The organism is Sphingomonas flavalba (assembly GCF_004796535.1).
Lineage (GTDB): Bacteria > Pseudomonadota > Alphaproteobacteria > Sphingomonadales > Sphingomonadaceae > Sphingomonas_L > Sphingomonas_L flavalba.
Genome location: NZ_SPHY01000010.1, coordinates 55,564 through 110,643 on the forward strand (window position 1 = coordinate 55,564; position 55,080 = coordinate 110,643).

Genomic DNA, 55,080 nt, shown 5'->3' on the forward strand with positions numbered 1-55,080 from the left:
GGCGTCGCCATCCTCGGCCTGACCGTGATCGTGCGCGGCCTGATGTTCCCGATCGCGCAGAAGCAGTTCGCGTCGATGGCGGCGATGCGCGCCGTCCAGCCGAAGATGAAGGCGCTGCAGGAACGCTACAAGGACGACAAGCCGAAGCTGCAGCAGGAAATGATGGCGCTCTACAAGGCGGAAAAGGTCAACCCGCTCGCCGGCTGCCTGCCGACCTTCCTGCAGATCCCGGTGTTCTACGCGCTCTACAAGGTGCTGATGCTGACGATCGAGATGCGCCACCAGCCGTTCGCGCTGTGGATCAAGGATCTGTCGGCGCCCGATCCGCTGACCCCGGTCAACCTGTTCGGCCTGCTGCCGTTCACCCCGCCGCCGTCGCTCGGCATCGGGGTGCTGGCGATCCTGCTCGGCGTCACCATGTGGCTGCAATTCCGCCTGAACCCGACGCCGATGGACGATGTTCAGAAGAAGGTGTTCGGCTTCATGCCGTGGATTCTGATGTTCGTGATGGCGCCGTTCGCCGCCGGGCTCCAGCTCTACTGGGTGATGTCCAATACGCTGACCATCCTCCAGCAGAAATGGCTGTACAGCAGGCATCCCGCCCTGCTCGCCGCCGAAGGCAAGAAATGACCAATGACGGGGTGGAGGCCAGGGGGGTGGAGGCCGGCCGGCGCCTGTTCGCCGGCCCGGTCACTTTCCTGAAATCGGCGCCCAGCCTCGAATTCCTGCCCGATCCGATGGTGCCGGAGGTGGCGTTCGCCGGCCGGTCCAACGTCGGCAAGTCGTCACTGCTCAACGCGCTGACCGGCCGCAAGGCGATCGCCCGCACATCGAACACGCCGGGGCGGACGCAGGAACTGAACTTCTTCGATGTCGGCGAACCGCTGGCCCTGCGGCTGGTCGACATGCCGGGCTATGGTTTCGCCAAGGCGCCGAAGGACGTCGTGCGCCGCTGGCGCGGGCTGATCGGCGATTTCCTGCGCGGCCGGGCGGTGCTGAAGCGCACGCTGGTGCTGGTCGACAGCCGCCACGGGCTGAAGGATGTCGACCGCGAACTGATGGCGATGCTCGACGCCGCCGCCGTCGGCTACCGGCTGGTGCTGACCAAGGCGGACAAGGTCAAGCCGACGGAGCTTGCCGCCACCGCCGCCGCCGTCGCGGCGGAGGCCCGCACCCACCCCGCCGCCTACCCGGAGATCCTCGCCACCTCCAGCGAGACCGGCCAGGGCATAGCCGAGCTGCGCGCCGCCGTCGCCGAGGCGATCGGCTAGACAGTCCCGGCGCCAGCCCTTACCCAACGCCGTCCACGAACGGAGGCGGCGGTGCTCAAGCTCATCATCGGCAACAAGGCATATAGCAGCTGGTCGCTGCGCGGCTGGCTCGCGGTCAAGCAGTCCGGCCTGCCGTTCGAGGAAATCACCGTGCCGCTGTTCGACGCCGAATGGGACCGGCGGCGCGAGGGCGACGAATTCGCGCCCAGCCAGGGCAAGGTGCCGATCCTGTGGGACGGCGACACCGTGGTCTGGGATTCGTTGGCGATCGTCGACTGGCTGGCCGACAGCGTCGGTCGCGACCGCTTCTGGCCGAAGGACGACGCAGCCCGCGCGATGGCGCGGTCGATGGCGGCGGAAATGCACTCCAGCTTCGCCGCGCTGCGCCGCGAACACGGCATGAATGTCCGCCGCCACTACCCGCCCACCCAGCTCACCGAGGAGGCGACGGCGGACATCACCCGCGTCGTCGGCCTGTGGGCGGAAGCACGCTCGCGCTACGGCAGCGGCGGGCCGTTCCTGTTCGGCACGTTCAACGCCGTCGACATCATGTTCGCGCCGGTCGTCACCCGCTTCGTCACCTATTCGATCCCGGTACCGCGCTTCGCCCAGGCCTATATGGAGGCGGTGCTCAACCACCCGTGGATGCAGGAATGGATCCTCGCCGCGCAGGACGAACCCTGGGTGATCGAGAAATACGAGCACCCGGTCACCTGACCCTCCCTCCCCGACCGAATCGATTCGGCGTTTTCCGTGCACGCCGCGCGGCGGGCTTGGGCGGCCAGGCGAAAACGGACGTCGCGGAATCGGACGTTTCGGCCGCCTCGCTTGTCTCCGCCGGGGCCGGCGGTCCAATAATGCCCCTCGGCGCGCGCCGCGCCGGTTGCGGCTGAAGGGAAAGACATGCCGACCGTCTCCATCGACGATTACCGGGCCCTGGTCGGGAAGCCGCTCGGCAGTTCCGGCTGGCTGACGGTCAGCCAGGAGATGATCGACCGTTTCGCCGACGCGACCGGCGACCACCAGTTCATCCATGTCGATCCCGAACGCGCCGCGGCGACGCCGTTCGGCGGCACTATCGCCCACGGCTTCCTGTCGCTGTCGCTGATGTCGGGCCTCTACGAGACCGCCGACCTGCCGCGCCCGGCCGGCATGCGGATGGGGGTCAACTACGGCGGCGACAAGACCCGTTTCCTGACCCCGGTGCGCGCCGGCAAGCGCGTCCGCGCCCATTTCCAACTGCTCGCCTTCGAGGAAAAGCAGCCCGGCCGCCACCAGCAGACGATCGAATATGTGTTGGAAATAGAGGGGGAGGAAAAGCCCGCCCTGGTTTCCGAATGGATCATGCTGATCTTCACCTGATAACCTAGGAGCAAAGTTCATGCGCGACGCCGTCATCGTTTCCACCGCCCGCACCCCGATCGGCCGCGCCTATCGCGGGGCGTTCAACAATACCCCGGCCCCCACCCTCGGCGCCCACGCGATCCGCGCCGCCGTCGATCGCGCTGGCATCGATGGCGCCGAGGTCGACGACGTCTGCTTCGGCGCCGCCCTCCAGCAGGGGTCGCAGGCGACTAACATCGCCCGCACAGCCCTGCTCCGCGCGGGCCTCCCGGTAACGGTGTCCGGCATGTCGCTCGACCGGCAATGCTCGTCCGGCCTGATGGCGATCGCCACCGCCGCCAAGCAGATCATCGTCGACAACATGGATATCTGCGTCGGCGGCGGTCTGGAATCGATCTCGCTGGTCCAGACCAAGGAGATGCGCGTCGCCCCCGACCCCGAACTGGTCGCGATGCACAAGGACATCTACATGCCGATGCTCGGCACCGCCGAGACCGTTGCCAAGCGCTACAATATCAGCCGTGAGGCGCAGGACGCCTATGCCCTCCAGTCTCAGCAGCGCACCGCCGCCGCCCAGGCCGCCGGCCGCTTTGACGACGAGATCGTGGCGACGACCGCGACGATGGCAGTGACCGACAAGGAAACCGGCGCCGTCACCTACAAGGAGGTCACGCTGGCGAAGGACGAGGGCAACCGCCCGGAAACGACGCTGGAGGGCCTCGCCTCGCTGAAACCGGTGCTCGGGCCGGACATGAACATCACCGCCGGCAATGCCAGCCAGTTGTCCGACGGCTCGTCGGCGGCCGTGCTGATGGAGGCGAAGCTGGCGGAGAAGCGCGGCCTTGCCCCGCTTGGCCGCTATGTCGGCATGGCGGTTGCCGGGACCGAGCCGGACGAAATGGGCATCGGCCCCGTCTTCGCCATCCCGAAGCTGCTCAAGCGCTTCAACCTGAAGATGGACGATATCGGCCTTTGGGAGCTGAACGAGGCGTTCGCCGTGCAGGTCCTCTACTGCCGCGATACGCTCGGCATCCCCGACGAATTGCTGAACGTCGATGGCGGCGCGATCTCGATCGGCCATCCCTATGGCATGTCGGGCGCGCGCATGACCGGCCACGCGCTGATCGAGGGCAAGCGCCGCGGCGCAAAATATGTCGTGGTGACGATGTGCATCGGCGGCGGCATGGGCGCCGCCGGCCTGTTCGAGGTTCTGTAATGATACGGCCACCGGGCCGGGGCGGAAAAGCTGCCCCGGGCCCGGTGGCCGTTCAGCGCTAAACGACCGATGGCGCGTCCGGCGCGTCAGTCTGCTGGGGTACCAGCCCTTCGAACCGCGTGCCCTTGGCGCGCAGGATCGGCTCTATCTCCCGGAAGAACCGGCCGTAATGATAAAAAGGCACGCTGGGCCATAGATGGTGGACCAGATGGACGTCGTGCCCCATGTAGAGCAGCGGCCCGACTAGCGGCACCTTCATGATCCGCGCCTGAAGATAACGATTGCCCTCGACGAACGGCGTATGCGGCAGCCATTGCTGGAACGTGCCGAGCATCAATCGACCAAGCGCGGCGGGGATGACGAACAGGGCGAACACCACCTCGCCATAGCCAATCGCCACCATCGCCCAGACGAACAGGCACAGACCGGTATGAGCGGCGATATGTACCCGCCATTCCCGTTCCGTCATGATATCGCGCGTGTCGAGATAGCCGGTATCGAAACCGATCCTGTCGAATACCCATTTGACGACCGGAATCGGGATCAGGTTGGCGATGATCGACACCACCCAGATCAGCAGCAGCCGCGCGTAGCTGCCCTTCAGGAAGATGTCAGGGTCGCGCGCGGTGTTGGTATGGGCATGATGCGCAAGATGGGTCCGCTGGAGCAGCGGCCAGGTCGTGCCGATCGCCACCGAGCCAACCCAGCCGAGCGCGTTGTTGATCGGATCGAACACTCGCGCCCGCCGCATCAGGTTGCGGTGCAGCGCCTCGTGTACGATCGTATAATGCATATAGGCGGTGAAGCCTAGGATCGGGGTTGCCGTCCATAAGCCAATCCACCCGCTCAGCGCCGCAGCGACGATCGCCAGATGCACCACCGGCAGGACGAAGGCATAGATGATCGTCGGCCACGCCACGTCCGGCGACAGCGCCCGCGCCGCCGCCCGCTCGGCTGCGATGCTATTCTCCGTCATTCACCACCCCGATCGTGGATTCAGCCGAATCGATAGCAGTTCAGCGCCCGAATCGAAAGCGGAGCGTCAGGCGTGCGCGGCGATCCATTCTTCCAGCACCGGCGCGATCTGCTGGCGCCACCGGCTGCCGTTGAAGATGCCGTAATGCCCGACGCCCCGTGCCAGATGATATTTCTTGGCCACCGCCGGCAGGCGGGTTGCCAGCTTCAAGGCCGCCTTCGTCTGGCCGACACCGGAAATGTCGTCGCGCTCACCCTCAACCGCTAGCAGCGCGATGTCGGTGATCGCCGCCGGATCGACCTCCGTACCGCGATGAGTCATCGTGCCGAGCGGCAAAGCGTGGCGCTGGAACACCATGTCGACGGTTTGCAGGTAGAATTCCGCCGTCATGTCGCAGACCGAACGATATTCGTCGTAGAAATCCTTGGCGGCGTCCGCCTCCTCCCCGTCTCCGGCGACAAGGTGCTTGAACATCTCCCAGTGGCTCATCATGTGGCTGCCAAGGTTCATCGACATGAAGCCGGCGAGCTGGAGGAAACCGGGATAGACCCGCCGCCCGGCGCCGGGGTGGTTGAATGGCACGGTGACGATGACATTCTGCTCGAACCAAGCGCGCGGGCGCTCCGTCGCTAGCGTGTTGACCGCCGTCGGTGCCTCGCGCGTGTCGATCGGCCCGCCCATCATCGTCAGCGTCCGCGGCCGGCATGGATGGTTGGCGGCCGACATCAGCGCAGCGGCGGCGTAGCAGGGGACGGACGGCTGGCATACTGCCAGCATGTGCGCCCCCGGGCCGACGCGCTCGAGGAACGCGATGATATAGTCGATATAATCATCGAGGTCGAAACGCCCGTCGGCAAGCGGCACCTGCCGCGCATCCCGCCAATCGGTGATGTACACGTCATGGCCAGGCAGCATCCGTTCAACGGTGCCGCGCAACAGTGTCGCATAGTGGCCGGACATCGGTGCGGCGATCAGCAGCCGCGGCTGCCCTTCCACCCCTTCGCGCCGGAAATGCTTGAGCTGGCCGAACGGCAGGCGCAGCGCGATTTCCTCCTGTACCGCGACGCGCTTGCCGTCGACCGTCGTCTCGACCAGCCCGAATTCCGGCTTGCCGCGCGGTGCAGCAGCGTGCGCGAACACTTCCAGCGCCGATGCGATGATCGGTCCTCCGCCGAAATAGGCCATCGGGTTTGCTGGATTGGCGAGCAGTTCGGCACCGGCATTGGCCATCGCGCTTGCCCCAGCCAGAAGCGAGCGCTGCATTTCATAGGCACTATAGAGCATTCACGATCCCCACCCGCGCCCCCGACCCCGGGGCGCAAGCGCGAAACCTACGCGCATTTGTCACCGCGTTGCAACACGTCAGCGCAAGCAGCGCTGTCCCGTTTCGAGTTGCCGTTCCCGACGGCATCTTCGCGACAGGCGGCCGCAGCCGCCCAACCGCGACGCTGCGCATTGAGGGACGCCCGCCCCCCTGCTAGAGGGCGGCATGGCCGACGAACCCAACGGTGGCGGCGAGCGCAAGCTCGGCAATCTCAGGATGATCTGGGCCCACGCGGCCCGCTATCCGGAGCATATAACTGGCGCGGCACTGGCGCTGCTGGTCGCCGCGGCGGCCACCCTCGCAATCCCCAGCGGATTCAAACGGATCATCGACAACGGCTTCGTTGCTCATGGCGGCAATGTCGCGCCCTATTTCCACTATCTGCTGATGATCGTCGTCGTGCTGGCAATCGCGACGGCGCTACGCTTCTATTTCGTTTCCTGGCTGGGCGAGCGGGTCGTCGCCGACATCCGCAAGGCAGTGCAGACCAACTTGCTCCGCCTCGCCCCCCGCTATTTCGAAGAGAATCGCCCGTCGGAGATCGCTTCGCGGATGACCGCCGATACCTCGGTGATCGAGCAGGTGGTCGGCACGACCATTTCCGTTGCGCTGCGCAACGTCGTGATGGGCATCGGCGGCATCGTCTATCTGTTCATGCTGGCGCCGAAGCTGGCGGCGATGCTGCTGCTCGGCATTCCGCTGGTCGTACTGCCGATCGTGCTGATCGGGCGGCAGCTGACCGCGATTTCCCGCCAGAGCCAGGATCGGGTGGCGGAAGTCGGCGCGATCGTCGCCGAAACGCTTGGCGCGATGAAGATCGTCCAGGCATTCGGCCAGGAGAAGCGGGAACGGTCGCGCTTCAGCGAGGCAGTGGACCGGGCGTTCGGTACCGCACGGCGGCGCATCGTGATCCGCGCCGGGATGACGGCGGTGGTTATCGCGTTGATTTTCGGGTCGATCACCATGGTGATGTGGCAGGGCGCGCTGGATGTGGCGCAGGGCAGCATCTCCAGCGGTGACATTGCCGCCTTCGTGCTGACCGGCGGGCTGGTCGCCGGGGCGTTCGGCGCGCTGACCGAGGTTTACGGGGATCTGCTGCGCGGCGCCGGCGCCGCAGGGCGACTGGGCGAATTGCTGGCGGAAACGCCGGAAATCCGCGCCCCCGCTATACCGGTGGCGCTGCCCGAGCCGCCGCGCGGCCATCTGGCTTTCGACCATGTCACTTTCCATTATCCGACCCGGCCCGATGTCGCCGCGCTCGACGATTTCAGCCTGGCGGTGGCGCCGGGCGAGACGGTGGCGGTGGTCGGCCCGTCCGGTGCCGGCAAATCGACATTGTTCCAGCTCGCCCAGCGCTTCTACGATCCACAGCAGGGTAGCGTCCGGCTCGACGGCGTCGCGCTGCCAGATGCCGACCCGGCGGCGATCCGCGCCCGCATCGCGATGGTGCCTCAAGAAACGGTGATCTTCGCCGCCTCCGCCCGCGACAATCTGCGCTACGGCCGGTGGGATGCCGACGACCACGCGTTGTGGGCAGCGGCGGAAGCGGCCAACGCCGCCGGTTTCCTGCGCGCCCTGCCCGACGGGCTGGACACGTTCATGGGCGAAGGCGGCGCACGCCTGTCTGGTGGCCAGCGCCAGCGGCTGGCGATCGCCCGCGCGATCCTGCGTGATTCGCCGATTCTGTTGCTCGACGAGGCGACATCGGCACTGGACGCGGAAAGCGAACGGCTGGTCCAGACGGCGCTTGAACGGCTGATGGCCAACCGGACGACGGTGGTCGTCGCCCACCGGCTGGCGACGGTGCGCGCCGCCGACCGGATCGTCGTGATGGCCGACGGGCGGATCGCCGAGGAAGGCAATCACGACAGTCTGTCCGCCGCCAACGGGCTGTACGCCCGCCTCGCCCGGCTGCAGTTCGAAGGGCTGGCGGCCTAGGCCCTGTGCCGGCGATCGACCCGAGCCTGCTGCTGCGCGCCTACGCGATGGGCGTGTTCCCAATGGCCGAGGCCCGCGATGCCGACGATGTCTACTGGGTTGAGCCGCGGATGCGCGGCGTGTTGCCGCTCGACCGTTTCCATCTATCGCGCTCGCTGGCCAAGACGGTCCGCTCGGACCATTTCACCGTCACCGCCGACCGTGCCTTCGCCAAGGTCATCGCTGCCTGTGCCGAAGCGACGAATACACGGCCAGGCACCTGGATCAACGCGCGGATCGAGCAAGCGTGCATCGCCCTTCACGCCACCGGCCATGCCCATTCGATCGAATGCTGGCGGGACGATGCGCTGGTCGGTGGCCTGTACGGCATCAGCCTCGGCGGTGCATTCTTCGGCGAAAGCATGTTCAGCCGGGCGCGCGACGCGTCGAAGGTCGCACTCGCCCATCTCGTCGCCCGCTTGCGTGTCGGCGGCTACACACTGCTGGACTGCCAGTTCATCACCGACCACCTCGCCTCGCTGGGCGCGATCGAAATTCCGCACGACGCCTATGTTGCCGGGCTGGCGGACGCCCTGGGCGTCGGCGCGGCGGTCGGCGAGGGGACCGGGGACGACGGCACCGGTGCCGAGGACGGCGTAGCGTCGGGCAAAGGGGTCGGGTTCGGCGTGCTCGACACACTTTTCGCGCCACCAGCCGACCCGGCCGACGGTACCGTCGTCCCCGCCCCCATTGCCGGGTGCGACATCGTACAGCTCTTAGGCCAAACATCGTAGATCGAGTGCTCGACGACGTTGAGCGACGGCGATTCCTTGTAGAGCCAGCCGGAGAACACCCGCCGCCACTTGTCGTCGGCACCCGCCACGTCAAGCTGGACGAAAGCCCCGGTCAGCTTCTGCGTTTCCCACGGCGCCGTCGTCTCGCAGGCGCGGAGCCGGACGATGACATCGCCGACGCGCACCGCCTGCCCCGGCTTCATCGTCAGGTCCCGCCACAGGCCGTTGCGCTTGTTGAGCAGGCCGATGACCGCAACGCGCTGGTTCATCGGCGTTTCGGCGCGCGATACCACCTCACGCGGGCGCGCAGTTTGCGCTGCCGCCGGAGTATCGCCCTCGGCGGCGGTGGGCGGCGTAGCGGTGGGTTCGGGCTCCGGCGTCGCCGCGGTCGACACTGGCTCAGCGGCGTTGTCCGCCTGGAGCGCGCCGGCGCCTTGCCAGGCGGCAATGCCGACCAGCAGCGTCATGCCCGCGCCGGCGAGCACTCGCCTCATGCCTGGTCGGGGCTCCAAGCCTCGTAATCTCCGGTCGCCGCGGCGCGGCGGCCGCCGGCCTCGAGTGCACCGGCCGGGCGATAGGCCTGCGGCGTTCCAGTCCAGTTCGGTTCCGGCGGCCGTTGCCAGGCGCGCACTGGCGGCAATGCCTGCTCCGGCAGAGCGTCGAGCGTGCAATGCAGCCAGCCATGCCATTCCGGCGGCACGCGGCTGGCGTCGTTGGCGCCGTTATAGATCACCCAGCGACGGCGGCGGCCGTCGACCGCCTTCTTAGCCTCGTAATATACGTTGCCGAGCCCATCCTCGCCTACCTTCCGGCCAGCGCGGGCGGTGAACCAGGACGTGCCGATGGTGGCGCCGTCCCACCAGGTGAAGATCGATTTGAGGATACCCATGCTCACGCCGTCTCAACTGTGTCGCGGCGCCATCGCCGCCACCTCTCGTCGCACGAGGCTCTAGCGCCCGGCGATGGCGCTGTCATCCGGTCAGTGCGCGGCGGCGCCCGCCCCCCATTCCACATGGTCGCCCACTGCGATGCCGAGCGCGGCGGCACGGCCGCCGCTGATCTCAAGAACTGCTGCAACTGGCTCGCCGGATTCAATCGGCTCCAGCGAATAAGGCACAGCATCTGCCGCGATCGCGGCGATCGTGCGATCCGGGCGGATAAAGACGATGTCGAGGGAGAGCGGCGTGTCCTTCATCCAGAAGCTTGCCGGGCGCGGAGGAGCCATTGGAAACAGCATGCCATGGTCGGCAGGCAAGACCGTGCGGAACATCAGCCCGCGCGCCTGTTCGTCCGGAGTGCGGGCGATTTCCACAACGAAGTGCCGGACAGCACCGCCGGTAGTCGTCACGGTCAGCGCTTCCACCGCCGGCGTTGCGGAGGTGTCCGTCGGCGCCGGACCGTCGCACCCCGCAAGCGACAGCGGCGAAAGCGCCACGGCGACGGCGAGCGCCGCCGCCCGGATCATCGGATCTGTTCGACGACGACGGCGAGCGGCCCCTTCCGCCCGGCGGCGACCCGCGCGATCAGCGGCTGATCCGGCTCGACCTCCGTAAAGCCTGCGCGGCGCAAGGTCTCCATATGCACGAAGATGTCGGCGGAGCCGTCGTCGCGCATCAGGAAGCCATAGCCTTTCAGGCGGTTGAACCATTTGACGCGCACCGCTTCCGGCGGCCCGGCATGCTCGACCAGCGTCGACGGATCAATCCGGTCGCGCGGCGGCGCCAGGTCCTGGTCAGGCCCGGTGGCGGTGCTGAGGTCGAACGACAGGATTTCACGCGCCTGCAGCCCGCGATCGCGCCGGACGGCCAGGCATTCCGCCCGCGCCCCCTCCGGCAGGCTGCGGCGGCCATGATCGCGCAGCACCGAGAAATGGATCAGTATGTCGCCGGAACCGTCATCGGCGACCATGAAGCCAAAGCCCCGCGTGGCGTCGAACCATTTGACGACGCCCTGGTAATGCTCGAGCGGCTCTTCGGCCTCCGCTCCGACAACATCATCGCGGTTGACCGAAGTCCCCCCGTCGGACTGGTCATTTTCCATAAACAACGACACGGCAGTCTGACTATCACCCACGCTGGTCCCCCCAACGCCTAGCGTTATGACCTTAGCATGGGTGGTTAGTAAATTCGAAATAATGATTTCGGAAACGACTCAACCGTCCTCATCAGGGACAGTCCCGAACGGCCATTCAACAATTCGTATTACAAATTCAAGCGGATGCCCCGCCCGCAGCATCGCGGCGACCGCCCGCTGCCGCGCGGCGCGATCGGGCGATATCGGCGCGAAGGGCCCGAATCGCCGCCGCCGGGCAAGCGCAAGCGCCGCTGCCCAGCCGCCCGCTGCGGCCGAGTCTTCCACCGACGCGCGGTCGGTGTCTGCGATGCCGGCGGCACGCAGCGCTGCGCCGATCCGACGCGCGCCGTAACCACGCCTTTGCAAGACCCTGGCCCGCGCGTTCGCATAGGCAAGGTCGTCAACATAGCCGAGGCTGGCGAAGCGCGCGACGAGCGTCGCGACCGGCGGATCGCCCTCCCCCGCCCATCCGCGCTGCGCCAGCTTGCGCTCCAGATAGGCGGCAAGGCGCGCGCGCGTCGTCGCGTAGCGTCCGACATATCCGAGCGCCAAGCGCGAGAGCGAGTCGTCGTCGAGCGGCGGCGCCGGGGTATGGCCGGGACGTGGACGCATGCGCCACGATTGTGCCACAGTCGCGTCCATATTTAAACGCCACCTTTGCGTTAGCGTATGGTTCGGAAATACATGTCGACGCGTGGTGCTCACTTGCTCAAGCGCCGCCCGGCGATAAGGAGAAGGGACAGGCGGTGCTGAACGCGCTTGAGACCAGAACCATAGTGGGATCGCACCAGAACATCATGACCACCATGCTTCCAACGCCGTCGGACGACGGCCTGCCGCGGCGCTTCGCCGATTTCGCGACGCTGGGCGATGCGCTCGACTATGCGGCGCGCGGCGAGCGCGGCTTCAATTTCCACGACGCCCGCGGCGCTCTGGTCAGACCCTATCCGTTCGCGATGCTGCGTCACGACGCGCGCGCGGCGGCTTTCCGCCTGATCGCCCACGGTATCGCGCCGGGCGACCGGATCGCGCTGATCGCCGAGACCGGGCCGGATTTCGCCGCGCTGTTCTTCGGCGCCGTCTATGCCGGGGCGTGGCCGGTGCCGCTGCCCCTGCCGACATCTTTCGGCGGGGCGGCCGCCTATGTCGACCAGTTGAAGACGCAACTCGGCAGCTGCGACCCGGCGCTGCTGCTCTATCCGGCGGAGCTGGAGCAGATGGCGAGCGACGCGGCCGCGCAGGCGGGCGTGATGGGCATCACATTCGAGGCGTTTGCCGAGCTGGACAGCCCGGAGGCGCCATTGCCGCCGGCACGGCCCGACGACATCGCCTATCTGCAATATTCCAGCGGATCGACCCGCTTTCCCCACGGCGTTGCCGTTACCCATGCCGGCCTGCTCAGCAACCTTGCGGCGCATGCGCACGGCATGGCGGTGACCACAGGGGACCGCTGCATTTCCTGGCTGCCCTGGTATCACGACATGGGCCTGGTCGGCTGCATGCTGTCGCCGGTCGCCAATCAGGTGTCGACCGACTATCTGAAAACCGAGGATTTCGCGCGGCGGCCGCTGGCCTGGCTTGACCTGATCAGCCGCAATCCGGGCACCACGCTCAGCTATTCGCCGACCTTCGGCTACGACATCTGCGCCCGGCGCATGTCGAGCCAGACCAAGGCGGCCGAGCGGTTCGACCTGTCGCGCTGGCGGGTGGCCGGCAACGGCGCCGACATGATCCGCCCCGATGTGATGCAGGCCTTCGTCGACGCCTTTGCAGACGCTGGTTTCGACGCCCGCGCGTTCCTGCCCAGCTATGGCCTGGCGGAAGCGACGCTGGCGGTTTCCATCATGCCGCCGGGCGAGGGCATCGTCGTCGAACTCGTCGAGGAGACGCAGCTGTCCGGCGCCAGCGGCGATGCCGGCCGGCCGCAACGCTACCGCGCGATCGTCAATTGCGGCGTGCCCGCGCGCGACATGTCCATCGAAATCCGCGAGGAGGACGGCACCCCCCTGCCCGACAAGGCGATCGGCAAGGTATGGTGCAAGGGCCCGTCGGTAATGGCCGGGTATTTCCGCGACCCCGAAGCGACCGACGCCTGCCTGGTCGACGGCTGGCTGGACACCGGCGACATGGGGTACATGTCCGGCGGCTATCTCTACATCGTCGGCCGCGCCAAGGACATGATCATCATCAACGGCCGCAACCACTGGCCGCAGGACATCGAGTGGGCGGTCGAGCAATTGCCCGGTTTCAAGGCCGGCGACATCGCCGCTTTCTCGATCACCACGCCGGGCGGAGAGGAAACCCCGGCGGTGCTCGTCCAGTGCCGGACATCCGACCAGGCCGAGCGCGCGCGGCTGCGCGACCAGATCCGCGAGAAGGTCCGCGCGATCACCGGCATGAACTGCGTGGTCGAGCTGGTGCCGCCGCGCACCCTGCCGCGAACCAGTTCGGGCAAGCTGAGCCGGGCGAAGGCGCGCAACCTGTATCTGTCCGGCGAAATCCAGCCTTACGACCTCGCCGCCTGACAGATGCGTCCGAAACGGACCTCGCTTACCGATCGCTAACCTAACGCCGCTATACCGGCGGCGTGAAGATTCGTCCCTCTGCCACCCCTACCGCCGCTGGTATCGGCTGGCGCCTGCTGTTCGGCTTCGCCGACAGCGGCTCGGCCGATTTCAGTTCCGTGCGCGCGGCACAGATCGCCGCCGCCAACCGGTTCACCCTGCTGCGCCTGACCGGCGAGTTGACCTCCGCGCTGCTGCTCGTCCTGCTGCTCGCCCGCAGCGCGCCGATCGTCACGCTCGGCCTGTGGTTCGGTGTCGCCGCGCTGGTATCGGTGGTAACCGTATTCAACCGCCTGAAGATGCGGGACACCGCCATCGAGAACGCAACGCCGGGCGACCTGCACCGCGAAACGCTGCAATCGATCGCGCTCGGCCTGGTCTGGGCGGTGCCGCCGATCCTGTTCAGCGGCATCGGCGGCATGGAACAGCAGATCAGCCTGTGGACGATCTATTTCGCGATGATGGTGGGGACGACGCTGCTGCTGTCGCCGCTGCCGCTCGGCGCGATCAGTTTCCTGCTGCTCGTCGGCGGCTCCAACGCGCTGGCGATGTGGAAGGCGGGCATGCCGATGGCCAGTTCCGTCGGCGCCAGCTTCACGTTGATGCTGGTCGTCGCGTGCCTCGCCAATGGCCGCGCCTTCATCGCCCATCGCACGACGACGCGGGCGCTGGTCGAGAAGGACGAGGTGGTCAGCCTGCTGCTGCGCGAATTCGAGGACGGCGACGCCGACTGGCTGTGGCAGATCGATGCGTCGAAGAGCCTGACCCACGTCTCGCCCCGCCTCGCCTATGCGCTGGGCGAAGAAGCGATGGCGCTGGAAGGGCGCCCGTTCCTGCAGATGCTGGCCGGCGACAGTTGGGAAACCGGCAATTTCTCCGCCCCGCTGCGGATTTTCGCTGAGAAGCTGAAGAAGCGCGAGGCGTTCAGCAACCTGCCGATGCCGGTCACGATCAAGGGCGAGACGCGCTGGTGGGAAATGTCCGCCAGCCCGCGCTACGACGATCGCGGTGCCTTCCTTGGCTTCCGGGGCGTCGGTTCCGACATCACCGCCGAACGTCAGTCAGCGGACAAGATAAACCGCATGGCGCGGTTCGACACGCTGACCGGTCTGCCCAACCGGCTGCAGATCACCGAGGCGCTGGGCAAGGCGATGGCCAATGCCGACCAGTGGCGGACGCGCTGCGCGTTCATGATGATCGACCTCGACCGGTTCAAAGCGGTCAACGACACCCTCGGTCACCCGGTCGGCGACCGCCTGCTCGGCCGCGTGTCGGAACGGCTGCGCGCGCTGATGAGCGACAACGAGATGTGCGGCCGCCTGGGCGGCGACGAATTCGCCGTCGTCGTCCGCGACGCGTCCGACAGCGCCCGGCTCGAACGGCTGGCGCGCCGGATCATCGAGGAGCTGTCGCGCCCCTACGAGGTGGACAGTCATACTCTGTATATCGGCGCCAGCGTCGGCACTGCGATCGGCCCGCGCGACGGGCGATCGGTGGAAATGCTGATCCGCTCCGCCGATCTGGCGCTCTATCGCTCCAAGGACGCCGGCGGCAGCACCTATCACGCCTATGAGCCACAGCTGCACGTCCATGCCGAGGAACGGCGCGTGCTGGAAATCGCGCTGCGCAAGGCGCTGGAGCGCGGCGAGATGTTCCTCAATTACCAGCCGGTCGTCTCAGCCGACACCGGCACGATCGAAAGCTTCGAGGCGCTGCTGCGCTGGACCAACCCGGAACTGGGCAACGTCTCCCCCGCCCGCTTCGTGCCGGTCGCGGAGGAAGCGCGGCTGATCGCGCCGATCGGCGAATGGGTGCTGCGCACCGCGTGCGCCGAGGCGATGAACTGGCCGGCCAGCGTCCGGATCGCAGTCAACGTCTCCGCTGACCAGCTTGGTGACCCCAGCTTCGTGTCGACGGTGGTCTCCGCCCTCGCCCAGAGCGGCCTGCCTGCCCACCGGCTGGAGGTCGAGGTGACGGAAAGCGTGTTCATGCGCGAAGGCACCTGCGCAGTGCAGGTCCTCCAGCAACTGATCGAACTCGGCATCCGCCTGTCGCTCGACGATTTCGGCACCGGCTATTCGTCGCTCGGCTATCTCAGCCGCACCAAATTCTCGACGATCAAGATCGACCGCAGCTTCGTACAGGGCGCATCGCGCAACGTGCAGGAGAATCTGGCGATCATCCGCGCCGTCGTCGCGCTGGCCGATAGCCTGGGCATGGCGACGACCGCCGAAGGCGTCGAAACAGAGGAAGAATATGCGATGATCCGCAAGCTCGGCTGCCGCAAGGTGCAGGGCTATCTGTTCGGCCGGCCGATGTCGACGCAGGACGCGCGCGCGCTGTTCAACGACCCGGCAAAGGTGGTTGCCGCCTGATCCGATGCCAGGGGGCCTTGCATGGCCCCCGCGTCGCGGCTAATCCGCCCCTCCGCACGGAGGAGTGTAGCTCAGTTGGTAGAGCATCGGTCTCCAAAACCGAGGGCCGGGGGTTCGAATCCCTCCACTCCTGCCAGGCAGCCCTGTAAAGCCGCGACCCATGCTTGCGCGGCCCCGTCGAAGACCGTATAGGGCGCGGATTCGGAAATTCGGTTGCTGTCGACCCGCTCCCAAGGGACGGGCAGGGGGGCTTTGACCCGGTTTCCAGGGAATTTGGACCGACCAGGACGGGATTCAGGTGGCGAAAGCGACGGACTTCATCGCGAATATACCGCGCTTCGTGCAGCAGGTGCGCACGGAAATCTCGAAGGTCGTGTGGCCGACCAGCCGTGAAACGATGATGACCACGGTGATGGTGCTGATCATGACCAGCCTGCTCGGCCTGTTCTTCTTCGGCGTCGACCGGCTATTCAGCATGGTCGTCAGTTTCCTGCTGTCCCTCGCCGCCTGATCGCTCGAAAGGTAAACTCCGCTTCCATGTCTCGCTGGTACATCATCCACGCCTATTCGGGCTTCGAGAACAAGGTACGCGATTCGATCCTCGCCGACGCAACCCGCATGGGCCTCGACGCGCTGGTCGAATCGGTTGAGGTGCCGACTGAAACGGTCACCGAGGTCCGGCGCGGCAAGAAGGTGCAGTCTGAACGCAAATTCTTCCCCGGCTACGTCCTCGCCAAGCTGGAGATGAACGACGACGTCTATCACCTGGTGAAGAATACGCCGAAGGTGACCGGCTTCCTCGGCAGTTCCGGCAAGCCGCAGCCGATCAGCGAGGCGGAGGCCGCCCGCATCCTGAACACCAAGGAAGAGGCCGCCGCCGCGCCCAAGACACGGATCAAGGTCGATTACGAGATCGGCGATTCGGTCAAGGTGCTCGACGGCCCGTTCGCCAGCTTCAACGGCGTGGTCGAGGAACTGGACTTCGACCGCAGCCGGGTGAAGGTGTCGGTGTCGATCTTCGGCCGCGCCACGCCGGTCGAACTGGAGTTCGAACAGGTCGAGCGCTCAAAGTAATTCCGGCCACGGCCGGATATCCTCGCGGGAGGCAGCGGTGCTGCCGCATGGACCGCTAAACTTGAAAGAGAGTGAGTAGATGGCGAAAAAGATTACCGGCTATATCAAGCTGCAGGTGCCGGCCGGCGCCGCCAACCCGTCGCCGCCGATCGGCCCGGCGCTTGGCCAGCGCGGCGTCAACATCATGGAATTCTGCAAGGCGTTCAACGCGGCGACCGGCGACCTTGAAAAGGGCGCGCCGACCCCGACCGTCATCACCGTCTACGCCGACCGTAGCTTCTCGTTCGAAACCAAGACGCCGCCGGCGACCTATCTGCTGAAGAAGGCGGCCAACCTGAAGTCCGGGTCCAAGGAGCCGGGCAAGTCCACGGTCGGCAAGATCAAGCGTTCGCAGGTGGCGGAAATCGCTCAGGTCAAGATGAAGGACCTGAACGCCAACGACATCGAGTCGGCGACCCGCATCATCGAAGGCAGCGCCCGCGCGATGGGCCTCGACGTGGTGGAGGGCTGAACCGATGGCATTTCAGAGCAAGAAGGCGAAGCAGCTGGCCACGACCGTTGACCGGGAAAAGCTGCACGGTGTCGACGAAGCGATCGCCATCGTCCGCGCCAACGCGACCGCCAAATTCGACGAGACGATCGAAGTCGCGCTGAACCTGGGCGTCGACCCACGTCACGCCGACCAGATGGTCCGCGGCGTCGTCACCCTGCCCAAGGGCACCGGCAAGACGGTGCGCGTCGGCGTGTTCGCCCGCGGCGCCAAGGCCGAGGAAGCGACGGCGGCGGGTGCCGACATTGTCGGCGCCGAGGACCTGCTGGAGATCGTCCAGGGCGGCAAGATCGACTTCGACCGCTGTATCGCGACGCCGGACATGATGGGTCTGGTCGGCCGCCTCGGCAAGGTGCTCGGCCCGAAGGGCCTGATGCCGAACCCGAAGCTGGGCACGGTGACGATGAACGTCGGCGAAGCGGTGAAGGCGGCCAAGGGCGGCCAGGTGGAATACCGGGTCGAAAAGGCCGGCATCATCCACAGCGGCATCGGCAAAGCGTCGTTCGCGGCGGAAGACCTGCGCGCCAATTTCGATGCGCTGGTCGACGCGGTGATCAAGGCCAAGCCGGCCGGCGCCAAGGGCAAGTATCTGCGCAAGATCGCGCTCAGCTCGTCGATGGGCCCGGGCGTCAAGGTCGACACGGCCGAGGTCGCCGCCGTCTGACGCCGACCACGGCTGACATGCGAAAGGGCCGGGCGCGATCCCGGCCCTTTTCATATTCCGGATGCAGCCGTGGAGCCGCGCGCCTTGACTTTGCGGGCGCCGGCGCTAACAGCGCCCTCTGCCGTGCGGGCTTGCGCGCGCGGCAACCGTCCGAGACAGCGGGTGGAGGGAATATGCCCTCCTTAATCCCCCGCCTAGACGGGGAAAGTTTCCTGAGGCGGCGGCTTATGCCCTTCGTCTCTGCCAGCCAGACAGCCTTCGCATCGCGCGAGGCCGCGTCGGCCGAGCCTTCCCCACGGACAGTGAATGCCCCCGGTGGATGTCCCGCCGGGGAAATGTGGAGAATGGCATGGATCGAGCTCAAAAGTCCGAGCTGGTCGCCGAACTGAATCGCACCTTCTCCGAGGTCGGCGTGGTGGTCGTCACCCGCAACCTCGGCCTCACCGTCGCGCAGTCGACGGTGTTGCGCGGGAAGATGCGCGAAGCCGGTGCCAGCTACAAAGTGGCCAAGAACCGTCTCGCCAAGATCGCGATCGAGGGAACGCCCTATGCCGGGCTCAGCGACCTGCTGACCGGGCCGACCGGCATCGCCTCATCCTCCGACCCGGTGGCCGCCGCCAAGGTGGCCGTCGACTTCGCGAAGGCGAACGACAAGTTCGAAATCGTGGGCGGGGCGATGGGCGACGTGCTCCTCGACGTCGATGGCGTGAAGGCGCTGGCCGCGCTGCCGTCGCTCGACGAACTGCGCGCCAAGATCGTCGGCCTCGTCCAGGCGCCTGCGACCAAGGTGGTCCAGGTCGTCCAGGCACCGGCCGGCCAGCTGGCGCGGGTCTTCGGCGCTTATGCGGCCAAGGACGCGGCCTGATTTTTCTGAAGCACTCAACCGAACATTCCGATTGGAGATATTGAAATGGCTGATCTGAACAAGCTGGTCGACGACCTGTCGGCCCTGACCGTCATCGAAGCTGCCGAGCTGTCGAAGCTGCTCGAGGAGAAGTGGGGCGTGTCCGCCGCTGCCGCCGTCGCCGTCGCCGGCCCGGCTGCCGCCGGTGGCGCCGCTCCGGCCGCCGAAGAGAAGACCGAATTCGACGTGATCCTGACCGGCGACGGCGGCAAGAAGATCAACGTCATCAAGGAAGTCCGCGCGATCACCGGCCTGGGCCTGACCGAAGCCAAGACCCTGGTCGAGAGCGCGCCGAAGGCGGTCAAGGAAGGCGTCAACAAGGACGAGGCCGAGAAGATCAAGAAGCAGCTCGAGGAAGCCGGCGCGACCGTCGAACTCAAGTAACTTCGGGTCTTTCCGAAAAGAGAAGGGGCGGCTCCACCCGGAGCCGCCCCTTTTGCGTTTCGGCCGGTCAGGTGGCGACCCAGTTGCCGTGGAAGCCGGGCGGCACCCGGTGGGGGACGTGGACGGTAGCGCGCGCCGGGCCGGTGAAATCGGCGGCGTCGAGGATCTGCAGGTCGGTCGTCTGATCTTTCATGTCGACGACGAGGCCGATCAGCCAGCCCTGCCCTTCCCCTTCGCCGGCCGGGTCCGGAACGAACACGAATTCGCCGGGGTGGCGGCCGGAGCCGAAATCGTGGACCGTCGTGCCGCCGTCGATCAGGTCGTGCCGGAACAGGCGGGTGTCGTCGACCACCAACTCCCCCGCCGCCGGCGGCAGGGCGACGGTGTAGAGGTAGCGGCAGGGCTTGCCGGTGCGGCGCTCATCGTAGCGGGGAAACTCCTGGCAATGATCGTGGACCACCTGCCGCCGGACCGAGCGGGTGGCCGGATCGACCGTCCAGCGTTCAAGCCGCGAGGCGGGGGAGTCCGGGCCGCGCCGGCTGTCGGCGAACATTGTGTCGTGGACGACGACATCGACGACGACGCTGCCATCCGGCGCGTCATAGGCGTTGCCGGCGTGGAACACATAGCAGGGATCCACCGCGCACCAGACGATGTCGGCCCCCGCCCCGCCCTTCGCGAGCAGGCCGACCCGCGCTGGATGGGCCGGGTTCCAGCGATAGGGGAAACGCTGCCCCCGCAGCAGCGCCTTCATCGAGAAGGTGACCGGCAGGTCGAGGACGACGACGCGGCTGGCGGTGATCGCGCAATCGTGGATGCTGGGGCCGTCGGCCACCGCGATCGGCTCCCGCCGGGTCACCCGCCCGGCGGCGTCGACGACGACATGCCAGACGGTATCCCGCGTCATCGCGTCGTAGGTGATCGCGTGGAGCGCGCCGGTTTCCGGGTCGCGGTGCGGGTGGGCGGAGAAGGGGCCGGCGAGCGTGCCGTCGAACGGGTTGTGGGCCAGCGTCTCCAGTCCGTCGTCTACCTCGACCGGGTGGCCGCCGGCCTCGACGATCGCCCAGGTGCGGCCGGCATGGCCGATGATGTTGGTATTGGCGTTGTCCGACAGCGCGGCGCGCCGGCCCGGCGCCGGCGGCTCGCCGAGCGCGGCGCTGACCGCGTTCGAGCGCAGCCAGCGGTTGCGGTACCAGAGCGCGCGGCCGCCGGCGATGCGGATGCCGTGGGCCATGCCGTCGCCGGTGAACCAGTGATAGTCGGCCGGGTTGGGCGGGGTGACCGGGTTGGGGCCGATCCGCAGGTAGCGGCCGTCGAGCGCCGGGGGGATGGCGCCGGTGACGGCGAGGTCGGCGATCGTCTCCTCCGTCGTCATCGGCTGGTGGATGCCGGTCAGGTAGGGATGGGGACCGGAGGGCGGAGCGAGGCGGGCGCGATTGAAGGCGGCGACGCGGCTGACGCCCTTGCCGACGACGGAACGGATCGTAGTTTCCACCGAGGTTATCACGGCAATATCACCTTTCCTATTTCGACCCCCATGTTTACAGCGACAACATGACTCGCAAAGATAACAGTGTCAACATTGAATCGCGGCGCGGCTACCATCACGGCGACCTGCGCGGCGCGCTGATCGCGATCGGGCTGGAAATGCTGGACGCGATGCCGGCCGAGGCGATCAGCCTGCGGGCGATGGCGCGGCGCGCCGGGGTCAGCGCCACCGCCGTCTACCGCCATTTCCCCAACCGGCAGGCGCTGCTCGCCGCGCTGGCGCGGGAGGGCATGGAGCGGCTGGGCGGGCTGCAGCGCGCGGCGAGCGCGGCGGCCGGCGGCGGCGGCCCGGGGCTTGCGGCGAGCGGCCGCACCTATGTGCGCTTCGCGGTCGACAACCCGGCCTTGTTCCGGCTGGCCTTCGCCTCCGCCCCGGCGACGGCACTGCTCGACCTGCCGCTGGACGAGGCGGGCAGCGCGATGCGCGGGCTGCGCGAAGCGATCGCCGAACTGCTGCCCCCCGCCCTGCCCCCGGCGGCGCGGCGCGACGCGGCACTACACGCCTGGTCGCTGGTCCACGGGCTGGCGATGCTGATCCTCGACGGGCAGGTCGGTTACGACCCTGCCGAAGTCGACCGGGTGATCCGCGCCACCCTGCCCGGCAGCGCCGCCGGCTGAGCGGGCGGCGGTTTGACAGCGCCCCACCCCGTCCCTATATCGCGCCCACACACCACAGCTTGCCGGGAAATGGCGCGCCTTCGCGCAGCGCGCCGAACGAATGGGCAGGCCGGGGTTCCGGACGCTGAAGCTGCGATCCCCGCCTTGGGGATATCGCGGCTTTTTGCGTCTTTCAGCGTGCCCGATACGTAAAGACGAGGCGAACCAGACTCATGGCGACCAAGGCAGTTTCCGCCCCCCAGGCCGGCGGCATCGCGAAGAAGCGCATCCGCAAGATGTTCGGCAACATCCACGAAGTGGTGCAGATGCCGAACCTGATCGAGGTGCAGCGCGAGAGCTACGAGCAGTTCCTGCGGTCCAACGCGGCGATCGGCTATGTGTCGGGCCTGGAAAAGACGCTGCGCTCCGTCTTCCCGATCCGCGACTTCGCCGGCACCGCCGAGCTGGACTTCGTCCATTACGAGCTTGAGCCGCCGAAATACGACACCGACGAGTGCCGCCAGCGCGGCATCACCTATGCCGCGCCGATGCGCGTCACCCTGCGCCTGATCGTGTTCGAGGTGGACGCCGACACCGAGACCCGCTCCGTCCTCGATATCAAGGAGCAGGACGTCTACATGGGCGACATGCCGCTCATGACCGAGAACGGCACCTTCATCATCAACGGCACCGAGCGCGTGATCGTGTCGCAGATGCACCGGTCGCCGGGCGTGCTGTTCGACCATGACCGCGGCAAGACCCACGCCAGCGGCAAGTATCTGTTCGCCGCGCGGGTAATTCCCTATCGCGGATCGTGGCTGGACTTCGAGTTCGACGCCAAGGACATCGTCAACGTCCGCATCGACCGCAAGCGCAAGCTGCCGGTCACCGCGCTGCTTTATGCGCTGGGCCTGACCAGCGAGGGCATCCTCGAGCAATTCTACAACCGCGTCACCTTCGTTCGCGGCGAAGGCGGCTGGCAGGTGCCCTATGTCGCCGAGAACTGGCGCGGGCAGAAGCCCAGCTTCGACGTCATCGACGCCAAGACCGGCGAGATCGTGTTCCCGGCCAGCCAGAAGATTTCGCCCCGCGCCGCCAACAAGGCGGCCAAGGACGGGCTGGAAACGCTGCTGATCCCGACCGAGGAAATCTTCGGCCGCTATTCCGCGCTCGACCTGATCAACGAGGCAACCGGCGAGATCTACATCGAGGCCGGCGACGAAGTGTCGGCGGAGAATCTGGAGAAGCTGGACAAGGCCGGCATCGACCGGATCGAGCTGCTCGACATCGACCATGTCAACACCGGCCCATGGATCCGCAACACGCTGAAGGTCGACAAGGCCGAGGACCGCGACCACGCCCTGTCCGACATCTACCGCGTCATGCGCCCCGGCGAGCCGCCGACGCGCGAGACCGCCGAGGCGCTGTTCGCCGGCCTGTTCTTCGACCCCGAGCGTTACGACCTGTCGGCGGTCGGCCGCGTCAAGCTGAACATGCGGCTTGAGCTGGACGCCGAGGACACCGTCACCACGCTCAGGACCGAGGATATCCTTGCGGTCATCAAGACGCTGGTCGACCTGAAGGACGGCAAGGGCGAGATCGACGATATCGACAACCTCGGCAACCGCCGTGTCCGTTCGGTCGGCGAATTGCTGGAGAACCAGTACCGCGTCGGCCTGCTCCGCATGGAGCGCGCCGTGAAGGAGCGGATGTCGTCGGTCGACGTGTCGACGGTGATGCCGAACGACCTGATCAACGCCAAGCCGGCGGTGGCTGCGGTGCGCGAATTCTTCGGTTCGTCGCAGTTGTCGCAGTTCATGGACCAGACCAACCCGCTGTCGGAAGTGACGCACAAGCGCCGCGTGTCCGCCCTCGGGCCGGGCGGCCTGACCCGCGAGCGCGCCGGCTTCGAGGTCCGCGACGTTCACCCGACCCATTATGGCCGCATCTGCCCGATCGAGACGCCGGAAGGCCCGAACATCGGCCTGATCAACTCGCTGGCCAGTTTCAGCCGGGTCAACAAATACGGCTTCATCGAGACGCCGTACCGCAAGGTCGTGGACGGCAAGGTCACCGACGAGGTCGTCTATTTGTCGGCAATGGAAGAGGCCCGGCACACCATTGCCCAGGCCAATGCCGAGCTGGACGGCCAGAACCGACTGACCGAGGAACTGATTTCCGCCCGCCATGCCGGCGAGTTCCTGATGGCGCTGCGCGAGAACATCACGCTGATGGACGTCAGCCCCAAGCAGCTTGTGTCGGTCGCCGCGTCGCTGATCCCGTTCCTGGAGAATGACGACGCCAACCGCGCGCTGATGGGATCGAACATGCAGCGTCAGGCGGTGCCGCTGGTCCGTGCCGAGGCGCCGTTCGTCGGCACCGGCATGGAAGAGACGGTGGCTCGCGATTCCGGCGCGGCGATCGCCGCCAAGCGCGCCGGCATCGTCGACCAGGTCGACGCCAGCCGCATCGTCATCCGCGCGACCGGCGAAGTCGATGTCGGGCGTTCGGGCGTCGACATCTACACGCTGATGAAGTTCCAGCGGTCCAACCAGAACACCTGCATCAACCAGCGGCCGCTGGTGAAGGTGGGCGACGTGGTGGCCGAGGGCGACATCATCGCCGACGGCCCGTCGACCGAGCTGGGCGAGCTGGCGCTGGGCCGCAACAGCCTGGTCGCGTTCATGCCGTGGAACGGCTACAACTACGAGGACTCCATCCTGATTTCCGAGCGGATCGTGAAGGATGACGTCTTCACCTCGATCCACATCGAGGAATTCGAGGTGATGGCCCGCGACACCAAGCTGGGGCCGGAGGACATCACCCGCGACATCCCCAATGTCGGCGAGGAAGCGCTGCGCAACCTCGACGAGGCGGGCATCGTCTACATCGGCGCCGAGGTCGAGCCGGGCGACATCCTGGTCGGCAAGATCACGCCCAAGGGCGAATCGCCGATGACGCCGGAGGAGAAGCTGCTCCGCGCGATCTTCGGCGAGAAGGCGTCGGACGTGCGCGACACCTCGCTGCGCCTGCCGCCGGGCGTGGCCGGGACCATCGTCGAGGTCCGCGTGTTCAACCGCCACGGCATCGACAAGGACGAGCGCGCGATGGCGATCGAGCGCGAGGAGATCGACCGCCTGGCCAAGGACCGCGAAGACGAGCGCACCATCCTGAACCGCGCCACCTGGGCACGGCTGAAGGAGATGCTGATCGGCCAGGTGGCGACCGCCGCGCCGAAGGGCATCAAGAAGGGCCAGGAGATCACCGAGGAGCTGCTGGCCGAGGCCGAGCGCCACGAGTGGTGGAAATTCGCCGTCGCCGACGACGCCCGCCAGACCGACCTGGAGGCGGTGAAGGTTCAGTATGACGACGCGGTCAAGCTGATCAACGACAAGTTCGAGGACCGGCGCGAGAAGCTGGAGCGCGGCGACGAGCTGCCGCCGGGCGTGCTGAAGATGGTCAAGGTGTTCGTCGCGGTGAAGCGCAAGCTGCAGCCGGGCGACAAGATGGCCGGCCGCCACGGCAACAAGGGCGTGATCAGCCGCATCCTGCCGATCGAGGACATGCCGTTCCTGGAGGACGGCACCCCGGTCGACCTGGTGCTGAACCCGCTGGGCGTGCCGAGCCGGATGAACGTCGGCCAGATCTTCGAGACGCATCTGGGCTGGGCCGCGCGCGGCCTTGGCCGGCAGATCGCCGAGGCGCTGGAGCAGTGGCGCGAGGCCAACCCCGACGCCACGCCGGGCGCGATGCCGGAAGCGGTGAAGGACCGGCTGAAGACGATCTACGGCGACGCCTATCAGGCCGAAATCGACGCGCGCAGCCCCGACCAGCTGGTCGAGCTGGCCGAAAACCTGCGCGGCGGCGTGCCGATGGCGACGCCGGTGTTCGACGGCGCGCGCGGCGACGACGTCGCGGCGATGCTGGAGCTTGCCGGGCTTGACCGGTCCGGCCAGGTCGAGCTGTTCGACGGGCGGACCGGCAACCAGTTCGACCGCAAGGTGACCGTCGGCTACATCTACATGCTGAAGCTGCACCACCTGGTCGACGACAAGATCCACGCGCGCTCGATCGGGCCGTACAGCCTTGTCACCCAGCAGCCGCTGGGCGGCAAGGCGCAGTTCGGCGGCCAGCGTTTCGGCGAGATGGAGGTCTGGGCGCTCCAGGCCTACGGCGCCGCCTACACGCTGCAGGAGATGCTGACGGTCAAGTCCGACGACGTCGTCGGCCGGACCAAGGTCTACGAGGCGATCGTCAAGGGCGACGACACGTTCGAGGCCGGCATCCCCGAAAGCTTCAACGTGCTGATCAAGGAAATGCGGTCGCTTGGCCTGAACGTCGAGTTGAAGAACGACGACGAGGGCGAGGACGAGCCGCCGGCGCTGGCCGCGGAGTGACCCGCCAAGGCACCTCCCCCCGCCGGGGAGGTGCCGGGGACGGCGCAGCCCGCCGCCGCCGAGATGACAGCCCCAGCCCCTCCCCCCGCACCGGAGGGGCCAAGGAGTGAAACGAATGAACGAACTGACCCACTTCGCCAATCCGGTCGCCAAGCCCGAGACGTTCGACCAGATCCAGATCGGCATCGCCAGCCCGGAGCGCATCCGCTCGTGGAGCTTCGGCGAGATCAAGAAGCCGGAGACGATCAACTACCGCACGTTCAAGCCGGAGCGTGACGGCCTGTTCTGCGCGCGCATCTTCGGGCCGATCAAGGACTATGAGTGCCTGTGCGGCAAGTACAAGCGCATGAAGTACAAGGGCATCGTCTGCGAGAAGTGCGGCGTCGAGGTCACCGTATCCAAGGTGCGCCGCGAGCGGATGGGCCATATCGAGCTGGCTGCCCCGGTCGCCCATATCTGGTTCCTGAAATCGCTGCCCAGCCGGATCGGCCTGCTGCTCGACATGCAGTTGAAGCAGCTTGAGCGCGTCCTCTATTTCGAGGCGTATATCGTCGTCGAGCCGGGCCTGACGCCGCTGGAGAAGTTCCAGTTGCTGACCGAGGACGAGCTGCTCGAGGCGCAGGACGAATATGGCGAGGATGCCTTTTCCGCCGGGATCGGCGCCGAGGCGGTCCGCATCATGCTGGAGCAGCTCGACCTTGAGGGCGAGCGTACCCAGCTTCTGGAAGAGCTGGCGACGACCAAGTCGGAACTGAAGCCCAAGAAGATCATCAAGCGGCTGAAGGTCGTCGAGAGCTTCATCGATTCCGGCAACCGGCCGGAATGGATGATCCTGGAAGTCATCCCGGTCATTCCGCCGGAACTGCGCCCGCTGGTGCCGCTGGACGGCGGCCGCTTCGCGACGTCGGACCTGAACGACCTCTATCGCCGGGTCATCAACCGCAACAACCGCCTGAAGCGGCTGATGGAACTGCGCGCGCCGGACATCATCGTCCGCAACGAAAAGCGGATGCTGCAGGAAGCGGTCGACGCGCTGTTCGACAACGGCCGGCGCGGCCGCACGATCACCGGCGCCAACAAACGGCCGCTGAAATCGCTGTCCGACATGCTGAAGGGCAAGCAGGGCCGGTTCCGCCAGAACCTGCTCGGCAAGCGCGTCGACTATTCGGGCCGCTCGGTCATCGTCACCGGGCCGGAGCTGAAGCTGCACCAATGCGGCCTGCCGAAGAAGATGGCGTTGGAGCTGTTCAAGCCGTTCATCTACGCCCGGCTTGACGCCAAGGGCCTGTCGATGACGCTGAAGCAGGCCAAGAAGTGGGTCGAGAAGGAGCGCAAGGAAGTCTGGGACATCCTGGACGAGGTGATCCGCGAGCACCCGGTGATGCTGAACCGCGCGCCGACCCTCCACCGCCTCGGCATCCAGGCGTTCGAGCCGGTGCTGATCGAGGGCAAGGCGATCCAGCTTCACCCGCTGGTCTGTTCCGCGTTCAACGCCGACTTCGACGGCGACCAGATGGCCGTCCACGTGCCGCTGAGCCTTGAGGCGCAGTTGGAAGCGCGCGTGCTGATGATGTCGACCAACAACATCCTGTCGCCGGCCAACGGCAAGCCGATCATCGTGCCGTCGCAGGATATGGTGCTGGGCATCTATTACCTGTCGATGGAGCGCGGCGGCGAGCCGGGCGAAGGCATGCTGCTGTCCGACATGAGCGAGGTCCACCAGGCGCTGAACGCCGGGGCGGTGACGCTGCACAGCAAGATCACGTCGCGCGTGCCGCAGACCGACGAGGCCGGCAACACCTACATGAAGCGGGTGGAGACGACGCCGGGCCGGATGCTGATCGGCGAGACCCTGCCGAAGAGCGCCAAGGTGCCGTTCGAGACGATCAACCGCCTGCTGACCAAGAAGGATGTCGGCGACGTTATCGACGAGGTCTACCGCCACACCGGCCAGAAGGAGACGGTGCTGTTCGCCGACGCGATCATGTCGCTCGGCTTCCGCCACGCCTTCCAGGCCGGCATCTCGTTCGGCATGGACGACATGATCATCCCGGCGTCGAAGGAAGCGACCGTCGACGAGACCCGCTCGCTGGTGAAGGATTACGAGCAGCAGTATCAGGACGGCCTGATCACCCAGCAGGAAAAGTACAACAAGGTGATCGACGCCTGGAGCCGCTGCGGCGACCAGGTGGCCAACGCGATGATGGAGGAATTGAAGGCGCAGCCCCGGCTGGACAACGGCCGGCTGGCGCCGATCAACTCGATCTACATGATGGCCCATTCCGGCGCCCGCGGTTCGCAGGCGCAGATGAAGCAGCTGGCTGGCATGCGCGGCCTGATGGCCAAGCCGTCGGGCGAGATCATCGAGACGCCGATCATCTCCAACTTCAAGGAGGGCCTGACCGTCCTTGAATATTTCAACTCGACCCACGGCGCCCGCAAGGGCCTCGCCGACACCGCGCTCAAGACGGCGAACTCGGGCTACCTGACCCGCCGCCTGGTCGATGTGTCGCAGGATTGCGTCGTGATCGAGGAGGATTGCGGCACCGAGCGCGCGCTGGAGATGAAGGCAATCGTCCAGGGCGGCGCGACGATCGCGTCGCTTGGCGAGCGCATCCTGGGCCGGACCACGGCCGAGGACATCGTCGACAGCAAGAGCGGCGAGGTGGAAATCGCCAGCGGCACGCTGCTCGACGAGGCGATGGTCGCGCGGATCGAGGCGATCGGCATCCAGTCGGTCAAGATCCGTTCGCCGCTGATCTGCGAATCGAAGCAGGGCGTGTGCGCCAAGTGCTACGGCCGTGACCTGGCGCGCGGCACCCCGGTCAACATCGGCGAGGCGGTCGGCGTGATCGCCGCCCAGTCGATCGGCGAGCCGGGCACCCAGCTGACCATGCGGACCTTCCACATCGGCGGCGCCGCGCAGCTGAACGAGCAGTCGAACCTGGACGCGCCGGCCGACGGCACCGCCCAGTTCCGCGACCTGCGCGTGATCGTCGACCAGCGCGGCCGCCGCGTCGTGCTGTCGCGGTCGGGCGAGCTGGTGATCGTCGACGCCGAGGGCCGCGAGCGGGCGGTCCACCGCATCCCCTATGGCGCCTACCTGATGTTCGACGACGGCCATGTCGTCACCAAGGGCGACCGGATGGCGGAATGGGACCCGTTCACCATGCCGGTGATCACCGAGAACCCCGGCGTCGTGAAGTATCAGGACCTGATCGAGGGCAAGACGCTGGTCGAGCAGACCGACGAGGCCACCGGCATCGCCCAGCGCGTCGTCATTGAATATCGCGCGCCGACCAAGAGCAAGGAGGACCTGCGTCCGCGCCTGACCCTGCTCGACGCGGAATCGGGCGAGGCGGGGCGCTACATGCTCGCCGCCGGCGCGACCCTGTCGATCGAGGACGGGCAGGAGGTGAAGGCCGGCGACGTGCTGGCCCGCGTCAGCCGCGAAGCGGCCAAGACCCGCGACATCACCGGCGGTCTGCCGCGCGTCGCCGAATTGTTCGAGGCACGCAAGCCCAAGGAGAACGCGATCATCGCCAAGGTCTCCGGCCGGGTCGAATTCGGCAAGGATTACAAGGCGAAGCGCAAGATCGGCATCCGTCCTGAGGATGGCGGCGACCTGGTCGAGTATCTGGTGCCGAAGTCCAAGGTCATCGACGTGCAGGAAGGCGACTACGTCAAGCGCGGCGATAACCTGATCGGCGGCAGCCCCGATCCGCACGACATCCTGGAGGTGCTGGGCATCGAGCCGCTGGCGGAATATCTCGTCTCGGAAATCCAGGAAGTCTATCGCCTGCAGGGCGTGAAGATCAACGACAAGCACATCGAGACGATCGTTCGCCAGATGCTGCAGAAGGTCGAGATCACCGCCGCCGGCGATACCACCCTGCTGCCCGGCGAGCAGGTCGACCGCGAGGAGATGGACGAGATCAACGCCAAGCTCGCCAAGGGCCAGCAGCCCGCCGAGGGCAAGCCGGTGCTGCTCGGCATCACCAAGGCGTCGCTGCAGACCCGCAGCTTCATCTCGGCCGCGTCGTTCCAGGAAACGACGCGGGTGCTGACCGAGGCGTCGGTGCAGGGCAAGAAGGACCAACTGATCGGCCTGAAGGAGAATGTCATCGTCGGCCGGCTGATCCCGGCGGGAACCGGCGCCGGCATGAACCGGATGCGGATTGCCGCGAACAGCCGCGATGCCGCGTTGCGCGCCGCCCAGCGCAGCTGGCAGGAATCGCTGGTCGCGCCGGAAAGCGCCGCCGAGGAGCATGCGGCGGAGCTGCGCCGCCCGGTCGAGGACGACACCGGCAACGATGCGCTGGCGGCGGTGGTCGCGACGACCGACGGCGAGGACGGCGCCGAAGAATAAGCGCCGCCCGACAGCGGAAGAACAGCCGCAGACCCCGTCGGACCCGGTCCGGCGGGGTTTCGGTTGGAATGGGGTCGTAGGATTGCGATGGATGAGCGGTTCGGCGGGGAGCGCCCTTTTGAACCCCCGCTTTCGTGGAAGCAGGACCATCCGCCGCTCGCCTTGCCCCGGGTCGATTGATTTTCCCGCCCGCTTACCGCAAGGCGGGAACGAAGGAGCTTGATGATGGCGGCGAAGTGGACGCCCGATAGCTGGACCACGCACGAGGCGCGGCAGCTTCCGACCTACCCCGACGCGGCGGCGCTCGGCGCGGCGACGGCCGAGCTTGGCAGCTACCCGCCGCTGGTCTTCGCCGGCGAGGCGCGCGACCTGAAGGCGGAGTTGGCGACGGTGGCGGAGGGCAAGGCTTTTCTGCTCCAGGGCGGCGACTGCGCCGAATCCTTCGCCGAGTTCCACCCGAACAACATCCGCGACACGTTCCGCGTCATCCTGCAGATGGCGGTGGTACTGACCTATGCGTCGAAGCTGCCGACGGTGAAGGTCGGCCGCATGGCCGGGCAGTTCGCCAAGCCGCGCTCCGCCGATACCGAGGAGCAGGGCGGCGTCACCCTGCCCTCCTACCGCGGCGACATCATCAACGACATCGCCTTCGCGCCGGAGGGGCGGGTGCCCGATCCGCAGCGGATGATCCGCGCCTACAGCCAGGCGGCGGCGACGCAGAACCTGCTGCGCGCCTTCGCCCAGGGCGGCTATGCCAACCTGCACCAGGTCCATCGCTGGACCCACGACTTCATGGGCCGCAGCCCATGGGCCAAGAAATATGCGGAGACCGCCGACCGGATCAGCGACGCGCTGGAGTTCATGGCGGCGTGCGGCATCAGCCCGGACACGGTGCCGCAGCTAAAGGCAACGCAGTTCTACACCAGCCACGAGGCGCTGCTGCTCCCCTACGAGCAGGCGCTGACCCGCGAGGACAGCCTGACCGGCGACTGGTACGACACCAGCGCCCATTTCCTGTGGATCGGCGACCGCACCCGGTTCGACGGATCGGCGCATGTCGAATATCTGCGCGGCATCGGCAATCCGATCGGCATGAAATGCGGCCCCAGCCTGGAGCCGGACGCGCTGCTGCGCCTGCTCGACACGCTGAACCCGGCGCGCGAGCCGGGGCGGATGACGCTGATCACCCGTTACGGCTACGACAAGATCGAGAGCGGGCTGCCACGCCTCATCCGCGCCGTCCAGCGTGAGGGGCACCCGGTGGTGTGGTCGTGCGACCCGATGCACGGCAACGTCGTCAAGGCGAACAACGGCTACAAGACCCGGCCGTTCGACCGGATCCTGGCCGAGGTGCGCGGCTTCTTCGCCGTCCACCGCGCCGAGGGCAGTTTCGCCGGCGGCATCCATGCCGAGATGACCGGCCAGAACGTCACCGAATGCACCGGCGGCGCGGTGGCGGTGACCGAGCAGAGCCTGGCCGACCGCTACCACACCCACTGCGACCCGCGCCTGAACGCCAGCCAGTCGCTGGAACTGGCGTTCCTGCTGGCCGAAATGCTGAACCAGGAAGTGAAGGAACGGCGCAAGGCGGCGGCGTAAGGCGGGAGCGGCGCGCGGGCCTGTCCCGCCGCCGCTAGCGCACGACCTCGTCGGGGCCGACGCCCCATAGGTGGGCGGTTTCGACATAGCCTTTGCGGCCTTTGCCGGCGTCGAAGGCGCACCAGCCGCTGGCGCAGTCCCTGATCTGGCCGATGACGCCGGCTTCCGCCCGCCAGACGACCTTCGCGGCCGGCGTGGGGGTGGCGCGCAGCGGGCGGGTGCCGCCGACGACGATCGCGGTGCGGGTGTCGCTGAGCAGCACGCTCAGCATCCAGCCGGTCGTGCCGTCGACATCCTGCACCTTGCGCCAGTTGGTGTGGTTTTCGGTGTAGGTTTCCACCACTTTCAGCGGCATGGCGCGGCGGTGGTAGAGCCACAGCGTCGGGAAGTTGCGACCCGGCCCGCTGCGCATCCGCGCTTCCCCGGCGGCGATCGACACCCAGTAGGGCGGCGCCTTCTGCTGGGCGGCGGCCGGTTCCGGGGCCAGCATCAACCCGACCATCAGCGCCACACCTGCCGCTACGCGCACCGCCCGCCCTTTCCTGTCACCAGCGCCCCTGTTGCCAAAGCCGCCGCCGATCAGCAAGGGGGCGGCCGCAGGGCATTGACGTGGCCGGGCACCCGCACGATAGCCGCGCAATGGCCGATACCGCCCGCCCCAGCCGCCCCGCCGTCATCGTTACCCGCGCGCTGCCCGCCGGGGTGGAGCAGCGGATGGCCGACCTGTTCGCCGTCACCCTGAACCCGACCGACACGCCGATGGACCGCGCCGCGCTGGCCGCCGCGATGGCGGAAGCCGACGTGCTGGTGCCGACCGTCACCGACGAGATCGACGCCGAGTTGATCGCCGGCGCCGGCCCGCGGCTGCGGCTGATCGCCAGCTTCGGCGCCGGTACCGACCATATCGACCTGAAGGCGGCGCGGGCGAAGGGCATCATCGTCACCAACACGCCGGGCGTGTTCACCGACGACACCGCCGACATGGTGATGGCGCTGATCCTGGCGGCGCCGCGCCGGCTGGCCGAGGGCGAGGCGCTCGTCCGCTCGAAGCAGTGGCGCGGGTGGAGCCCGACGTCTATGCTCGGCCGCCGCGTGTCCGGCAAGAAGCTGGGCATATTGGGCATGGGCCGGATCGGCCAGGCGATCGCGATGCGGGCGCGCGGTTTCGGCATGGAGGTGCATTACCACAACCGCCGCCGCCTGCCCGAAATCGTCGAGCGCGCCGTCGCCGCCCACTGGCACCCGGACCTGGACGCGATGCTGACCGAGATCGATTTCCTGTCGATCAACTGCCCGCACAACGCCGAGACCCACCACATGATCGACGCCGAGCGGCTGGCGCTGCTTGGGGCCCATTCCTACCTGGTCAACGTCGCGCGCGGCGAGATCGTCGACGAGGCGGCGCTGGTCGACGCGCTGCGCGACGGGCGGATCGGCGGCGCCGGGCTGGACGTCTATGCCGAGGAACCGCACGTGTCGGACGCGTTGATCGCGCTGACCAACGTCGTGCTGCTGCCACACATGGCGTCTGCGACGGTCGAGGGACGCGACGCGTCGGGCGCCAAGGTAATCGCCAATATCAAGGCCTGGGCCGACGGCCACCGCCCGCCCGATCAGGTGCTGGAAGGCTGGGCGTAGGACCGATCGCCGCGCCGTCGCGCGGCATCGCGATGACGGATGCTTCCGCCTATATGCCGCGCCCCGCGAGCAGCGCAGCGAGGCCGCCTGCGAGGACCGCCGCGCCCAGCCACAGCCGCGCCGCGCTGGTGTAGGCGGCGAGCGGCAGGCCGATGACACGGCCGAGCAGGCGAAGCGGATGGGCCATGACCGATAGATGGCACCGCCCCCTCCCGCTTTCCAACCGGCAATTCCGCTCTCTGCATTCGCTTTTTGCGATCAGCCGCAGCTTCGCCGCTTGCCAGCGGCGGCAGGGGCGGCTAGCCAGCGGCCCGTCATCTGGGGAGTAGCCACCCGCGCAAGCGCGGGCGCCCGCCGTCAACATGCTTGGTCGAGAGACCGTGGCGGCGGGGAACGGACCACCGTTCCGGCAAGACCAATGGCGCCGCGCTTTCGCCTCGCCGGGCGGAAGGCCCGGTGCTTTTGGATCAGCCGCCCGGCCCCGGAGTCGCCCGCCATGGACCCCCTGCTCACCTCCACCGCCGTCGTGGCGCTGGCCGAGATCGGCGACAAGACGCAACTGCTCGCCATCGTCCTCGCCACCCGTTTCAAGCGGCCATGGCCGATCGTCGCCGGCATATTGGTCGCGACGCTGGCCAACCATTTCCTCGCCGCGCTGGCCGGGGCGCAGGCGGCGGCGCTGTTCGACGGGCCGCTGTTCCGCACGCTGGTCGCGCTGTCGTTCATCGCGATGGCGGCGTGGACGCTGGTGCCCGACCGGCTGGACGACGCCGAGGCGGAGCCGGCGCGGTTCGGAGCGTTCGTCACCACCGTCATCGCGTTCTTCCTGGTCGAAATGGGCGACAAGACCCAGATCGCCACGGTCGCGCTCGGCGCGCGCTACCATGCTGCGCTGACGGTCACCGCGGGGACGACGCTGGGCATGATGCTGGCCAACGTGCCGGCGGTGCTCCTGGGCGACGCGCTGGTCCGCCGGGTGCCGCTCACCATTGTGCGGATGATCGCGGCGGCGCTGTTCCTGGCGATCGGCCTGTGGCTGCTCGCCGCGACGGCGGGGTGGGTGTGATGGGAGCGACTGCGTGGGCTCCCGCTTTCGCAGGAACGTATCGAGGGGTTCAGGCGAGGGCGGCGAGCCACTCCGTCATCATCGCCCGGCCGGCAGCAACGGCGCCGGGGCCGAGGCGGTCATGGTCGCCGTGCAGTGTGCCGGGGTCGGTGCCGGCGCGGGCGATGCTGTCGGCGCCGCTCTCCACCCAGGCGCCGAAGCGCGGATCCCGACCCATTTCGGCATGGCATTGCAGCGCGAGGATCGACCGGCCCCGGCGGAACGCCTGATGCGGGTAGGCGGCGGTCGAGGCGAGCAGTTCGACACCGGCTGGCAGGTCGAACGTGTCGCCGTGCCAGTGGAGCACCGGCACGGCGGCGATATGGGCGACCGGCGAGCGGCGGCCGATGTCCGACAGGGTGACCGGCGCGAAGCCGACCTCGCTGGTCGCGCCGGGATAGACGCGGGCGCCCAGCGCGGCGGCAATCATCTGGCTGCCGAGGCAGACGCCGAGCGTCGGCCGATCGGCGTCGAGCCGGTCGCGCAGCTTCTCCAGCTGTCGCGGAATCCACGGATGCGCGTCCGTTTCATAGACGCCCATCGGCCCGCCCATCATCACCAGCAGGTCCGGCGCGCGGAAATCGACATCGGCGAAGATCGGGTCGGACACGTCGACCCTATCGATCGCGTAGCCGGCCGCCTCGATCGGCTGGCGGAAGCCGGCTACGCCCTCATACGGCACATGGCGGACGACCAGCGCCCGTTTCACCCGCTCAATCCCCGGTCAGGATCCGGTCGACCAGCTGCTTCACCGTCGGCACGAAGCCGTTGGAATAGAATGGGTCGGTCTTGAAATTGAACGCGCCGTGGCCGGCGAACATCAGGTTGTCGTCGACCGGGCCGCCATGGGCGATGTCCTGCAGCGTCTTCTGGATGCAGAAGCTGCGCGGATCAGCCAGCCGGCCGGTGGAATTGGTCTCGGTATCCGCCCAGGACGAGAAGCCGCACTGGCTGAGGCAGCCCATGCAGTCCGCCTGATCCTTGCGGATCATGTCGCGTTCCTCCGGCGTGGTGAACACCAGCGTGTTGTCCGGGGTCTTGAGCGCGACGGTGAAGCCCTGCGCGTCCCATTCCCGCGCGCGCAGCAGATCGTTGCGGGTCACCCAGAAATTGCGGCCCTTGATGCCGACGTCGAGCTGGAACTGGTGGTCGCCCGCCGCCTCGCCGGAAAAGGCGATCTGCCGTTCGGAGCGCGCCTCGAGCCCGCGCAGGAAGGTGTTGCGCACCGCCGAGGAATAGAAGCCGGTCGGGGAGAAGCGGTGGAGCAGGATGTCGCCGTCCTCCAGCGTCATCAGCCGGGCCTTCCACCCGTCTGGGATCGGGCTTTCGCGGGTCAGCAGCGGCCGCGTGCCGAACTGGAAAGCGATCTGGCCCAGTTCCGGGTTGTCGATCCAGCTTTCCCAGTCGCGCAGATACCAGACGCCGCCCGCCATGACGATCGGCACGCTGTCGGCGATGCCGCCTTCGCGCATCGTCTCGCGCAGCGCCTTGACGCGCGGATAGGGGTCTTCCGGTTTCAGCGGGTCTTCGGCGTTGGACAGGCCGTTATGGCCGCCGGCCAGCCACGGGTCCTCGTAGACCACCGCCGCCAGCCATTCCGATGCCTTGGAATAGGCGCGCTTCCACAGCGCGCGGAAGGCGCGGGCCGAGCTGATGATCGGCAGGTAGTTGACGTTGTAGGAGGCGGCGATCTCGCTCAGCTTGTACGGCATGCCGGCGCCGCAGGTGACGCCCGCGACCATGCCGCGCGTCCGTTCCAGCACGCCGTGGAGCACGCGCTGGGCGCCGCCCATTTCCCACAGCACGTTGATGTTGATCGCGCCCTTGCCGCCGGCCATCTCAAACGCGCGTTTGACCTGATCGACGGCGCCGTCGATCGCGTACTGGACCAGTTCGTCATGCCGTTCGCGGCGGGTGCGGGATTTGTAGACCTGCGGGATGATCTTGCCGGTTGGATCATAGCTGTCGGCGTTGACCGCCGACACGGTGCCGATGCCGCCGGCGGCCGCCCAGGCGCCGGAACTCATGTGGTTCGACACAGCGACACCCTTGCCCCCCTCGATCAGCGGCCACACCTCGCGGCCGGCATAGAGGATGGGCTTTACCCCCTTGAACATCGATGCTCCCGTTTCATCCATGCGCCCGGCAGATAGGGCGTTCGACCGCCCTATAGCAGCCCGATGCCGGAATGGGACGCAAAAATGCGGCGCGGGCCGGTGCCGTCCCGGAACGCCCGGATCGGCTTCTAGAGTCTGTCCGCTTGAAGCGGAATCGGCACCAGCCCGCTCCCCCACCCGGCCTCCCAACGACAGTATCATGTGGGAGGCCGGGTGGGGGAGCGGGCGAAAGCGCCCAAGGTTCCGGCGATGCGCAGCATCGTTGGAAAGGTGCTGGAGGGTGGTGCCGCCTAAGGCGGACAGATTCTAAAGCAGCGCCTCGATCGCCGCGGCGATCGCCGCCGGCTTCGTCATCGGCGCATAGCGGGCGACGACGGCGCCGTCGCGGCCGACCAGGAATTTGGTGAAGTTCCACTTGATCGCCCGGATGCCGGCGAAGCCGCGGCGCTCCGCCTGCAGCCAGGCCCAGAGCGGATCCGCGCCGGGTCCGTTGACGGCGACCTTGGCGAACAGCGGGAAGGTCACGTCATACGTTGCCGCGCAGAACGCCGCGATTTCCGTGTCACTGCCCGGTTCCTGCTCGCCGAACTGGTTGCAGGGGAAGCCGAGGACGACGAAGCCGCGATCGGCATAGCGACGGTAGAGCGCCTCCAGCCCGGCATATTGCGGCGTGAAGCCGCAGCGGCTGGCGACGTTGACGATCAGCAGCACCTTGCCGGCATAGGCGGCCAGCGCCCCCGTGCCGCCGCCGGGCAACGCCGGGCGGAAGGCGAAGATCGGCGCGGCCGCCGCCGCGCTCACGTCGCCGGCTTCTTCTCGACGACGAAGATCTCGCCGTCATAGTCGACGATGTAGAGGTTGCGGTTCTCGTCCTGCCCGAAGCTGACCACGGCGTCGATCGTGCCCGCGTTCGGCACGAAGGCGCCGGTGCGAACGCGGAAGCTGCTGCCGGCGAGGGTGCTGCCGCGCTGGAGCAGCGCGCTCGGCAGGCTCCACAGGTGGCCGGTGACGAAATCGCCGAAGAAATAGTTGAGCTGCAGGCTGCTGACCGGCCCGCCATAGACGTAGCCGCCGACGATGGTGCTGCCCTGCACGTCGCCGGTGCCGTGGGCATATTCGGCGACCGGCGCGATCAGGCCGGTGGTGTCGCCGCCCTTGAACACATGCGTGCCCTCCAGGATCGGCCAGCCGAAATTGGCGCCCTTGTCGCTGGTGAGCAGGATGTTCAGCTCTTCCCAGCCATCCTGGCCGACATCGCCGAACACGACGTTGCCGGTCGCGAAGTCGATCGATGCGCGATAGGGGTTGCGCAGGCCGTAGGCGATGACTTCCGGCGCGCCGCCGCTGGTCGCGAACGGGTTGGCGGTGGGGATCGCGTAGTCCTTGTTCGGATCGCTCGGATAGGCGTCGCTCGCCGGATCGATCCGCAGGATCTTGCCGAGCAGGCTGTCCTTGTTCTGGGCGTTGTTGTCCGGGTCCCCCGCCCCGCCGCCGTCGCCGGTGGTGACGTAGAGGAAATTGTCCGGCCCGAAACCGATCCAGCCGCCGTTGTGGTTGTTGCGCGGATGCGGGATCTGCAGGATCACGTCGGCGCTGGCGGGATCGGCGACGTCCTTGTTGTCCGCCACCGTCTTGTAGCGCCGCACTTCCAGCGTGCCGGTCGCGTTGGTCAGGAAAACGTAGAAGGTGCCGCTGGTCGCGAAATCCGGCGCGGTGGTGAAGCCGAGCAGCCCGCGCTCGCCATCCGTGCTGATCTCCGCGCTGACGTCGAGGAAGGTGGTGGTCGCCGCCGGGCTGGTTTCCTTCGGGTCGAGGATGCGGATGCGGCCGGTACGTTCGACGACGAACACCCGCCCCTTCCCATCCGCGATCGGGTAGACGTAGACCGGCTGGTTGAAGCCGACGCCGACGCGGCGGACGCGGAAGTCCGAATTGGGCGCGATGACGTTGATCACCAGGTCCATCACCACCGGGTTGGTGCCGTCGGTGACCGTGATCTTGACCGTGTAATTGTTGTCGGCGCCGGTTGCCGGATCGTAGACGGGCGGGGTCTTGAACGACAGCGCGCCGCTGCTGGTGATGGTGAACAGCGCCTCGTCGGCGCCGCCGGTGATCGAGAAGGTCAGCGCTTCCCCGGTCGGGTCGACGGCGGTGGCGGCGTAGAAGGTGCCGGTAGTGCCCGATTCGACCGAGACGACCGACGGCGAGGTGAAGACCGGCGGCCCCGGGGTCGGCGTTGGGGTCGGCGTCGGCGTCGGCGTGCCGTCACCCCCGCCGCAGGCCGACAATGCGAGTGCCACAGCCGACGCGAAAGCGGAGCGGAACGCGAAACTACCGGAACGGGCCATCTCTATCTCCCTTGCCGCCCGCGCGATGCGACCGGACCGTGTGGATGCTGCCACAAAAAGCCGTGGCGTGTCTTAGCTTTCAAGCACGCCGTCGTGCAAACGGACTGTGCGGTCCATCTTCGCGGCCAGCCGTTCGTTATGGGTGGCGACCAGCGCCGCCGACCCTTCCCCGCGCACCAGGTCGAGGAACTGGGCGAGAACGATGTTGGCGGTCGCCTCGTCCAGATTGCCGGTCGGCTCGTCGGCCAGCACCAGCGCCGGGCGGTTGGCCAGCGCGCGCGCCACCGCCACCCGCTGCTGCTCCCCGCCCGACAACTGCGACGGGCGATGGGTCAGCCGGCGGCGCAGGCCGAGCGCGGCGAGCAACGCCGCCGCCCGTTCCGTCGCCGCGTCGGTCGGCACGCCGCGGATCAACTGCGGCAGCACGACATTCTCCTGCGCGTCGAAATCGGGCAGCAGGTGGTGGAACTGGTAGACGAAGCCCAGCGCCTCGCGCCGCACCCGCGTCCGCCCGTCGGCGTCGAGCCGGGCGGCTTCCTCGCCGGCGATGCGGATCGACCCGTCGAAGCCGCCCTCGAGCAAGCCGACCGCCTGGAGCAGCGTCGACTTGCCGGAACCGCTGGGGCCGAGCAGCGCGACGATCTCCCCTTCCGCCACGGTCAGGTCGACGCCGCGCAGCACGTGGATCGTCTCCTCGCCCTGGGTGAAGCTGCGCTTCAGCCCGCTGACCGCCAGCACGTCACTCATAGCGCAGCACCTGCACCGGATCGGTGCTCGCCGCCTTGTAGGCCGGGTAGAGCGTTGCCAGCACCGACAGCACCAGCGCCATGACGACGATCGCCACTACCTCCACCGGGTCGGTCCGCGCCGGCAGCTCGGTCAGGAAGCGGATCGACGGGTCCCACAGATTCTGGCCGGTGACGAGCTGGACGAAATTGACCACCGCCTGCCGGTAGAACAGGAACACCGCGCCGAGCACCAGCCCGGCGAGGATGCCGAGCACGCCGATCGACACGCCGACGGTCATGAAAATCCGCATCATCGCGCCGCGCGACGCGCCCATCGTCCGCAAGATCGCGATGTCGCGGGTCTTGGCGCGGACCAGCATAATCAGCGACGACAGGATGTTGAACACCGCGACCAGCACGATGATCGACAGGACGACGAACATCGCCACCCGCTCCACCGCCAGCGCTTCGAACAGCGTCGCGTTCATGCTGCGCCAGTCGGTGATCACCGCCTTGCCCTGCACCGCGCGCGCCAGCGGGGCGAGGATGGCGGCGACATTGTCGGGGTCGACGGTCTTGACCTCGATCATCCCGACCGCGTCGCCCAGCATCAGCAGCGTCTGCGCGTCCTCGATCGGCATGATGACGAACGCCTTGTCGTAATCGTAGACGCCAACTTCGAAGATCGCGGCGACGCGGTAGCTGACGATGCGCGGCACCGTGCCGAACGGTGTCGTCTGGCCTTGCGGGCTGATCAGGCTGATTTCCCCGCCGACCTGGGCGCCGAGCGATTCGGCCAGCCGCGCGCCGATCGCGACATTGTCGCTGCCCGGCTTCAGCGCGGTCAGGCTGCCGGCCAGCACCTTGCTGCGGATCGTCTGGTTGGCGCGGATATCCTCCACCCGCATGCCACGCGCCAGCACCGCTTCCACCCGGCCGTCGTAGCTGGCCATCAGCGGCTGTTCGATCAGCGGCGTCGCCTCCGTCACCCCCGGCGTCTTGCGCGCCTGCGCGACGACCGACTGCCAGTCGGGCAGCCGGCCGTCATAGCCCTGGACGACGGCGTGGCCGTTCAGCCCGACGACCTTTTCGAACAGTTCCGCGCGGAAACCGTTCATCACGCTCATCACGATGACCAGCGCGGCGACGCCCAGCATCACCGCGGCCAGGCTGATGCCGGCGACGAGGAAGATGAACGCTTCCCCCCGCCCCGGCAGCAGATAGCGCTTGGCGATCATGCGCTCGTAACGGGAGAGGATCATGAAGCGGCGGGTCCGGGAAGGGCGTAGCGCAAGGGCCACGCTCTAGGGCCAGGCGGGCCGGGTTGCAACCGGCGGCGGGGCTGTTGCCGAATGAACACATGGCGCGCCCAATCGTGGCGGCCCCGCCCGAATCGGGATGACAGGGCCGGGGCGCTCTCGTAGCGTTTGCGGACCGAAACGCAGGCAAAGCCGTGGTTCTGGGAGGCTGTCGCTCCGTTTGACTGCTTGAGGGGGCAGTCGATCGTCGCAGCGACGGCAAAGGGGGCTGGCGAGCATTCGTCACGCAGGGTGCCCGGATCGGAAACGGTCCGGGCATTCTGTTTTTCGTTCCCCGTCGCCCCCCCTTGAAAGCGGAAAATCGACAACCAGATCAGGGCTGCGCCATCGCCTTGACGGGATGCGCGCGGCGCCGCCGCAACGGGGCGCCGCTGGACCAAGTCATTTTGCTCATTGGAGGATTTGACCATGCGTAGCTTTGATTTCACCCCCTATCGCCGTTCAACCGTCGGTTTCGACCGGTTGTTCGACCTGCTCGAGAACAACCGCTCGCAGGCCGACAATTATCCGCCGTTCGACCTGGAGCGGCTGAGCGAGGACCGCTACCGGATCACCATCGCCCTGGCCGGCTTCAAGCGCGACGAGATCGACATCACCGCCCAGCAGAACCTGCTGCTGGTCAAGGGCAGCAAGGAGCAGGCGGCGCAGGACCGGTCGCAGTACCTGCATGTCGGCATCGCCAACCGCAGCTTCGAGCGGCGGTTCGAGTTGGCCGACTTCGTCCGCGTCGCCGGCGCCGACCTGGCCGACGGCCTGCTGACCATCGACCTGGTGCGCGAGGTGCCGGAAGCGATGAAGCCGCAGAAGATCGCGATCGGCGGCAACGCCACGGTCGAGCAGATCGACAACCACCGCGACGCCGCCTGACCGGCGTTGCGACAGGCGGGCGGCCGGGCACAATCCGGCCGCCCGCTTTTTTACCGATCGCCAACCAATGCGGGCGCATGACCCGCCAATGCTCTTTCCGTTCCGCCATCGCAGCATCTTCCGCAGCCGCTGGATGGCGCTGCTGTGGGCGGCGGGCGTGATCTGGCTGGCACTGTCCGTCGCCGCGCCGTGGGCGACCACCGACACGGACGACACCGCCGCCAACGCCAGCGCGCAACTGACGCCGGAGCAACAGGCGGCGCTGAACGCGCGATAGGGCGAGCGGTCTGGTCCCCGGCTGCGGGGATGGATTGCTTCGCTACGCTCGCCATGACGGGCGGATGATGGTGCCCGCCCCGACGCGGCGACCGTGGGTCAGGCAATCATCGCGCGAAGGGTTTCGATGCGGTCGGCCTCGGCGGCGGGCTTGTCGGTGCGGATGCGGGCGATGCGGGGGAAGCGCATGGCGATGCCCGATTTGTGGCGGGTGCTGGCGTGGACGGAATCGAACGCCACTTCCAGCACCAGCGTCTTTTCGACTTCGCGCACCGGGCCGAAACGATCGACGGTGTGGGTGCGGACGAACCGGTCGAGCCATTTCAGCTCTTCGTCGGTGAAGCCGGAATAGGCCTTGCCGACCGGCAGCAGCCGGCCATCCTCGCTCCAGCAGCCGAAGGTGTAGTCGGAATAGAAGCTGGAGCGCTTGCCGTTGCCGCGCTGGGCATAGAGCATGACGCAGTCGGCGCGCAGCGGATCGCGTTTCCACTTGTACCAGAGGCCGGTGCGACGGCCGGCGACATAGGCGCTGTCGCGGCGTTTCAGCATCACCCCCTCCACCGCCGCGTCGCGGGCGCCGGCGCGCAATGCCTCAAGCGCTGAAAAGCTGTCCGCCTCGACCAGCATCGACAGGTCGAAGCGCGCCGGGTCGAGCCGGGCGACGAAGCGTTCGAGCCGGGCGCGGCGCGCGGTCCAGGCGAGCGGGCGGCCGTCTCCGCTCCGTCGAACAATATGTCGTAGAGGCGGACGAAGGCGGGATAGTCGGCGAGCATCCGGGCGGAGACCGCCTTGCGGCCAAGCCGCTGCTGGAGGGCGTTGAAGCTGGCGGTGGCGCCGCCGTGGGCAGCGCTGCCCTGCGCATCGCCCTTGACCAGCAATTCGCCGTCGACGACGCCGTCGCGGTCGAACGCGCTTGCCACCTCCGGGAAGGCGGCTGTGATGTCGTCGCCGCCGCGGCTGTAGAGCCGGACCTGCCCGCCGACGCGAACGAGCTGGACGCGGATGCCGTCCCATTTCCATTCGGCGGCATAGGCGTCCATCGCGGCCTGATCCTCGCCCAGCGGATGGGCGAGCATGAACGGGCGGAACACCGGCATGTCGGCGGCGATCGGCTGTTCGCCCCGCCCCTCCGCCCAGGCGAACAATGCGGCATAGGGCGGCGCCAGCGCGTGCCACACCTCCTCCACCGCATCGACGTCGAGCGCGAAAGCCTGGGCGAAGGCGGTCTTGGCCAGCCGGGCCGAGACGCCGGCGCGCAGGCCGCCGGTCGCCAGCTTCAGCAGCGCATAGCGTTCCTCCGGCGTCATCCGGTCGAGCAGCCAGGCGAGCGCCGCCGGCGCCTCGCTGCGGCCGAGCGTCGACAGGCGGGCGACGACGGCGGCGAGGCCGAGCGCGGCGGGATCGTCGGCAACGGCGCGGCCGGGCCAGAGCAGCGCCACCGTTTCCGCCGTGTCGCCGACATAGTCGCGACTCATCCGGAACAGCACCGGATCGACGCGCTCTTCGATCAGGGCGCGGACGACGGCGGGCTTTATGGCGGGGATGTCGTCGGCGCCGGTCAGCGCGGCGAGCGCCCAGCCGCGATCCGGGTCAGGGGTGGCGCGCAGATAGGCGCCGATCAGCCGCAGCTTGGCGTTGCGCGAGCGGGTGTAGACCAGCCCGTCGAGCAGGCGGGCAAACCCCCTCATGGCCGGCCCCGCACAAGCAGGGCCGGCCGGGGTGTCAGTCCACGATCTTCTTGCCCGCGATCAGCCCGAGGACGAGCAGGATCACGAAAATGGCGATCGCCAGGAAGAACAGGATCTTGGCGATGCCAATGAAGGCCCCGCCGATCCCGCCGAAACCCAGCACCGCGAAAACCAGTCCGATAACCAGGAAGATAATCGCCCAGCGTATCATTGCACGGACCTCCGTCTGTTGTGGGGGACAAACAGCCGGAGGCCCGTTCCGGTTCCGCAATCAGGCGCGGCTGGCCTCGAACAGGAACCAGGCGCGCTGTTCGGCCTGGTCGGTCCAGTCGTCGAGGATGCCGGAGGTAGCATTGTCCTTCGCGTCGTCGACGATGTCCTTCGCCTCGCGAAGCTGCTCGACCAGCTTCTGGTTATCCTCGCGCAGTTCCGCCAGCATGTCGGCGGCCGAGACGAACGCGGCGTCGTTGTCCTCGATCGTCTGGTGCCGGGCGATGTCGCCGATCGAGCGCAGGGTGGTGTTGCCGGTCTTGCGCACCCGTTCCGCGATCTCGTCCGTCGTCGCGAGGATCTGCGCCGCCTGCTCGTCGAGCAGCAGGTGATAGTCGCGGAAGTGCGGGCCGGAGACATGCCAATGGAAATTCTTGGTCTTCAGGTACAGCGCGTAGCTGTTGGCGAGGATGCCGTTCAGCGCATCCGCCACCGTCTTGGTCGCGTTGCTGGTCAGATCCGTCGGGGTCCTGAGCTTGGGGGTCGGGGTTTTCACGTTGCCTGCCTTGGCCATGCTTGCCTCCTTGGGGATTGAATCTTGAGATACGCCCCTCTCAATGCACGAGCCACGCAAAAGTTACGCGGCCGACACGGATAATTCCGATCACGATGATCGCGCCGCTAGATCAGCCGCAGCGCCGCGATTGCCACGCCCAACCCGACGAGCGGCAGAATGGTTCCGACGACCCGGCGCAGCGCCCGGCGGGGCAGCGCGGCGCCAAGCGCGATCGCCAGCCCGGCAGCGACCGTCACCCCGGCGGCGGCACCGGTCGCGGCGAGCAGCGGCGCCCCGGCGCGGGCGGCGACAGCGGCGGTCAGCAACTGGGTCTTGTCGCCCAGCTCAAGCAGGAAGAAGGTGGCGAAGCTGGTCGGCAGTGCCCCCCAACGCCCGCCGTCCGCCAGCGCCGGCGCCCGCTGCGGCAGCCAGGCGCCGATGCCGGCGGCGAGCAGCGCCAGCGCCAACAGGAGCGCCCGTGCCTCCGGGGTCAGCAGCGGAGCGACGAGCGCGCCGCCATAGCCGGCGATCAGCGCATGGACCGCCGCCGCCAGCGCAATGCCGCCGAGCACCGCCGGGCGGGCGCCGAAGCGGGCGGCGAGCAGCAGCGCCAGCACCTGCGTCCTGTCCCCCATCTCTGCGGCGAGGGCGGCGACGAAGGCGGGCAGCAGTGCGTCCATTCGGCGGGGAGAGCGGCGGAGCGCGGCTCAGCCGGAATAGCGGACCGAGATCAAGGCGGCGAACGCCTCGCCGGTCAATGCGTCGCCGGGGGCGTGGCCCGCCGCCTCGCGCATCAGATCCAGGCAGTCGGCAACCCGCGCGCCGCGTTCGCCGGCGGCGAGCGCCGTGGCCAGCGCGCTGGCAAGCTGGGCGAGCGGCAGCAGGCCGTGGGCCTGTGCCATGCCGCGAACCAGATCGACATTCTCGCAAAGCCGGACCGGGCGGCGGCGGCGCATGTCGTCGGCGATGCCGTCGATCCGCGCGCAGAGCAGCGCCCGCACATGGCGCATCGCCTCGGACTCCATCGCCATCGGCCCCACCCCCTGTCATTGCAGCGGAACCGACTATCGTCCGACAGTCCCTAACGCCGCGTTAACCGGCGGCGGCCCTTGACAACCGCGCCCATGCCGCGCAATGGACCCGCCCTGAACGGGAGCGGCGGCGGCGCCGCTTTTATTTTTTCGCAGACAGTCATTCGAGGGTACGGGTCATGGCAAAGCCGACCACGGTCAAGATCAAGCTGGTAAGCACCGCCGACACCGGCTTCTATTACGTCACCAAGAAGAATCCGCGCAGCCCGAACACCACGGAAAAGCTGAGCTTCCGCAAGTACGACCCGGTCGTGCGCAAGCATGTCGAGTTCAAGGAAGCGAAGATCAAGTAAGCGATCCGTCGCCGAAAGATGCGCGGGCGGGCGGCGATGAGCGGCCCGCCTTTTCTTTTGCGCGCCACTTTCCCGGCATCGCGGGGCGCCGACTCCCCCGATGAACCGCGCCCGCTGTTGACGGCTCCGCACTTATCGTAGCAAGTATACGATATAAGAGCGTTCCAGAATCACTGGCAGCGGGTGGGGGACGATGGCGCATCTCACATGGGCGATGACGATCGCGGCTTCCCTGGCGACGGCGGCACCGCTGCCCGCGCAGCCGGTCGAGCCGCCGCGCCAGACCGAATCGGACGCCTACACCCGCTATGAGCTGCTCGCGCCGGGCAGCCATGCGTTCCGCATCATCTACGAGATCACCGCCAGCACGCCGGGCGCCACCGCCTATTTCAACCCGATCCGCCCGGGCAGCATCGCCACCGACGAGAGCGTCACCGACCGCGCGACTGGCAAGCGGCTGCCGTTCGGCGTCGTTTCCGGCGACGTCGCCAAGGCCGGCGGCGTGCGCGGGGCGGCGCCCGGCAACCAGTATATCCGCGTCGAGCTGGGCCGCCCGGTGCCGGGCGACGGCGGCGAGGGCCGCGTGCTGATCGACAAGACCTACGAGGACGCGAAAAGCTATTACCAGGAAGGCGACGTCATCGTGTTCGATCGCCCGCTGGGCAACAAGCGCAACGCGGTCGTGCTGCCCGCCGGCTACGAACTGGTATCGTGCAGCTACCCGGCGCAGGTGCTGCAGGAAGCCGACGGCCGCATCAAGATCGCGTTCTGGAACAACACGCCCGCCGAAGCGCCGCTGGTGGTGAAGGCGCGGCCGGCCCCCGGGTTGCCGTCCTCGCCCTCCAGCCTGGCCGGCGCGCTCGTCGAAAGGGCGTGGCAGAACCGCGAGATCGCCTATTTCCTCCAGCCGCCGGAAACCCACAGCTTCGACCTGTACCACGACTATACCGAGACCCGGCCGGGCGTCGGCGTCTACGTCAACATCGTCCGGGCGGGCAGCACCGCGTCGAAGCCGTCGGCGCGCAACCTCGACACCGGCCAGCCGCTCAAGTGGGAGATGCTGAAGGGCGATGCGATCCTGAAGGTCAGCCCGTCCGAAAAGGGCGTGACGCCTGAGACCGAGGCGGTGGTGTTCCGTTTCGATCCGGTGAAACAGGGTGAGAGCGCACGCCTGCGCTTCTTCGAAACCTATACCGATCCGGAGCGCTACAAGCTGGTCGGCGACGAGCTGGTCTGGCACCGCGCGTTCGGCCGGCCGCTCAACAGCGTCGTCCTTCCCGCCGGGTGGGTGCTGACCAACAGTTCCGTGCCCGCGACGATCAGACAGACCGACGACGGCCGTACCCGGCTGGAATTCATCAACCCGCGCGCGGACGAGATCGACGTGATCGTCACCGCGCGGCGACGGCCGGCATGAGCGCTGGCCAGCACACGCCCCACGGCCTTTGCGCCGGCGACACCATGCCGGCATCGCGCCCGGCCATCGAGAAGAGAGGATCCCCGATGCGCTATCTGTCTTCCGCCGCCCTTGTCGCCGCCGCCTTCGCGGTGCCGGCCGCCGCCCCTGCCCTCGCCCAGCCAGCAACGCAGGCGGCGGCCCAGTCGGCCGACGCGCGGCTGAAGGCGTTGTACGACGCCGAATGGCAATGGCGGACCAACGAGCTTGCGCTCGACGCCGACGGCGACCGCCAGGGCGGCGACCGGCTGCCGCATGTCGACGCCGCAAGCCAGGCACGCCGTGCCGCCTACTGGACCAATGCACTGGCCGAGCTGAACAAGATCCCGTTCGACCAGCTATCGCCGGAAGAACGGATCAACGCCGAGGTGTTCCGCACCGCGCTCGAGGAGTTCGCGGTCAATCAGAAATACCGGGAATTCGAGGATCCGTTCGGCTTCTGGACATGGATCGCGCCGCGCGGCGGGCTGACCAGCGCCCAGGCCTATCGCAACTACATCAAGCGCCTGGGCGACATGCCGCGCCATATCGACGAACAGATCGTCAACATGCGCGCCGGCCTGAAGCGCGGCTTCACCAAGCCGCGCGTATCGCTCGCCGGGCGCGATGGGCCGATCGCCCCGCTCGCCGCAACCGACGTCGACGCCAACCCGCTTTTCATCACGTTCGCCGCGATGCCCGGCAGCATCCCGGAGGGCGAGCGCACCGCGCTGACCGCCGAAGGCCGCCGCGCGGTGGCGGCCGCGGCGCCCGCTTTCGCCAAGCTGCGCGCGTTCGTGCGCGACGAATACATCCCCAACGCGCGCGTGCCGATCGCCGGGGAGGCGCTGCCCGACGGCAAGGCCTATTACGCCGCGAAGGTCCGCCAGTTCACGACGCTGGACCTGACCCCCGACCAGATCCACGAGATCGGCCTGAAAGAGGTCGCCCGGATCGACGCCGACATGCAGGCGACGATGAAGAAGGCGGGCTGGACAGGCGATTTCGCCGGCTTCCTCCATTTCCTGAAGACCGATCCGCAGTTCACCGCGAAGTCGCCCTACGAGCTGCTCGCCAAGTCGGCCTACATCGCCAATCGCATCAACGGGCAGTTGAAGTTCCTGGTCGGGCGCCTGCCGCGCTATCGCTTCACCATCCGGCCGACGCCGGACAATATCGCCCCGTTCGCGACGGGCGGCAACGGCGGGCTCGAAAGCTGCCTGATGAACACCTACAATCTGCCGGCGCGGCCGCTCTACACCATCCCGCCGCTCACCGCGCACGAATGTGCGCCGGGCCACAGTTTCCAGGCGGCGCTGGCGCTGGAGGCGCCGAACCGGCCGCAGATCCGCCGCACGACCTATTTCTCCGGCTATGGCGAAGGCTGGGGCCTCTACACCGAATGGCTCGGCATCCAGATGGGGCTGTACGAGACGCCCTATGACGAGTTCGGGCGCGAGACCTACGAGATGTGGCGCGCCGCGCGGCTGGTGGTCGACACCGGCCTGCACCACAAGGGTTGGACCCGGCAGCAAGCGCTCGACTACATGAAGCAGCACACCGCGCTGTCGGACCATGAGGTCACGATCGAGGTCGACCGCTATATCAACAACCCCGGCCAGGCGCTGGCCTACAAGCTGGGCGAGATGCTGATCCGCCGCAAGCGCGCCGAGGCGGAGAAGGCGCTGGGCGCGGCGTTCGACCAGCGCTGGTTCCACGACACGCTGCTGGGCCTTGGCTCGGTGCCGCTGCCGACGCTGGAGCGCGTGCTCGACGAATGGATCGCCGGCGGCGGGAAGGACCCGAACGCGGGCGATACCGGCGCGAATTCCTGAGCGGCGCTCAGACGAGGGCGGCGACCGATTCGACGAATCGGGTGACCGAGATCGGTTTCGAGACGTAGGCCTCCGCACCGGCGCCGCGAATGCGCTCCTCGTCGGTGCGGGCGGCATAGGCGGTGACCGCCATGATCGGGATCGCCTTCAGCGCCGCGTCGGCCTTCAGCGTCTCGATCAGCTCCAGCCCGCTGACGTGCGGCAACTGGATGTCCATGATGACCAGATCGGGCGCGAAGGCGCGGGCGCGTTCCACCGCCTCGCGCCCGTCGCGCACCGGCTCGCACTCATAGGCGTGGGCGCGCAGCAGGTCGCAGAACAGCTTGAGATTGAGTTCATTGTCCTCGACAATGAGCACACGTTTCGTCACGCACCCCCCAAAGCAACGATTCAAGGACAGATTAGGCGATGCACGCGCGCGGCACAAACCCCCCGGACCCGACGGCGACGGGGCTGGCCGCGCTGGCCTGGACGCTGGCCGAGCCGGAGCGCGCCGCCCGGCTGCTGGCGCTGACCGGGCTGACCCCGGAGGAACTGCGCCGGCGGGCCGATGCGCCAGCGGTGCTGGCGGCGGTGCTTGCCTTTCTGGAAGCGCATGAGCCGGACCTGATCGCCTGCGCCGAGGCGCTGTCGGCGGCGCCGGAGACACTGGTCGCGGCGCGGGCGGCGCTGGAACGATGAGCCGGCCGCTGCTGATTTCCGACTGCGACGAGGTGCTGCTGCACATGGTGTCGCATTTCGGCGCCTGGCTGGGCGAGGCGCACGCGATCGACTTCATGCCCGACGGCGGCGACTTCTCACGCGCGATGCGGCGGCGGGCGGATGGGGCGCTGCTGAGCCGTGACGAGATGTGGCCGCTGCTCGACGGCTTCTTCGTCACCGAGATGCACCGCCAGACGCTGGTTCCCGGCGCGGCGGAGGCGCTGACGCGGCTGGCCGGCAGCGCCGACATCGTCATCCTGACCAACCTGGCCGACCACCATCATGCCGGGCGCTGCGCCCAGCTTGCCGGTTTCGGCATCCGCCACCGGGTGGTGACCAACCAGGGCGGCAAGGGCGCCCCCGTCGCCGCGCTGCTTGCCGAATACCGGCCGAGCGTAGCGGTGTTCATAGACGACCTGGCCCATCATCATCATTCGGTCGCGCGCCACGCCCCCGCCGTCCATCGGCTGCACATGATTTCCGAGCCGACGCTGGCCGCCGCCGTCCCGCCGGCGCCCGACGCCCATGCGCGGATCGACGCCTGGCCGGAGGCGGAGGGGTGGATCGCGGCGCGTTTCGCCGCCGGGGCGCCGGCCGGGGCTTGACCGGCGGCCGCGCGGGGTGTTTGAGCGAACGCCATGACCGCCGAAGAACGCCTTGCCGAACTGGGCCTGAAGCTGCCGAAGCCAGCCGCCCCCGTTGCCGCCTATGTCCCCGCCGTCGAGGCGGCCGGGCTGCTCCATATTTCCGGCCAGCTGCCGTTTCGCGACGGCAATCTGATGACCGGCCGGCTGGGCGAGGATGTCGACATTGACTTCGGCCGCGACGCGGCGCGCGCCTGCGGACTGATGCTGGTCGCGCAGATGAAGGCGGCGCTCGGCGACCTCGACCGGGTGGCGCGGGTGGTGAAGCTGGGCGTGTTCGTCAACAGCGCCGGCCGCTTCACCGACCAGCCGAAGGTCGCCGACGGCGCGTCGGCGCTGATGGCCGATATCTTCGGCGACGCCGGCAAGCACGCGCGCAGCGCGGTCGGCGTGCCGGTGCTGCCGCTGAACGCGGCGGTCGAGATCGATGCGGTTGTCGCCGTTCGTCCAGCCTGACCCGAGGCGCATTGCCTTTCTGACCGCGCAGCCCTTTGCCCATCGCGGGCTGCACGGCGCCGGCATCGTCGAGAACAGCCGCGCCGCCTGGGCCGGCGCGATCGCGCTGGGCCACGGCATCGAATGCGACGTGCAAGCGGCGGCGGACGGCACCCCGTTCGTGTTCCACGACGCCGACCTGCGCCGGCTGGCCGGGCGGCCGGAACGGGTGGCGGCGCTGACCCCGGCGGCGCTGGACGCGACCCGCCTGACCGGCAGCGACGAGACGATCCCCCGGCTGACCGAGATGCTGGCGATCGTCGCCGGACAGGTGCCGCTGCTGATCGAGATCAAGGTGGATGGCAGGCGGGTGGCGCCGCTGTGCCGGGCGGTGCGCGCCGCGCTGGACGGCTATCGCGGGGCGGCGGCGGTGATGGCGTTCAACCCGCTGGTCGGCCGCTGGTTCGCCCGCCATGCACCCGGCCTGACCCGCGGGCTGGTGGTCAGCGAGGAAGGCAAACAGGGCCTGCGCGGCGTGGCCGAGCGCTGGCTGTCGCTGTGGCAGGCGCGGGCGGACTTCCTGGCCTATGATGTGCGCGACCTGCCGTCACGCTTTGCCGGGCAGTTTCGTGCGCGCGGGCTGCCGCTGCTGACCTGGACGGTGCGCTCCGCCGCCGCGGAGGAGACGGCCGCCCGCTACGCCGACCAGCCGATCTACGAACGCCACCCATGACCGCCTACACCGCGCGGATCGGCGATGGCGTCGCCGGGTTCGACGCCGCCGAATGGGATGGCTGCGCCGGCGCCGCCAACCCGTTCGTCAGCCACGCCTTTCTGTCGATCCTGGAGGAATCGGGCAGCGCCCGGTCGCGGACCGGCTGGCAGCCGCTGCCGATCGCGGTGACCGACGAAGCCGGGCGGCTGGCCGGGGTGATGCCCGCCTACGGCAAGAGCCACAGCCAGGGCGAATATGTGTTCGACCATGGCTGGGCCGATGCCTATGCCCGCGCCGGCGGCGCCTATTACCCGAAATTGCAGATCGCGGTGCCGTTCACGCCGGTGCCCGGCCCCCGGCTGCTGCTGCGCGATCCGGCGGCGGCGCCGGCGCTGATCGCGGCGGCGGAGGCGGTGGTCGCGCACCACGCCCTGTCGTCGGCCCACGCGACCTTCATCGCGCCGGAGCAGGTGCCGCTGTTCGAGGCGGCGGGCTGGCTGATCCGCACCGACAGCCAGTTCCACTGGCAGAACGACGGCTATCGCGATTTCGACGATTTCCTCGCCGCCCTCGCCAGCCGCAAGCGCAAGGCGATCCGCAAGGAGCGCGCCGCCGCCGTCGCCGGGCTGGACATCGTCCAGCTGAGCGGCGCGGCGATCGGCGAGGCGGACTGGGACGCTTTCTGGCAATTCTACCAGGATACCGGCGCGCGCAAATGGGGGCACCCCTACCTGACCCGCACCTTCTTCTCGCTGCTCGGCGAGCGGATGGCGGACAAGGTGCTGCTGGTGTTCGCGCGACGAAACGGGCGGCCGATCGCCGGGGCGCTGAACCTGATCGGCGCCGACACCCTCTACGGCCGCTACTGGGGCGCGGTGGAGGAGGTGCCGTTCCTCCATTTCGAGCTGTGCTATTACCAGGCGATCGACGCGGCGATCGCGCGCGGGCTGGCGCGGGTCGAGGCCGGGGCGCAGGGCGGGCACAAGCTGGCGCGAGGCTATGCGCCGACACCGACCTTTTCGGCGCATTTCATCGCCGATCCGAATTTCCGCGCGGCGGTGGCCGATTTTCTGGCGCGCGAGCGGCAGGCGGTCGCCCGCGACATCGCCCTGCTCACTGAAATGACGCCGTTCCGCAAGGCGGATTAGCGGCGGGGCAGCGTGGTTCGCTCCTCCCCGCCGGCCGGCGACTACGATCAGGCAGCGCGGCGTTCGGGGCCGGACGACAGCCACGCCCGCGCCATGCGCTGGGCGGCGGCGATTTCGCGCGCGCTCATCTCGCCGGCGATTTCGGCCCGGCATTGCTGGGCGCGGTCGCTGCCGGCGAGCGCCGACAGGTTGAACCATTTATGCGCTTCGACCAGGTCGACATCGACGCCGCCAGCGCCGGACGAATAGGCGATGCCCAGATCGAAACAGGCATCGGCATTGCCGCGCGCCGCGTCGACCAATCGGCTTTCGATCAGGAAAGCCGCGCTTCTCGAACTGTTCCCCACTGGCCTTTTCCCCTCCAGAATGGACAGGGCCAGACTATCGGCAGGGCATGGCTAAAAAATTGTTAACGTTGCCTGGTAGGGATAAATCCAGAATTTATTACATTAAAACAATATATTGCTAGAAGGCGGCAACCGGGACGACGCCGGCGGCCGGGTACCGGCCCGGTCCATTTTCGTGGATTCCGAATCGGCGGGTGCATGAGCGGCGGACGATCCTGACGCCGGGCGGGAAAGATCCCGGCGTTCGCCGGGATGACGTTGGCGGCTTGCGCGCCGGGTCCTGACGACCCCGGAAACCGCCCTAGAACGCGTTTTCGAGGCGGCGGATCAGGGTGCGGGCCGGGCTGGGCGGCGGGCGGTCACCGCGTTCCAGGCGGCGGACGCGGTCGTAGAGCGCCATGCTGGCGGCGATCAGCGTCGCGGCCGTGGCCGGCATCATCGCCAGCACCGCCGGTTCGGTGGCGGCGGCGGCGCCGAGCCGGCCGCTGTCCGGGCGCAGGGCGGCGGCGTCGATCTCCCCCGCCGCTTCCGCCTTGCGGTGGAGCAACCAGGCGATGACGTGCATCAGCCGCGTCGTCACCTTCAGCGATTCGCAGGCGAAGGTCACCCGGTCGAGCGGCGGCAGCCGATCGCGGTCGGCACGGCCGGGCTCGTCGAAATAGCCGCGTGCCTCGTCGGCCAGCAGCATCGCCTCGACATAGAGCGACTCGACCAGCCGCGCCGTCATCCGCCCCCTGCCCCGTGCCATGTCCCGCGACCCGTCCATGCCGCCCGCGTTGCCACAGCCGCCGGAGGCCAGCCAGAGCAAAACAGCGTAAATTCGGCGATTTACGATTAACGGCGCCGGCCGGTCAGGCGATGATGTCGGGGATCATCTGGTCCTCCAGCGCGGCGATCTCGTCGCGCAGGCGCAGCTTGCGCTTCTTCAACCGGGCGATGCGAAGCTGGTCGGGCAGCGGCTGTTCGGCCAGCGCGGCGATCGCCGAATCGAGATCGCGATGCTCGATTCGCAGGATGTTCAACCGCTGCGCCGCTTCCTCCGCCGTCATCTCCATCCCCCGCACTGGCGGATGCCACGGTAGTTTGCGCACGCCCGCCGCTCAAGCACCCGGCGCGCCGGCCGTTCGTCGCGCCGCCCGACCCATGCCGTCGCATTCACCCAAAGCAGTGGGAGACAGTTTACCAATTTCATGTTTAACTGACCTGCCAAGACCGTCAGACCAAGGAGTGCTTTCGGATGGAACAGGCGCATCTTTCCGCCCTCAACGTCAAGCATGCGGGGCTCGATGCCCAAATCTCCAAGGAAATGAAACGCCCGTCGCCGGATCAATCGCTGATCGCCCGGCTGAAGAAGCAGAAGCTGAAAATCAAGGAAGTGATCGCCGGCCATTGAGCCGGACGGCAGCAGCGCCGGTCAATCCCCGCGCAGCGGCTTTCGCCCCAGGTCGCGCCTGCCCGACACGGGCAGGCGGGCCGCCAGCGGGTCGATCGCTCGATCCAGCTCAAGCCCGACGCGTTCGTCCCGCGCCCAGGCAACCCGCGCGCCGACGGCGCCGATGCCCCTGACTTCGACCACCAGCCGCTGATCGACCGCGACGGCGCGGTCGAACTCGATCATCATGCCCTTGGCCGACAGGTTGCGG

At 67.9% G+C, this 55,080-nt stretch carries 56 protein-coding genes, 1 tRNA gene and 2 pseudogenes (2 of these 59 cut by a window edge); 33 read left to right on the plus strand and 26 right to left on the minus strand.

What is annotated here, in order from left to right; all coding sequences use genetic code 11:
• The 5 genes from yidC to E4A53_RS10660 all read left to right on the plus strand — a co-directional run.
• Positions 1-630, plus strand: the end of a protein-coding gene (gene yidC, locus E4A53_RS10640; protein ID WP_136163086.1) for a membrane protein insertase YidC. 1,095 nt of this gene lie to the left of the window's left edge; only the last 630 of its 1,725 coding nucleotides appear in the window; its start codon lies beyond the left edge, outside the window; its stop codon occupies positions 628-630.
• Entirely contained in the window at positions 627-1,271 is a 645-nt protein-coding gene (gene yihA / locus E4A53_RS10645) for a ribosome biogenesis GTP-binding protein YihA/YsxC (RefSeq protein ID WP_136163087.1), read from the plus strand. The genes yidC and yihA overlap by 4 nt, the downstream gene beginning before the upstream one ends.
• 51 nt (positions 1,272-1,322) lie before the next feature.
• Complete coding sequence (locus E4A53_RS10650) at positions 1,323-1,988, plus strand: glutathione S-transferase family protein (protein ID WP_136163088.1); 666 nt, start codon at positions 1,323-1,325, stop codon at positions 1,986-1,988.
• Positions 1,989-2,174: 186 nt separating this feature from the next.
• On the plus strand, positions 2,175-2,633 hold the full coding sequence (locus tag E4A53_RS10655; RefSeq protein ID WP_136163089.1) for a MaoC family dehydratase: 459 nt from the start codon (positions 2,175-2,177) through the stop codon (positions 2,631-2,633).
• 19 nt (positions 2,634-2,652) lie between these two features.
• On the plus strand, positions 2,653-3,831 hold the full coding sequence (locus E4A53_RS10660) for an acetyl-CoA C-acyltransferase (RefSeq protein WP_136163090.1): 1,179 nt from the start codon (positions 2,653-2,655) through the stop codon (positions 3,829-3,831).
• A gap of 58 nt (positions 3,832-3,889) precedes the next feature.
• Here the strand turns inward: E4A53_RS10660 and E4A53_RS10665 are convergent, their stop codons facing one another.
• On the minus strand, positions 3,890-4,807 hold the full coding sequence (locus E4A53_RS10665) for a fatty acid desaturase (protein ID WP_136163091.1): 918 nt from the start codon (positions 4,805-4,807) through the stop codon (positions 3,890-3,892).
• Between the two features lie 66 nt (positions 4,808-4,873).
• The gene (locus E4A53_RS10670) at positions 4,874-6,091 is read right to left on the minus strand and encodes a polyhydroxyalkanoate depolymerase (protein WP_136163092.1); all 1,218 of its coding nucleotides are present in this window, start codon (positions 6,089-6,091) and stop codon (positions 4,874-4,876) included.
• A gap of 205 nt (positions 6,092-6,296) precedes the next feature.
• Here E4A53_RS10670 and E4A53_RS10675 point away from each other — a divergent pair, with 205 nt between their 5' ends.
• Together E4A53_RS10675 and aat are read left to right on the plus strand one after the other, a co-directional pair.
• Positions 6,297-8,069: an ABC transporter transmembrane domain-containing protein gene (locus E4A53_RS10675; protein ID WP_136163093.1), complete on the plus strand. Its 1,773-nt coding sequence runs from the start codon at positions 6,297-6,299 to the stop codon at positions 8,067-8,069.
• A gap of 5 nt (positions 8,070-8,074) precedes the next feature.
• Positions 8,075-8,842, plus strand: coding sequence for a leucyl/phenylalanyl-tRNA--protein transferase (gene aat / locus E4A53_RS10680; protein WP_136163094.1), 768 nt, complete (start codon positions 8,075-8,077; stop codon positions 8,840-8,842).
• Positions 8,843-8,877: 35 nt separating this feature from the next.
• Here the strand turns inward: aat and E4A53_RS15060 are convergent.
• From E4A53_RS15060 to E4A53_RS10705, 5 genes and pseudogenes are all read right to left on the minus strand, one after another.
• A pseudogene (locus E4A53_RS15060) lies at positions 8,878-9,336 on the minus strand (DUF2155 domain-containing protein); the annotation flags it as partial.
• Positions 9,333-9,731, minus strand: a complete 399-nt coding sequence (locus E4A53_RS10690; RefSeq protein ID WP_136163095.1) for an NADH:ubiquinone oxidoreductase subunit NDUFA12 — start codon at positions 9,729-9,731, stop codon at positions 9,333-9,335. The gene E4A53_RS10690 and the pseudogene E4A53_RS15060, both read right to left, overlap by 4 nt.
• Positions 9,732-9,821: 90 nt before the next feature.
• Positions 9,822-10,307 (minus strand): DUF192 domain-containing protein, encoded by a 486-nt coding sequence (locus E4A53_RS10695; RefSeq protein WP_136163096.1) that lies wholly within the window; start codon positions 10,305-10,307, stop codon positions 9,822-9,824.
• On the minus strand, positions 10,304-10,882 hold the full coding sequence (locus E4A53_RS10700; RefSeq protein ID WP_136163097.1) for a cold-shock protein: 579 nt from the start codon (positions 10,880-10,882) through the stop codon (positions 10,304-10,306). The genes E4A53_RS10695 and E4A53_RS10700 overlap by 4 nt, the downstream gene beginning before the upstream one ends.
• A 111-nt stretch (positions 10,883-10,993) precedes the next feature.
• On the minus strand, positions 10,994-11,557 hold the full coding sequence (locus E4A53_RS10705) for a regulatory protein RecX (protein WP_206366306.1): 564 nt from the start codon (positions 11,555-11,557) through the stop codon (positions 10,994-10,996).
• 155 nt (positions 11,558-11,712) lie between these two features.
• Between E4A53_RS10705 and E4A53_RS10710 the strand changes: the two genes are divergently transcribed.
• From E4A53_RS10710 to rplL, 9 genes are all read left to right on the plus strand, one after another.
• Complete coding sequence (locus E4A53_RS10710; RefSeq protein ID WP_136163098.1) at positions 11,713-13,440, plus strand: fatty acyl-AMP ligase; 1,728 nt, start codon at positions 11,713-11,715, stop codon at positions 13,438-13,440.
• A 62-nt stretch (positions 13,441-13,502) separates the two neighbouring features.
• Positions 13,503-15,854, plus strand: coding sequence for a putative bifunctional diguanylate cyclase/phosphodiesterase (locus E4A53_RS10715; protein WP_136163099.1), 2,352 nt, complete (start codon positions 13,503-13,505; stop codon positions 15,852-15,854).
• A 60-nt stretch (positions 15,855-15,914) separates the two neighbouring features.
• Positions 15,915-15,990 (plus strand) — tRNA-Trp (locus tag E4A53_RS10720).
• Between the two features lie 162 nt (positions 15,991-16,152).
• Complete coding sequence (gene secE, locus E4A53_RS10725; RefSeq protein WP_239018262.1) at positions 16,153-16,365, plus strand: preprotein translocase subunit SecE; 213 nt, start codon at positions 16,153-16,155, stop codon at positions 16,363-16,365.
• A 26-nt stretch (positions 16,366-16,391) separates the two neighbouring features.
• Positions 16,392-16,928, plus strand: a complete 537-nt coding sequence (gene nusG, locus E4A53_RS10730) for a transcription termination/antitermination protein NusG (RefSeq protein ID WP_136163100.1) — start codon at positions 16,392-16,394, stop codon at positions 16,926-16,928.
• Between the two features lie 79 nt (positions 16,929-17,007).
• Positions 17,008-17,439, plus strand: a complete 432-nt coding sequence (gene rplK / locus E4A53_RS10735) for a 50S ribosomal protein L11 (RefSeq protein WP_136163101.1) — start codon at positions 17,008-17,010, stop codon at positions 17,437-17,439.
• Positions 17,440-17,443: 4 nt separating this feature from the next.
• On the plus strand, positions 17,444-18,142 hold the full coding sequence (gene rplA, locus E4A53_RS10740) for a 50S ribosomal protein L1 (protein WP_136163102.1): 699 nt from the start codon (positions 17,444-17,446) through the stop codon (positions 18,140-18,142).
• A gap of 349 nt (positions 18,143-18,491) precedes the next feature.
• Positions 18,492-19,007, plus strand: a complete 516-nt coding sequence (gene rplJ, locus E4A53_RS10745; RefSeq protein WP_136163103.1) for a 50S ribosomal protein L10 — start codon at positions 18,492-18,494, stop codon at positions 19,005-19,007.
• A 45-nt stretch (positions 19,008-19,052) separates the two neighbouring features.
• Positions 19,053-19,430: a 50S ribosomal protein L7/L12 gene (gene rplL / locus E4A53_RS10750; protein WP_136163104.1), complete on the plus strand. Its 378-nt coding sequence runs from the start codon at positions 19,053-19,055 to the stop codon at positions 19,428-19,430.
• Positions 19,431-19,497: 67 nt separating this feature from the next.
• On the opposite strand, the gene E4A53_RS10755 is transcribed toward rplL, so the two are convergent.
• Entirely contained in the window at positions 19,498-20,925 is a 1,428-nt protein-coding gene (locus tag E4A53_RS10755) for an 8'-apo-carotenoid 13,14-cleaving dioxygenase (RefSeq protein ID WP_239018263.1), read from the minus strand.
• 59 nt (positions 20,926-20,984) lie between these two features.
• On the opposite strand from E4A53_RS10755, the gene E4A53_RS10760 reads away from it, so the two are divergent.
• The 4 genes from E4A53_RS10760 (at position 20,985) to E4A53_RS10775 (ending at position 31,940) form a co-directional block, all read left to right on the plus strand.
• Positions 20,985-21,596, plus strand: a complete 612-nt coding sequence (locus E4A53_RS10760) for a TetR/AcrR family transcriptional regulator (RefSeq protein ID WP_136163106.1) — start codon at positions 20,985-20,987, stop codon at positions 21,594-21,596.
• A 212-nt stretch (positions 21,597-21,808) separates the two neighbouring features.
• A complete protein-coding gene (gene rpoB, locus E4A53_RS10765) occupies positions 21,809-25,972 on the plus strand; it encodes a DNA-directed RNA polymerase subunit beta (protein WP_136163107.1) in 4,164 nt (1,387 codons plus the stop codon).
• Between the two features lie 115 nt (positions 25,973-26,087).
• A complete protein-coding gene (rpoC, locus tag E4A53_RS10770; RefSeq protein WP_136163108.1) occupies positions 26,088-30,341 on the plus strand; it encodes a DNA-directed RNA polymerase subunit beta' in 4,254 nt (1,417 codons plus the stop codon).
• A 225-nt stretch (positions 30,342-30,566) separates the two neighbouring features.
• Positions 30,567-31,940: a class II 3-deoxy-7-phosphoheptulonate synthase gene (locus E4A53_RS10775; protein ID WP_136163109.1), complete on the plus strand. Its 1,374-nt coding sequence runs from the start codon at positions 30,567-30,569 to the stop codon at positions 31,938-31,940.
• 34 nt (positions 31,941-31,974) lie between these two features.
• Here the strand turns inward: E4A53_RS10775 and E4A53_RS10780 are convergent, their stop codons facing one another.
• Positions 31,975-32,469: an SH3 domain-containing protein gene (locus tag E4A53_RS10780; RefSeq protein ID WP_239018264.1), complete on the minus strand. Its 495-nt coding sequence runs from the start codon at positions 32,467-32,469 to the stop codon at positions 31,975-31,977.
• A gap of 110 nt (positions 32,470-32,579) precedes the next feature.
• Here E4A53_RS10780 and E4A53_RS10785 point away from each other — a divergent pair, with 110 nt between their 5' ends.
• The gene (locus tag E4A53_RS10785; RefSeq protein ID WP_136163110.1) at positions 32,580-33,578 is read left to right on the plus strand and encodes a 2-hydroxyacid dehydrogenase; all 999 of its coding nucleotides are present in this window, start codon (positions 32,580-32,582) and stop codon (positions 33,576-33,578) included.
• Between the two features lie 49 nt (positions 33,579-33,627).
• On the opposite strand, the gene E4A53_RS14665 is transcribed toward E4A53_RS10785, so the two are convergent.
• Positions 33,628-33,765: a hypothetical protein gene (locus tag E4A53_RS14665; protein WP_168694366.1), complete on the minus strand. Its 138-nt coding sequence runs from the start codon at positions 33,763-33,765 to the stop codon at positions 33,628-33,630.
• Positions 33,766-34,074: 309 nt separating this feature from the next.
• Between E4A53_RS14665 and E4A53_RS10790 the strand changes: the two genes are divergently transcribed.
• Positions 34,075-34,644: a TMEM165/GDT1 family protein gene (locus E4A53_RS10790; protein WP_136163111.1), complete on the plus strand. Its 570-nt coding sequence runs from the start codon at positions 34,075-34,077 to the stop codon at positions 34,642-34,644.
• A gap of 49 nt (positions 34,645-34,693) precedes the next feature.
• On the opposite strand, the gene E4A53_RS10795 is transcribed toward E4A53_RS10790, so the two are convergent.
• From E4A53_RS10795 to E4A53_RS10820, 6 genes are all read right to left on the minus strand, one after another.
• Positions 34,694-35,392, minus strand: a complete 699-nt coding sequence (locus E4A53_RS10795; RefSeq protein ID WP_136163112.1) for a glutamine amidotransferase — start codon at positions 35,390-35,392, stop codon at positions 34,694-34,696.
• A 4-nt stretch (positions 35,393-35,396) separates the two neighbouring features.
• Positions 35,397-36,800: an NAD(P)H-dependent flavin oxidoreductase gene (locus E4A53_RS10800; RefSeq protein ID WP_136163150.1), complete on the minus strand. Its 1,404-nt coding sequence runs from the start codon at positions 36,798-36,800 to the stop codon at positions 35,397-35,399.
• 306 nt (positions 36,801-37,106) lie between these two features.
• On the minus strand, positions 37,107-37,577 hold the full coding sequence (locus E4A53_RS10805; protein WP_136163151.1) for a glutathione peroxidase: 471 nt from the start codon (positions 37,575-37,577) through the stop codon (positions 37,107-37,109).
• Between the two features lie 20 nt (positions 37,578-37,597).
• Entirely contained in the window at positions 37,598-39,148 is a 1,551-nt protein-coding gene (locus tag E4A53_RS10810; RefSeq protein WP_136163113.1) for a PQQ-dependent sugar dehydrogenase, read from the minus strand.
• Between the two features lie 72 nt (positions 39,149-39,220).
• On the minus strand, positions 39,221-39,895 hold the full coding sequence (locus E4A53_RS10815) for an ABC transporter ATP-binding protein (RefSeq protein WP_136163114.1): 675 nt from the start codon (positions 39,893-39,895) through the stop codon (positions 39,221-39,223).
• Positions 39,888-41,138, minus strand: coding sequence for a lipoprotein-releasing ABC transporter permease subunit (locus E4A53_RS10820; RefSeq protein ID WP_136163115.1), 1,251 nt, complete (start codon positions 41,136-41,138; stop codon positions 39,888-39,890). Before E4A53_RS10820 ends, E4A53_RS10815 begins: the two co-directional genes overlap by 8 nt.
• A gap of 465 nt (positions 41,139-41,603) precedes the next feature.
• Here E4A53_RS10820 and E4A53_RS10825 point away from each other — a divergent pair, with 465 nt between their 5' ends.
• Both E4A53_RS10825 and E4A53_RS10830 read left to right on the plus strand, forming a co-directional pair.
• Positions 41,604-42,062 (plus strand): Hsp20 family protein, encoded by a 459-nt coding sequence (locus tag E4A53_RS10825; RefSeq protein ID WP_136163116.1) that lies wholly within the window; start codon positions 41,604-41,606, stop codon positions 42,060-42,062.
• 67 nt (positions 42,063-42,129) lie between these two features.
• Positions 42,130-42,339, plus strand: a complete 210-nt coding sequence (locus E4A53_RS10830; protein ID WP_136163117.1) for a hypothetical protein — start codon at positions 42,130-42,132, stop codon at positions 42,337-42,339.
• Positions 42,340-42,437: 98 nt separating this feature from the next.
• Here E4A53_RS10830 and E4A53_RS10835 read toward each other — a convergent pair.
• The 5 genes and pseudogenes from E4A53_RS10835 to E4A53_RS10855 form a co-directional block, all read right to left on the minus strand.
• A pseudogene (locus E4A53_RS10835) lies at positions 42,438-44,026 on the minus strand (cisplatin damage response ATP-dependent DNA ligase).
• A gap of 34 nt (positions 44,027-44,060) precedes the next feature.
• Positions 44,061-44,237: a DUF1328 domain-containing protein gene (locus E4A53_RS10840; RefSeq protein ID WP_136163118.1), complete on the minus strand. Its 177-nt coding sequence runs from the start codon at positions 44,235-44,237 to the stop codon at positions 44,061-44,063.
• 60 nt (positions 44,238-44,297) lie between these two features.
• Complete coding sequence (locus E4A53_RS10845) at positions 44,298-44,810, minus strand: Dps family protein (protein ID WP_136163119.1); 513 nt, start codon at positions 44,808-44,810, stop codon at positions 44,298-44,300.
• A 107-nt stretch (positions 44,811-44,917) separates the two neighbouring features.
• Positions 44,918-45,472 (minus strand): TMEM165/GDT1 family protein, encoded by a 555-nt coding sequence (locus E4A53_RS10850; RefSeq protein ID WP_136163120.1) that lies wholly within the window; start codon positions 45,470-45,472, stop codon positions 44,918-44,920.
• A 27-nt stretch (positions 45,473-45,499) separates the two neighbouring features.
• Positions 45,500-45,823, minus strand: coding sequence for a hypothetical protein (locus E4A53_RS10855; RefSeq protein WP_136163121.1), 324 nt, complete (start codon positions 45,821-45,823; stop codon positions 45,500-45,502).
• Between the two features lie 179 nt (positions 45,824-46,002).
• On the opposite strand from E4A53_RS10855, the gene rpmG reads away from it, so the two are divergent.
• The 3 genes from rpmG to E4A53_RS10870 all read left to right on the plus strand — a co-directional run bounded on the left by rpmG (position 46,003) and on the right by E4A53_RS10870 (position 49,446).
• The gene (rpmG, locus tag E4A53_RS10860; protein ID WP_136163122.1) at positions 46,003-46,176 is read left to right on the plus strand and encodes a 50S ribosomal protein L33; all 174 of its coding nucleotides are present in this window, start codon (positions 46,003-46,005) and stop codon (positions 46,174-46,176) included.
• A gap of 193 nt (positions 46,177-46,369) precedes the next feature.
• The gene (locus tag E4A53_RS10865; protein WP_136163123.1) at positions 46,370-47,593 is read left to right on the plus strand and encodes a hypothetical protein; all 1,224 of its coding nucleotides are present in this window, start codon (positions 46,370-46,372) and stop codon (positions 47,591-47,593) included.
• 86 nt (positions 47,594-47,679) lie between these two features.
• Positions 47,680-49,446: a DUF885 domain-containing protein gene (locus E4A53_RS10870; RefSeq protein WP_136163124.1), complete on the plus strand. Its 1,767-nt coding sequence runs from the start codon at positions 47,680-47,682 to the stop codon at positions 49,444-49,446.
• A 7-nt stretch (positions 49,447-49,453) separates the two neighbouring features.
• On the opposite strand, the gene E4A53_RS10875 is transcribed toward E4A53_RS10870, so the two are convergent.
• Complete coding sequence (locus E4A53_RS10875) at positions 49,454-49,816, minus strand: response regulator (protein ID WP_136163125.1); 363 nt, start codon at positions 49,814-49,816, stop codon at positions 49,454-49,456.
• Positions 49,817-49,854: 38 nt separating this feature from the next.
• Here E4A53_RS10875 and E4A53_RS10880 point away from each other — a divergent pair, with 38 nt between their 5' ends.
• The 5 genes from E4A53_RS10880 to E4A53_RS10900 are packed head-to-tail and all read left to right on the plus strand — an operon-like array spanning position 49,855 to position 53,090.
• Positions 49,855-50,127: a DUF3572 family protein gene (locus tag E4A53_RS10880; RefSeq protein WP_136163126.1), complete on the plus strand. Its 273-nt coding sequence runs from the start codon at positions 49,855-49,857 to the stop codon at positions 50,125-50,127.
• Positions 50,124-50,753, plus strand: a complete 630-nt coding sequence (locus E4A53_RS10885; RefSeq protein WP_136163127.1) for an HAD family hydrolase — start codon at positions 50,124-50,126, stop codon at positions 50,751-50,753. The genes E4A53_RS10880 and E4A53_RS10885 overlap by 4 nt, the downstream gene beginning before the upstream one ends.
• A 33-nt stretch (positions 50,754-50,786) precedes the next feature.
• On the plus strand, positions 50,787-51,248 hold the full coding sequence (locus E4A53_RS10890; protein ID WP_136163128.1) for a RidA family protein: 462 nt from the start codon (positions 50,787-50,789) through the stop codon (positions 51,246-51,248).
• A complete protein-coding gene (locus tag E4A53_RS10895; RefSeq protein ID WP_239018265.1) occupies positions 51,226-51,960 on the plus strand; it encodes a glycerophosphodiester phosphodiesterase family protein in 735 nt (244 codons plus the stop codon). Before E4A53_RS10890 ends, E4A53_RS10895 begins: the two co-directional genes overlap by 23 nt.
• Positions 51,957-53,090: a GNAT family N-acetyltransferase gene (locus E4A53_RS10900; RefSeq protein ID WP_136163130.1), complete on the plus strand. Its 1,134-nt coding sequence runs from the start codon at positions 51,957-51,959 to the stop codon at positions 53,088-53,090. The genes E4A53_RS10895 and E4A53_RS10900 overlap by 4 nt, the downstream gene beginning before the upstream one ends.
• 47 nt (positions 53,091-53,137) lie before the next feature.
• Here E4A53_RS10900 and E4A53_RS10905 read toward each other — a convergent pair whose 3' ends face one another.
• The 3 genes from E4A53_RS10905 to E4A53_RS10915 all read right to left on the minus strand — a co-directional run bounded on the left by E4A53_RS10905 (position 53,138) and on the right by E4A53_RS10915 (position 54,486).
• A complete protein-coding gene (locus tag E4A53_RS10905) occupies positions 53,138-53,437 on the minus strand; it encodes an SEL1-like repeat protein (protein WP_136163131.1) in 300 nt (99 codons plus the stop codon).
• A 301-nt stretch (positions 53,438-53,738) separates the two neighbouring features.
• On the minus strand, positions 53,739-54,185 hold the full coding sequence (locus tag E4A53_RS10910) for a DUF1465 family protein (RefSeq protein ID WP_239018266.1): 447 nt from the start codon (positions 54,183-54,185) through the stop codon (positions 53,739-53,741).
• A gap of 103 nt (positions 54,186-54,288) precedes the next feature.
• Positions 54,289-54,486, minus strand: coding sequence for a YdcH family protein (locus E4A53_RS10915; RefSeq protein WP_136163153.1), 198 nt, complete (start codon positions 54,484-54,486; stop codon positions 54,289-54,291).
• A gap of 188 nt (positions 54,487-54,674) precedes the next feature.
• Between E4A53_RS10915 and E4A53_RS10920 the strand changes: the two genes are divergently transcribed.
• Complete coding sequence (locus tag E4A53_RS10920; RefSeq protein ID WP_136163132.1) at positions 54,675-54,830, plus strand: YdcH family protein; 156 nt, start codon at positions 54,675-54,677, stop codon at positions 54,828-54,830.
• A 21-nt stretch (positions 54,831-54,851) separates the two neighbouring features.
• Here the strand turns inward: E4A53_RS10920 and E4A53_RS10925 are convergent, their stop codons facing one another.
• On the minus strand, positions 54,852-55,080 hold the 3' portion of the coding sequence (locus tag E4A53_RS10925; protein ID WP_239018267.1) for a PilZ domain-containing protein. It continues 167 nt past the right edge of the window; 229 of the gene's 396 nt are visible here — the last part of the coding sequence; the start codon falls outside the window, past its right edge; the stop codon is at positions 54,852-54,854.

What these genes read in the sequence shown, in the direction of transcription:
- E4A53_RS10855 (WP_136163121.1), bottom strand. Translation starts at nt 45,823, where the DNA reads ATGGCGATGGAGTCCGAGGCGATGCGCCATGTGCGGGCGCTGCTCTGC.
- E4A53_RS10845 (WP_136163119.1), bottom strand. Translation starts at nt 44,810, where the DNA reads ATGGCCAAGGCAGGCAACGTGAAAACCCCGACCCCCAAGCTCAGGACC.
- E4A53_RS10825 (WP_136163116.1), top strand. Translation starts at nt 41,604, where the DNA reads ATGCGTAGCTTTGATTTCACCCCCTATCGCCGTTCAACCGTCGGTTTC.
- E4A53_RS10890 (WP_136163128.1), top strand. Translation starts at nt 50,787, where the DNA reads ATGACCGCCGAAGAACGCCTTGCCGAACTGGGCCTGAAGCTGCCGAAG.
- E4A53_RS10785 (WP_136163110.1), top strand. Translation starts at nt 32,580, where the DNA reads ATGGCCGATACCGCCCGCCCCAGCCGCCCCGCCGTCATCGTTACCCGC.
- E4A53_RS10705 (WP_206366306.1), bottom strand. Translation starts at nt 11,557, where the DNA reads ATGGACGCGACTGTGGCACAATCGTGGCGCATGCGTCCACGTCCCGGC.
- E4A53_RS10865 (WP_136163123.1), top strand. Translation starts at nt 46,370, where the DNA reads ATGGCGCATCTCACATGGGCGATGACGATCGCGGCTTCCCTGGCGACG.
- yihA (WP_136163087.1), top strand. Translation starts at nt 627, where the DNA reads ATGACCAATGACGGGGTGGAGGCCAGGGGGGTGGAGGCCGGCCGGCGC.
- E4A53_RS10870 (WP_136163124.1), top strand. Translation starts at nt 47,680, where the DNA reads ATGCGCTATCTGTCTTCCGCCGCCCTTGTCGCCGCCGCCTTCGCGGTG.
- E4A53_RS10665 (WP_136163091.1), bottom strand. Translation starts at nt 4,807, where the DNA reads ATGACGGAGAATAGCATCGCAGCCGAGCGGGCGGCGGCGCGGGCGCTG.
- E4A53_RS10840 (WP_136163118.1), bottom strand. Translation starts at nt 44,237, where the DNA reads ATGATACGCTGGGCGATTATCTTCCTGGTTATCGGACTGGTTTTCGCG.
- rpoC (WP_136163108.1), top strand. Translation starts at nt 26,088, where the DNA reads ATGAACGAACTGACCCACTTCGCCAATCCGGTCGCCAAGCCCGAGACG.
- E4A53_RS10760 (WP_136163106.1), top strand. Translation starts at nt 20,985, where the DNA reads ATGACTCGCAAAGATAACAGTGTCAACATTGAATCGCGGCGCGGCTAC.
- rpmG (WP_136163122.1), top strand. Translation starts at nt 46,003, where the DNA reads ATGGCAAAGCCGACCACGGTCAAGATCAAGCTGGTAAGCACCGCCGAC.
- E4A53_RS10800 (WP_136163150.1), bottom strand. Translation starts at nt 36,800, where the DNA reads ATGTTCAAGGGGGTAAAGCCCATCCTCTATGCCGGCCGCGAGGTGTGG.
- E4A53_RS10660 (WP_136163090.1), top strand. Translation starts at nt 2,653, where the DNA reads ATGCGCGACGCCGTCATCGTTTCCACCGCCCGCACCCCGATCGGCCGC.
- E4A53_RS10815 (WP_136163114.1), bottom strand. Translation starts at nt 39,895, where the DNA reads ATGAGTGACGTGCTGGCGGTCAGCGGGCTGAAGCGCAGCTTCACCCAG.
- E4A53_RS10790 (WP_136163111.1), top strand. Translation starts at nt 34,075, where the DNA reads ATGGACCCCCTGCTCACCTCCACCGCCGTCGTGGCGCTGGCCGAGATC.
- E4A53_RS10920 (WP_136163132.1), top strand. Translation starts at nt 54,675, where the DNA reads ATGGAACAGGCGCATCTTTCCGCCCTCAACGTCAAGCATGCGGGGCTC.
- E4A53_RS10675 (WP_136163093.1), top strand. Translation starts at nt 6,297, where the DNA reads ATGGCCGACGAACCCAACGGTGGCGGCGAGCGCAAGCTCGGCAATCTC.
- rplK (WP_136163101.1), top strand. Translation starts at nt 17,008, where the DNA reads ATGGCGAAAAAGATTACCGGCTATATCAAGCTGCAGGTGCCGGCCGGC.
- E4A53_RS10915 (WP_136163153.1), bottom strand. Translation starts at nt 54,486, where the DNA reads ATGACGGCGGAGGAAGCGGCGCAGCGGTTGAACATCCTGCGAATCGAG.
- rplJ (WP_136163103.1), top strand. Translation starts at nt 18,492, where the DNA reads ATGGATCGAGCTCAAAAGTCCGAGCTGGTCGCCGAACTGAATCGCACC.
- rpoB (WP_136163107.1), top strand. Translation starts at nt 21,809, where the DNA reads ATGGCGACCAAGGCAGTTTCCGCCCCCCAGGCCGGCGGCATCGCGAAG.
- E4A53_RS10695 (WP_136163096.1), bottom strand. Translation starts at nt 10,307, where the DNA reads ATGATCCGGGCGGCGGCGCTCGCCGTCGCCGTGGCGCTTTCGCCGCTG.
- rplA (WP_136163102.1), top strand. Translation starts at nt 17,444, where the DNA reads ATGGCATTTCAGAGCAAGAAGGCGAAGCAGCTGGCCACGACCGTTGAC.
- E4A53_RS10850 (WP_136163120.1), bottom strand. Translation starts at nt 45,472, where the DNA reads ATGGACGCACTGCTGCCCGCCTTCGTCGCCGCCCTCGCCGCAGAGATG.
- E4A53_RS10885 (WP_136163127.1), top strand. Translation starts at nt 50,124, where the DNA reads ATGAGCCGGCCGCTGCTGATTTCCGACTGCGACGAGGTGCTGCTGCAC.
- E4A53_RS10820 (WP_136163115.1), bottom strand. Translation starts at nt 41,138, where the DNA reads ATGATCCTCTCCCGTTACGAGCGCATGATCGCCAAGCGCTATCTGCTG.
- E4A53_RS10655 (WP_136163089.1), top strand. Translation starts at nt 2,175, where the DNA reads ATGCCGACCGTCTCCATCGACGATTACCGGGCCCTGGTCGGGAAGCCG.
- E4A53_RS10710 (WP_136163098.1), top strand. Translation starts at nt 11,713, where the DNA reads ATGACCACCATGCTTCCAACGCCGTCGGACGACGGCCTGCCGCGGCGC.
- nusG (WP_136163100.1), top strand. Translation starts at nt 16,392, where the DNA reads ATGTCTCGCTGGTACATCATCCACGCCTATTCGGGCTTCGAGAACAAG.
- E4A53_RS14665 (WP_168694366.1), bottom strand. Translation starts at nt 33,765, where the DNA reads ATGGCCCATCCGCTTCGCCTGCTCGGCCGTGTCATCGGCCTGCCGCTC.
- E4A53_RS10900 (WP_136163130.1), top strand. Translation starts at nt 51,957, where the DNA reads ATGACCGCCTACACCGCGCGGATCGGCGATGGCGTCGCCGGGTTCGAC.
- E4A53_RS10700 (WP_136163097.1), bottom strand. Translation starts at nt 10,882, where the DNA reads ATGGAAAATGACCAGTCCGACGGGGGGACTTCGGTCAACCGCGATGAT.
- E4A53_RS10880 (WP_136163126.1), top strand. Translation starts at nt 49,855, where the DNA reads ATGCACGCGCGCGGCACAAACCCCCCGGACCCGACGGCGACGGGGCTG.
- E4A53_RS10670 (WP_136163092.1), bottom strand. Translation starts at nt 6,091, where the DNA reads ATGCTCTATAGTGCCTATGAAATGCAGCGCTCGCTTCTGGCTGGGGCA.
- E4A53_RS10810 (WP_136163113.1), bottom strand. Translation starts at nt 39,148, where the DNA reads ATGGCCCGTTCCGGTAGTTTCGCGTTCCGCTCCGCTTTCGCGTCGGCT.
- E4A53_RS10690 (WP_136163095.1), bottom strand. Translation starts at nt 9,731, where the DNA reads ATGGGTATCCTCAAATCGATCTTCACCTGGTGGGACGGCGCCACCATC.
- E4A53_RS10830 (WP_136163117.1), top strand. Translation starts at nt 42,130, where the DNA reads ATGCGGGCGCATGACCCGCCAATGCTCTTTCCGTTCCGCCATCGCAGC.
- rplL (WP_136163104.1), top strand. Translation starts at nt 19,053, where the DNA reads ATGGCTGATCTGAACAAGCTGGTCGACGACCTGTCGGCCCTGACCGTC.
- E4A53_RS10910 (WP_239018266.1), bottom strand. Translation starts at nt 54,185, where the DNA reads ATGGCACGGGGCAGGGGGCGGATGACGGCGCGGCTGGTCGAGTCGCTC.
- E4A53_RS10775 (WP_136163109.1), top strand. Translation starts at nt 30,567, where the DNA reads ATGGCGGCGAAGTGGACGCCCGATAGCTGGACCACGCACGAGGCGCGG.